This is a genomic window from Pirellulales bacterium, assembly GCA_035656635.1.
Lineage (GTDB): Bacteria > Planctomycetota > Planctomycetia > Pirellulales > JADZDJ01 > DATJYL01.
In genome coordinates, this window is the sequence record DASRSD010000146.1 from 1 (window position 1) to 57,671 (window position 57,671).

55 protein-coding genes (1 of these 55 running past the window's edge) are annotated in these 57,671 nt (G+C 56.8%); 30 read left to right on the forward strand and 25 right to left on the reverse strand.

Annotated features, from left to right (window positions below):
- A partial coding sequence (locus VFE46_14295) for a sulfatase-like hydrolase/transferase (protein HZZ29164.1) occupies positions 1–438 on the reverse strand: 438 nt, incomplete at its 3' end.
- Positions 439–752: 314 nt separating this feature from the next.
- On the opposite strand from VFE46_14295, the gene gcvT reads away from it, so the two are divergent.
- The 11 genes from gcvT (at position 753) to VFE46_14350 (ending at position 10,892) form a co-directional block, all read left to right on the forward strand.
- The gene (gene gcvT / locus VFE46_14300; protein ID HZZ29165.1) at positions 753–1,865 is read left to right on the forward strand and encodes a glycine cleavage system aminomethyltransferase GcvT; all 1,113 of its coding nucleotides are present in this window, start codon (positions 753–755) and stop codon (positions 1,863–1,865) included.
- Between the two features lie 62 nt (positions 1,866–1,927).
- Complete coding sequence (gcvH, locus tag VFE46_14305) at positions 1,928–2,329, forward strand: glycine cleavage system protein GcvH (GenBank protein ID HZZ29166.1); 402 nt, start codon at positions 1,928–1,930, stop codon at positions 2,327–2,329.
- A 41-nt stretch (positions 2,330–2,370) separates the two neighbouring features.
- A complete protein-coding gene (gene gcvPA / locus VFE46_14310) occupies positions 2,371–3,741 on the forward strand; it encodes an aminomethyl-transferring glycine dehydrogenase subunit GcvPA (GenBank protein ID HZZ29167.1) in 1,371 nt (456 codons plus the stop codon).
- The gene (gcvPB, locus tag VFE46_14315) at positions 3,734–5,236 is read left to right on the forward strand and encodes an aminomethyl-transferring glycine dehydrogenase subunit GcvPB (GenBank protein ID HZZ29168.1); all 1,503 of its coding nucleotides are present in this window, start codon (positions 3,734–3,736) and stop codon (positions 5,234–5,236) included. Before gcvPA ends, gcvPB begins: the two co-directional genes overlap by 8 nt.
- Before the next feature lie 132 nt (positions 5,237–5,368).
- Positions 5,369–6,142, forward strand: a complete 774-nt coding sequence (locus VFE46_14320) for a lipoate--protein ligase family protein (GenBank protein HZZ29169.1) — start codon at positions 5,369–5,371, stop codon at positions 6,140–6,142.
- A 502-nt stretch (positions 6,143–6,644) separates the two neighbouring features.
- Positions 6,645–7,367, forward strand: a complete 723-nt coding sequence (locus VFE46_14325) for an FHA domain-containing protein (GenBank protein HZZ29170.1) — start codon at positions 6,645–6,647, stop codon at positions 7,365–7,367.
- Positions 7,368–7,594: 227 nt separating this feature from the next.
- The gene (locus VFE46_14330) at positions 7,595–7,855 is read left to right on the forward strand and encodes a hypothetical protein (protein HZZ29171.1); all 261 of its coding nucleotides are present in this window, start codon (positions 7,595–7,597) and stop codon (positions 7,853–7,855) included.
- A gap of 314 nt (positions 7,856–8,169) precedes the next feature.
- Positions 8,170–8,736 carry an RNA polymerase sigma factor gene (locus VFE46_14335; GenBank protein HZZ29172.1) on the forward strand — a complete coding sequence of 189 codons (567 nt, stop codon included), beginning with the start codon at positions 8,170–8,172 and terminating at the stop codon, positions 8,734–8,736.
- Positions 8,717–9,220: a hypothetical protein gene (locus VFE46_14340; GenBank protein ID HZZ29173.1), complete on the forward strand. Its 504-nt coding sequence runs from the start codon at positions 8,717–8,719 to the stop codon at positions 9,218–9,220. Before VFE46_14335 ends, VFE46_14340 begins: the two co-directional genes overlap by 20 nt.
- Before the next feature lie 377 nt (positions 9,221–9,597).
- Positions 9,598–9,885 (forward strand): hypothetical protein, encoded by a 288-nt coding sequence (locus tag VFE46_14345; GenBank protein HZZ29174.1) that lies wholly within the window; start codon positions 9,598–9,600, stop codon positions 9,883–9,885.
- Positions 9,886–10,121: 236 nt separating this feature from the next.
- Positions 10,122–10,892, forward strand: coding sequence for a tetratricopeptide repeat protein (locus VFE46_14350; protein ID HZZ29175.1), 771 nt, complete (start codon positions 10,122–10,124; stop codon positions 10,890–10,892).
- A 12-nt stretch (positions 10,893–10,904) separates the two neighbouring features.
- Here the strand turns inward: VFE46_14350 and VFE46_14355 are convergent, their stop codons facing one another.
- Together VFE46_14355 and VFE46_14360 are read right to left on the reverse strand one after the other, a co-directional pair.
- The gene (locus VFE46_14355; GenBank protein ID HZZ29176.1) at positions 10,905–11,798 is read right to left on the reverse strand and encodes an SDR family oxidoreductase; all 894 of its coding nucleotides are present in this window, start codon (positions 11,796–11,798) and stop codon (positions 10,905–10,907) included.
- 41 nt (positions 11,799–11,839) lie between these two features.
- Entirely contained in the window at positions 11,840–12,670 is an 831-nt protein-coding gene (locus VFE46_14360) for an SDR family oxidoreductase (GenBank protein ID HZZ29177.1), read from the reverse strand.
- Positions 12,671–12,884: 214 nt separating this feature from the next.
- Between VFE46_14360 and serC the strand changes: the two genes are divergently transcribed.
- The 3 genes from serC to VFE46_14375 all read left to right on the forward strand — a co-directional run bounded on the left by serC (position 12,885) and on the right by VFE46_14375 (position 16,217).
- Positions 12,885–13,979: a 3-phosphoserine/phosphohydroxythreonine transaminase gene (serC, locus tag VFE46_14365; protein HZZ29178.1), complete on the forward strand. Its 1,095-nt coding sequence runs from the start codon at positions 12,885–12,887 to the stop codon at positions 13,977–13,979.
- A 127-nt stretch (positions 13,980–14,106) separates the two neighbouring features.
- Positions 14,107–15,735 (forward strand): phosphoglycerate dehydrogenase, encoded by a 1,629-nt coding sequence (gene serA, locus VFE46_14370; protein HZZ29179.1) that lies wholly within the window; start codon positions 14,107–14,109, stop codon positions 15,733–15,735.
- A 119-nt stretch (positions 15,736–15,854) separates the two neighbouring features.
- Positions 15,855–16,217: a BON domain-containing protein gene (locus VFE46_14375; GenBank protein HZZ29180.1), complete on the forward strand. Its 363-nt coding sequence runs from the start codon at positions 15,855–15,857 to the stop codon at positions 16,215–16,217.
- A 56-nt stretch (positions 16,218–16,273) separates the two neighbouring features.
- Here VFE46_14375 and VFE46_14380 read toward each other — a convergent pair whose 3' ends face one another.
- Positions 16,274–16,660, reverse strand: a complete 387-nt coding sequence (locus tag VFE46_14380) for an STAS domain-containing protein (protein HZZ29181.1) — start codon at positions 16,658–16,660, stop codon at positions 16,274–16,276.
- A 324-nt stretch (positions 16,661–16,984) separates the two neighbouring features.
- On the opposite strand from VFE46_14380, the gene tpx reads away from it, so the two are divergent.
- Positions 16,985–17,503 (forward strand): thiol peroxidase, encoded by a 519-nt coding sequence (gene tpx / locus VFE46_14385; protein ID HZZ29182.1) that lies wholly within the window; start codon positions 16,985–16,987, stop codon positions 17,501–17,503.
- Between the two features lie 37 nt (positions 17,504–17,540).
- Here the strand turns inward: tpx and VFE46_14390 are convergent, their stop codons facing one another.
- The 5 genes from VFE46_14390 to VFE46_14410 all read right to left on the reverse strand — a co-directional run bounded on the left by VFE46_14390 (position 17,541) and on the right by VFE46_14410 (position 25,298).
- The gene (locus tag VFE46_14390) at positions 17,541–18,716 is read right to left on the reverse strand and encodes a sialate O-acetylesterase (GenBank protein HZZ29183.1); all 1,176 of its coding nucleotides are present in this window, start codon (positions 18,714–18,716) and stop codon (positions 17,541–17,543) included.
- Positions 18,717–18,777: 61 nt separating this feature from the next.
- Positions 18,778–19,026, reverse strand: coding sequence for a GlsB/YeaQ/YmgE family stress response membrane protein (locus VFE46_14395; protein HZZ29184.1), 249 nt, complete (start codon positions 19,024–19,026; stop codon positions 18,778–18,780).
- A gap of 85 nt (positions 19,027–19,111) precedes the next feature.
- Positions 19,112–21,724 carry an alanine--tRNA ligase gene (alaS, locus tag VFE46_14400; GenBank protein HZZ29185.1) on the reverse strand — a complete coding sequence of 871 codons (2,613 nt, stop codon included), beginning with the start codon at positions 21,722–21,724 and terminating at the stop codon, positions 19,112–19,114.
- 222 nt (positions 21,725–21,946) lie between these two features.
- Positions 21,947–23,089: a recombinase RecA gene (recA, locus tag VFE46_14405; protein HZZ29186.1), complete on the reverse strand. Its 1,143-nt coding sequence runs from the start codon at positions 23,087–23,089 to the stop codon at positions 21,947–21,949.
- Between the two features lie 802 nt (positions 23,090–23,891).
- On the reverse strand, positions 23,892–25,298 hold the full coding sequence (locus VFE46_14410; protein ID HZZ29187.1) for a CHAT domain-containing protein: 1,407 nt from the start codon (positions 25,296–25,298) through the stop codon (positions 23,892–23,894).
- Positions 25,299–25,484: 186 nt separating this feature from the next.
- Between VFE46_14410 and VFE46_14415 the strand changes: the two genes are divergently transcribed.
- Both VFE46_14415 and VFE46_14420 read left to right on the forward strand, forming a co-directional pair.
- Positions 25,485–26,549 (forward strand): DUF1559 domain-containing protein, encoded by a 1,065-nt coding sequence (locus VFE46_14415; protein HZZ29188.1) that lies wholly within the window; start codon positions 25,485–25,487, stop codon positions 26,547–26,549.
- An 87-nt stretch (positions 26,550–26,636) separates the two neighbouring features.
- Positions 26,637–27,542 (forward strand): dockerin type I domain-containing protein, encoded by a 906-nt coding sequence (locus VFE46_14420; GenBank protein ID HZZ29189.1) that lies wholly within the window; start codon positions 26,637–26,639, stop codon positions 27,540–27,542.
- A gap of 7 nt (positions 27,543–27,549) precedes the next feature.
- Here the strand turns inward: VFE46_14420 and VFE46_14425 are convergent, their stop codons facing one another.
- Positions 27,550–27,780 carry a hypothetical protein gene (locus VFE46_14425; GenBank protein HZZ29190.1) on the reverse strand — a complete coding sequence of 77 codons (231 nt, stop codon included), beginning with the start codon at positions 27,778–27,780 and terminating at the stop codon, positions 27,550–27,552.
- A gap of 130 nt (positions 27,781–27,910) precedes the next feature.
- Here VFE46_14425 and VFE46_14430 point away from each other — a divergent pair, with 130 nt between their 5' ends.
- Positions 27,911–28,315: a cupin domain-containing protein gene (locus tag VFE46_14430; protein HZZ29191.1), complete on the forward strand. Its 405-nt coding sequence runs from the start codon at positions 27,911–27,913 to the stop codon at positions 28,313–28,315.
- Positions 28,316–28,544: 229 nt separating this feature from the next.
- Positions 28,545–29,240 (forward strand): PEP-CTERM sorting domain-containing protein, encoded by a 696-nt coding sequence (locus VFE46_14435; protein HZZ29192.1) that lies wholly within the window; start codon positions 28,545–28,547, stop codon positions 29,238–29,240.
- 24 nt (positions 29,241–29,264) lie between these two features.
- Here the strand turns inward: VFE46_14435 and VFE46_14440 are convergent, their stop codons facing one another.
- A complete protein-coding gene (locus VFE46_14440; protein HZZ29193.1) occupies positions 29,265–29,972 on the reverse strand; it encodes a helix-turn-helix domain-containing protein in 708 nt (235 codons plus the stop codon).
- Positions 29,973–30,292: 320 nt separating this feature from the next.
- Here VFE46_14440 and VFE46_14445 point away from each other — a divergent pair, with 320 nt between their 5' ends.
- A complete protein-coding gene (locus tag VFE46_14445) occupies positions 30,293–30,910 on the forward strand; it encodes a pyridoxamine 5'-phosphate oxidase family protein (GenBank protein HZZ29194.1) in 618 nt (205 codons plus the stop codon).
- Positions 30,911–31,112: 202 nt separating this feature from the next.
- Here the strand turns inward: VFE46_14445 and thpR are convergent, their stop codons facing one another.
- Positions 31,113–31,688: an RNA 2',3'-cyclic phosphodiesterase gene (thpR, locus tag VFE46_14450; protein HZZ29195.1), complete on the reverse strand. Its 576-nt coding sequence runs from the start codon at positions 31,686–31,688 to the stop codon at positions 31,113–31,115.
- 337 nt (positions 31,689–32,025) lie between these two features.
- Positions 32,026–32,928, reverse strand: a complete 903-nt coding sequence (locus tag VFE46_14455) for a PfkB family carbohydrate kinase (GenBank protein HZZ29196.1) — start codon at positions 32,926–32,928, stop codon at positions 32,026–32,028.
- Between the two features lie 135 nt (positions 32,929–33,063).
- On the opposite strand from VFE46_14455, the gene VFE46_14460 reads away from it, so the two are divergent.
- From VFE46_14460 to VFE46_14470, 3 genes are all read left to right on the forward strand, one after another.
- Positions 33,064–33,609 (forward strand): MOSC domain-containing protein, encoded by a 546-nt coding sequence (locus tag VFE46_14460; protein HZZ29197.1) that lies wholly within the window; start codon positions 33,064–33,066, stop codon positions 33,607–33,609.
- A gap of 84 nt (positions 33,610–33,693) precedes the next feature.
- Positions 33,694–33,966, forward strand: coding sequence for a hypothetical protein (locus tag VFE46_14465; GenBank protein ID HZZ29198.1), 273 nt, complete (start codon positions 33,694–33,696; stop codon positions 33,964–33,966).
- 92 nt (positions 33,967–34,058) lie between these two features.
- Entirely contained in the window at positions 34,059–35,291 is a 1,233-nt protein-coding gene (locus tag VFE46_14470; GenBank protein HZZ29199.1) for a PDZ domain-containing protein, read from the forward strand.
- Between the two features lie 58 nt (positions 35,292–35,349).
- On the opposite strand, the gene VFE46_14475 is transcribed toward VFE46_14470, so the two are convergent.
- Positions 35,350–36,051 (reverse strand): hypothetical protein, encoded by a 702-nt coding sequence (locus VFE46_14475; GenBank protein HZZ29200.1) that lies wholly within the window; start codon positions 36,049–36,051, stop codon positions 35,350–35,352.
- A 227-nt stretch (positions 36,052–36,278) separates the two neighbouring features.
- Positions 36,279–36,785, reverse strand: coding sequence for a DinB family protein (locus tag VFE46_14480; GenBank protein ID HZZ29201.1), 507 nt, complete (start codon positions 36,783–36,785; stop codon positions 36,279–36,281).
- 150 nt (positions 36,786–36,935) lie between these two features.
- Between VFE46_14480 and VFE46_14485 the strand changes: the two genes are divergently transcribed.
- Positions 36,936–37,985: a DUF1080 domain-containing protein gene (locus VFE46_14485; protein HZZ29202.1), complete on the forward strand. Its 1,050-nt coding sequence runs from the start codon at positions 36,936–36,938 to the stop codon at positions 37,983–37,985.
- A gap of 11 nt (positions 37,986–37,996) precedes the next feature.
- On the opposite strand, the gene VFE46_14490 is transcribed toward VFE46_14485, so the two are convergent.
- The gene (locus VFE46_14490; GenBank protein HZZ29203.1) at positions 37,997–39,244 is read right to left on the reverse strand and encodes a PEP-CTERM sorting domain-containing protein; all 1,248 of its coding nucleotides are present in this window, start codon (positions 39,242–39,244) and stop codon (positions 37,997–37,999) included.
- A gap of 436 nt (positions 39,245–39,680) precedes the next feature.
- Entirely contained in the window at positions 39,681–41,483 is a 1,803-nt protein-coding gene (locus tag VFE46_14495; protein ID HZZ29204.1) for a glutamine--tRNA ligase/YqeY domain fusion protein, read from the reverse strand.
- A 131-nt stretch (positions 41,484–41,614) separates the two neighbouring features.
- Here VFE46_14495 and VFE46_14500 point away from each other — a divergent pair, with 131 nt between their 5' ends.
- Positions 41,615–42,064: a VOC family protein gene (locus VFE46_14500; GenBank protein ID HZZ29205.1), complete on the forward strand. Its 450-nt coding sequence runs from the start codon at positions 41,615–41,617 to the stop codon at positions 42,062–42,064.
- Between the two features lie 55 nt (positions 42,065–42,119).
- Positions 42,120–42,323 carry a hypothetical protein gene (locus VFE46_14505; GenBank protein ID HZZ29206.1) on the forward strand — a complete coding sequence of 68 codons (204 nt, stop codon included), beginning with the start codon at positions 42,120–42,122 and terminating at the stop codon, positions 42,321–42,323.
- 150 nt (positions 42,324–42,473) lie between these two features.
- On the opposite strand, the gene VFE46_14510 is transcribed toward VFE46_14505, so the two are convergent.
- The 6 genes from VFE46_14510 to VFE46_14535 form a co-directional block, all read right to left on the reverse strand.
- Positions 42,474–42,929, reverse strand: a complete 456-nt coding sequence (locus tag VFE46_14510; GenBank protein HZZ29207.1) for a transposase — start codon at positions 42,927–42,929, stop codon at positions 42,474–42,476.
- 290 nt (positions 42,930–43,219) lie between these two features.
- Positions 43,220–44,830: a glutamate--tRNA ligase gene (gltX, locus tag VFE46_14515; protein ID HZZ29208.1), complete on the reverse strand. Its 1,611-nt coding sequence runs from the start codon at positions 44,828–44,830 to the stop codon at positions 43,220–43,222.
- Positions 44,831–45,142: 312 nt separating this feature from the next.
- Positions 45,143–46,423, reverse strand: coding sequence for a hypothetical protein (locus tag VFE46_14520; GenBank protein ID HZZ29209.1), 1,281 nt, complete (start codon positions 46,421–46,423; stop codon positions 45,143–45,145).
- 288 nt (positions 46,424–46,711) lie between these two features.
- Positions 46,712–47,239: a hypothetical protein gene (locus tag VFE46_14525; GenBank protein ID HZZ29210.1), complete on the reverse strand. Its 528-nt coding sequence runs from the start codon at positions 47,237–47,239 to the stop codon at positions 46,712–46,714.
- Positions 47,226–47,786 carry a sigma-70 family RNA polymerase sigma factor gene (locus VFE46_14530; GenBank protein HZZ29211.1) on the reverse strand — a complete coding sequence of 187 codons (561 nt, stop codon included), beginning with the start codon at positions 47,784–47,786 and terminating at the stop codon, positions 47,226–47,228. The genes VFE46_14525 and VFE46_14530 overlap by 14 nt, the downstream gene beginning before the upstream one ends.
- A 192-nt stretch (positions 47,787–47,978) precedes the next feature.
- Positions 47,979–48,554, reverse strand: coding sequence for a tRNA-(ms[2]io[6]A)-hydroxylase (locus tag VFE46_14535; GenBank protein ID HZZ29212.1), 576 nt, complete (start codon positions 48,552–48,554; stop codon positions 47,979–47,981).
- 201 nt (positions 48,555–48,755) lie between these two features.
- On the opposite strand from VFE46_14535, the gene VFE46_14540 reads away from it, so the two are divergent.
- Entirely contained in the window at positions 48,756–50,996 is a 2,241-nt protein-coding gene (locus VFE46_14540; protein HZZ29213.1) for a polysaccharide lyase family protein, read from the forward strand.
- 156 nt (positions 50,997–51,152) lie between these two features.
- Here VFE46_14540 and VFE46_14545 read toward each other — a convergent pair whose 3' ends face one another.
- On the reverse strand, positions 51,153–52,772 hold the full coding sequence (locus VFE46_14545; protein HZZ29214.1) for a S53 family peptidase: 1,620 nt from the start codon (positions 52,770–52,772) through the stop codon (positions 51,153–51,155).
- A gap of 107 nt (positions 52,773–52,879) precedes the next feature.
- On the reverse strand, positions 52,880–53,947 hold the full coding sequence (locus VFE46_14550; protein HZZ29215.1) for a hypothetical protein: 1,068 nt from the start codon (positions 53,945–53,947) through the stop codon (positions 52,880–52,882).
- Positions 53,948–54,417: 470 nt separating this feature from the next.
- Between VFE46_14550 and VFE46_14555 the strand changes: the two genes are divergently transcribed.
- The 3 genes from VFE46_14555 to VFE46_14565 all read left to right on the forward strand — a co-directional run.
- Positions 54,418–55,563, forward strand: a complete 1,146-nt coding sequence (locus VFE46_14555; protein HZZ29216.1) for a hypothetical protein — start codon at positions 54,418–54,420, stop codon at positions 55,561–55,563.
- Positions 55,564–55,566: 3 nt separating this feature from the next.
- Entirely contained in the window at positions 55,567–56,136 is a 570-nt protein-coding gene (locus tag VFE46_14560) for an RNA polymerase sigma factor (protein HZZ29217.1), read from the forward strand.
- A gap of 65 nt (positions 56,137–56,201) precedes the next feature.
- A protein-coding gene (locus VFE46_14565; GenBank protein ID HZZ29218.1) for a protein kinase crosses the window boundary here: on the forward strand, positions 56,202–57,671 show its 5' portion. Its footprint extends 864 nt past the window's final position; the window shows 1,470 of its 2,334 coding nt (coding positions 1–1,470); the start codon lies at positions 56,202–56,204; its stop codon lies beyond the right edge, outside the window.

Below are 57,671 nucleotides of genomic sequence, written 5' to 3' on the forward strand. Positions count from 1 at the left end.
TAGGCTCACGTAACCGTGTTGTTTGAAATATTTCGGCAAGCTGACAAAATCGGGATGCAAATCGCCAAACCAGGTGCGGTTGCCGAATACCCCAGTCGTGGTCGGATTGCGGCCGGTCAGCATCGAGCTGCGCGACGGATTGCACAACGGAAACTGGCAATACGCCCGATCGAACTTCACCCCGGCCGCAGCCAGCGCGTCGATGTTGGGCGTCTTGGCCAACCCGCCGAAGCTGCCGCACTCTGCCCGCATGTCGTCGGACATGATGAACAGCACGTTCAGCGGCTTGTGCGCCGGTGGTGAAGTTGTTTGTCCGCTAGCGGACTGGGGATTTCCCACGAAAGATTTGGGCTGCTCTTGAGCCGCCAGATTCAGGCCGAACATGGCGCCGACCAGCACGGCCGACAAAATCGCCCCGTGGAATCTCAAATTAGACATGGTCGACGCTCCCGATTTGCAAGCCGGCTGCCGGCAAGAGAATTCTTGTGCCGATCTTACCAGCCGCCTGAAGCAGTCGCAAGAATTTTCGACGGCGACATTCTGCTTGGTTAATTAGGCAAAAATTGCTGCGAAGCGGGGCCAGAAGTGCAGCCCCTGGAAGTCGGTGCCAACGCCGTTACAATACCGCAGACGGATCGTACATCCTTGGCATCTTGAACTGGCGGCGCTTCACGCCGGAACGCTGGCGCTTTGATCTCGGGCGGCTTTTGGCCGCAATGGCAAAGGGCCAGCCATGGCTCCGGCAACAGCTTATGGTCACTTCATCTCTTGCTCAAACGCCGCTGCACGATTGGCATGCCGCGCATGGCGGCCGGATGGTCGATTTCGCCGGCTGGTCGATGCCGGTGCAGTATTCATCAATCGTAGCTGAGCACACTGCCACGCGCACCGCCGCCGGTTTGTTCGATGTTTCGCACATGGGCCGGCTGCAGTTTACCGGCACCGGTGTCGCCCAATTTTTAGATTCGCTGGTTACCCGCCGCATCACCGAGATGGAAATAGGTCAAGTGCGATATGCCTTGGTCACGAATGAACAAGGCGGCATTCTTGATGACGTGCTGGTCTACCGTTTAAAGCACCCCAGCAAAGGCGAATACCATTTGATGGTGGTCAACGCCAGCAATCGAGAAAAAATTGTCGATTGGATTCAGCACTGGCTGGACGAACGAAAACCTGATGTTCGTTTCACAGACATCACGCACGACACCGCCATGATCGCCGTGCAGGGACCGCTGGCGGCAAAGTTGATTGAACCCCGCGTGCCATTTGATCCAACCGCGATGAAGTACTATCACGCAATTTCAGCGGAACAGGGATACGGATGCATCAGCCGCACCGGCTACACAGGCGAAGACGGGTTCGAAGTGATCGCGCCGGCAAATGAAGCGTTAAAAATTTGGGAAAGCTTGCTGGACAGCTCAAGCCAGTTGGGAGTAATGGCCGCCGGCCTGGGGGCGCGCGACACCCTGCGATTGGAAGCCGCCATGCCGTTGTACGGTCACGAGCTGAACGAGCAAACCAATCCACTGGAAGCCGGGCTGGGCTTTGCCGTGAATTTGGAAGGACGACGGTTTCCTGGAAGTGCTGCGCTAGCCACCGTACAACGCGAAAAGCCACGTCGCGCACGCATTGGCCTGGAACTAACTAGCAAGCGTGTGCCACGGGAGCATTATGGAATTTATGCCGGTGACCAGCCGATTGGCGAAATTACCAGCGGCACGTTTTCGCCCACGCTGCAAAAACCAATCGCCATGGGCTACGTGCCGCCGCAGTTTGCTCAGTCTGGTACAGAACTTACTGTCGACATCCGGGGCAGCCGCGAACCTGCCCACGTAGTGAAGTTGCCATTTTACAAACGACCATAAACTCTGCGTTCAGCCGCGTGAATGTGCGGTTCCATTTTCGGTAATAAAACGGGAGCAACGACGTGAAGCCTCAAGAACTGTTGTACGCCAAAACCCATGAGTGGGCCGCAGTGCAGGCCGGCCCGCAAGGCGCAAAAATTGCCACGGTCGGCGTGTCGGCGTTTGCCGTCGAGGCGCTCACCGATCTGGTTTACATGCAACTTCCTAGAGTCGGCCGCAAAGTGAAGGCGGGCGAATCGTTCGGCGAAATTGAATCGGTGAAAGCGGTCAGCGATTTATACAGCCCGGTGGACGGCGAAATCGTCGAAGTCAACACCGCCCTGCCCAACAAACTGGAAACGCTCAACAGCGATCCCTACGGCGCCGGCTGGCTGGTTAAAATTAAATTGAGCGACGAAACCGCCCTCAAGAACCTACTCGATTACGCCGCGTACCAAAAGTTGTGTACGGAAGAATCACACTGAACAACCTTGCGGCGCGTCTCAAGCGGCGCGTTTAATTACTGATGTCGTACATTCTGAACACGCCGGCTGATCAGCAAGCAATGCTGGAAGCGATTGGCGTCCCCTCCATCGACGAATTGTTCGCGCAAATTCCCGCCGAGTTACGGTTGAATCGCGAATTGAATATTCCGCCGGCGCTGTCGGAGTTGGAACTGACGGCACATCTGGGGCAATTGGCGGCGCGTAATGTGGCTTGCGGACAAAAGGTCTGCTTTCTGGGCGGCGGCAGTTACGATCACTTTATTCCCGCCGTGGTCGATTACGTGGCTTCACGCGGCGAGTTTTATACTTCCTACACGCCCTACCAGGCCGAAGCCAGCCAGGGCAATCTGCAAGCGTTCTTCGAATATCAAACGCTGATTACACAACTCATGGGCATGGATGTTGCCAATGCTAGTTTGTACGACGGCGGCAGCGCAGCGACCGAAGCGGTGTTGATGTGCATTCATGCCACAGGCCGCCAAGGGCGTGTGATTGTGCCGTCCAGCGTGCATCCGGAATACCGGCAAATCCTGCAAACATATTTGGCGAATTTGGGAACGGAGTTGGTCACGGTTGGCACGCCGGAGGGAACGATCAACCCGCACGAACTAGCCGCTGCACTTACGGATGACACAGCCTGCGTATTTGTGCAACATCCGAATTTTTTTGGTTGCCTGGAAGATGTCCAATCGCTAGTGAAAGCCGCCCACGAGCGCGGCGCACTGGCGGCGGTGTCGGTCGATCCCATTAGCTTGGGCTTGCTCAAGCGGCCGGGAGATTACGGAGCCGATATTGTTGTGGCCGAAGGGCAATCGCTCGGCACGCCTATGCAATACGGCGGGCCGTACCTGGGCATCATGGCTTGTCGCGAAAAGTTTGTGCGCCGCATGCCTGGCCGCATTGCCGGGCAAACCGTCGATCGCCGCGGCAAACGCTGCTGGGTGCTTACGCTGCAAACTCGCGAACAGCACATTCGCCGCGAAAAAGCCACCAGCAACATTTGCACCAACCAAGGCCTGTTCGCACTCCGGGCCAGCGTGTATTTGGCGGCCATGGGCCCGCAAGGCATGCGCGAAATAGCCACCGCTTGCGTTCGGAAAGCAAATTATGCGCTGAAAAAATTGACGAGTGGAAATCGGCTGACCGCCATGTTCGACCGGCCCGTGTTCAAAGAATTTGTGCTCCGCGATGCTGCCGGCCGAGTGGATGAATTGCTGGCCGAGGCGCTCGATTGTGGTTACTTCGCCGGTGTGCCGCTGGGACAATGGTACCCGGAATTGGGCGATGGACTTTTAGTTTGTGTCACCGAAAAACGGACCCGTGCAGAAATCGACGGGCTAGCTGCGCGAATTGCCCAACAACGCCAACCGAAAGCCGCCGTTCATGCGTAATACTCGCGCCACCCAGTTGCTGTTTGAACTTTCGCGGCCTGGCCGACGGGCAGCGCACATTCCGTGCACCGACGTGCCCGCCACCGCGGTCGAAGAATTGCTGCCGGCCGAAGCGCTAGCCGCCACGCCGCCGCCGCTGCCGGAACTGGCCGAGCCCGATATTGTGCGGCACTACGCCAATCTTTCGACGCAAAACATGTCGATCGACACGCACTTTTATCCGCTGGGTTCCTGCACGATGAAGTACAATCCTAAACGGAACGAACGGATTGCCGGCCTGCCAGGTTTGGCCGATTTGCATCCATATCAGCCCGAGGAAACGCTGCAAGGCATGTTGCAGTTGCTGTACGAAATGCAAGCCATCCTGGCCGAAATTTCCGGACTTGATGCCGTTTCGCTGCAACCGGCCGCCGGCGCCCACGGCGAATTAACCGCCCTAATGATGGCGGCCGCGTACTTTCGCGATCGGGGCGAAAAGCGGACCAAGGTGCTCGCTCCCGACAGCGCCCATGGCACGAACCCGGCCAGCGCCGCCATAGCAGGCTTCGAAGCTGTGACGATTCGCAGCGCTGCCAATGGTTCCGTGGACTTGGCCGATTTGAAATCGCATCTTGGCAACGACACCGCTGTATTCATGATCACCAATCCCAACACGCTGGGATTGTTCGAACGGCAGGTGCGCGAAATTGCCGACTTGGTGCACCAACAGGGTGGCCTGATCTATCTCGACGGCGCGAACATGAACGCGATTTTGGGCATCGTCCGGCCCGGCGATTTCGGCGCCGACATGATGCATTTCAATCCGCATAAAACGTTCAGCGGCCCGCACGGCGGCGGCGGTCCCGGTGCAGGGCCCATTGCGGTGCGTAAATTTTTAGAGCCGTTCCTGCCACTGCCGGTGGTGGAAAAAGTCCCTTCACCCTCATCCCGGCCCTCTCCCGTCAAGGAAGAGGGAGATTTTGTTTATCGCCTGGTGCGCCAGCGGCCCAAATCGATTGGCCGCGTTCGCAGCTTTTTCGGCCAGGTGGGCGTGTTTGTGAGGGCCTACAGCTACATTCGCACCTACGGCCCGCAAGGTTTGAAAGCGGTTTCGGAAAACGCGGTGCTGAATGCCAATTATTTGCTCAGCCGCGTGAAGCACATTTTTCCGGTGCCGCATGGTGATCGCTGCTTGCATGAATTTGTCGCCACGGCGGCCAAGCTGAAAGCCGATCGTGGAGTTTCGGCGATGGATGTGGCCAAGCGGCTCTTGGATTACGGTTTCCATGCCCCCACCGTTTACTTCCCACTCACCGTAAAAGAGGCCATGATGATTGAGCCCACGGAAACCGAGAGCAAGGAAACGCTGGATGCCTTTGCCGAAACTCTGTTCCGCATCACGGAAGAATCGCCGCAACTATTGCACGATGCGCCGCACACCACGATCGTTAGCCGGCCGGACGAAGTCCGAGCCGCTCGGCAACCCATCCTGCGCTGGACGCCGGCGGGAGAATGACGAATGTCTAAATCCGAATGCCTAATGAATGACCAATGACCAAATCCCAATGACCAATACTCAGACCTTGCTGTTTGGTCATTGGTGCTTGGTTATTGATTCGTCATTTGGATTTCGTCATTCGTCATTATTTTGATTCCCTGTCGTCTAATCATCGATCCTCCCTCTCCCGGCGCTTGGAACATGGCGCTGGATGAAGCGCTGCTGGAATCGGCGCAGAATGAGGGGATTGCCACGCTGCGGTTTTATTCCTGGCGGGAGCCGACCTTGTCGCTGGGTTATTTTCAGCCCCAGGCCGATCGGCAGTTGCATGCCGCTAGCGCCGAATGTGCGCTGGTGCGCCGGGCTACCGGCGGCGGCGCAATTCTGCACCATCATGAGCTGACGTACAGCATTGTGCTGCCCAGCTCTCATCCGTTGGCGAAGCCGGCCGAAAAGTTATATCAAGCTGTGCATCAAAGCTTGATTAAAACACTGACTGAGTTCGGCGCCGCGGCCACATTGTGTGAATTAGGGGTGTCGACAGAAAGCGATCGTGCCGGTAAACCGTTTTTGTGTTTCCAGCGTCGAGAGGCGGGCGATGTGCTCCTTGGAGAGCATAAAATCGCCGGCAGTGCCCAAAGGCGGCAGCGCGGCACGGTACTGCAACACGGCAGCGTGCTTTGGGCCCGATCGGCATTTGCCCCGGAACTTCCTGGCATTACCGATTTAATCGAAGGGGTTTCACAATCCGGGCACGGCCACGCTCAGGGAATCAGCCGGCTGCTGGAACTATGGCCCGCACATTTGTGCGCGAGCCTTAATTTGGATGCCCAGCCAGACAGGCTGGCAGAATCGCTGATTTCCGATGCTCGCGAAATCGAACAGCGAAAATATCTCGACTCCAGTTGGACTTGTCGACGCTAGCAAGCCCTTTGGCGGAAGTCTCAATTCGGCAAGGTGTTGCAACTTCTACACGATTCCTTAACCAAGTTAAATACAAGACGGGATGAAAATCAGAATCGAGTTCATTGGCTGGTCGGCCGATGTCAGTTCGAGAAGGTTTAACGGCTAGCAGGGGTTCGCCGGGACACCAATGGGGGAGTTCTTTGACTCTGCAAGCCCGATTCGTTATGATCGGCATGTGGGAAAGACATCGGCACTCAGCTGCGTGCCAGAGTGTGAATAGTAATCGTGATCTGGCCCATGCTGCGAGCCACTCAAAGGCCATCATTCTTTTTTCTCCAAAGAGTGGACTGCAGTAACGTCACGGTTGAGCTTGCAGTTTTAAGGGATTCAACTTTTCTTAATAGGGAGCAAGCCGAAGTGTCGCAAGCTGTTGATCCGGCAGCGCATGATTTCGTCGTGGTTCATTTCCGCTCTTATCAATTGACGTACTGCAAACCACGAAACGGAACCGAGGCGGTGTATGGAATTAACGCTTAAGCTGCTGACCGGTCGCAACGCCGGCCAGGAGATTCCAATTCCCATTAGCAAGTTTCTGATCGGCCGCGCCGACGATTGCCACCTGCGCCCGCATAGCGAAACCGTCAGTCGGCATCACTGCGTGCTCCTCGTCGAAGAAGGGTTTTGCGCGGTGCGCGATTTTGGCAGCCGCAACGGCACGCTGGTGAACGAGCAGAAAGTCGTCGGTCAGCACGAGCTACATAACGGCGACCGGTTGAAAGTGGGCAGCTTGGAATTCGAAGTGCAACTGAGTTCCCGCGTCGGCGGCAAAAAGCGCCCGAAGGTCAAAGACGTGAAAGATGCCGCCCAACGCACGGCCGCGCCGGTGGTTGCCAAGGGAGACCGAGACATTAGCGATTGGTTGGCCGAAGACGGAGGCGAAAATCATGCGGCGGTCGACAACCTGCGCGAAACACGCCAGCCTCCGCACGAAACGCCCGAAAATCTGTCCACTCGGGAAACTGCGTTTTTGAAAACACCCGCCGACGAAACCACTACTGTAAAACCGCTGGATGCCAAGAGGAATGAACCCGTCTCGCCGGCGCCTAAACCCGCGGATTCCGGCGGCATGGAAGCACTTAAGCGCACCGGTAAGTTCGCAGCTCCCACCCAGGCCGCTCCCAAAGACAGCCGCGAAGCCGCCAATATGGCTCTGCGCAAACTCTTCAATAATCGGAACGGCTAATCCCGGTTGGATGTTTTGGCAGATTGAGTTTGCAGGCGAAGGCTTTTGCGGCGCTACCCTCGCACTGTTTGCGTCGTAAGCTGCGCTTTTGATAACCTTGACTGGGAAATACCAGGCTGCCTATAGTTTTAACGGCGGTAGCAACGATAAGTAAGCTAGAGAATTTGATAGAAGCGGATTCGGAATTTGAACGTCGAAAACAAAAATCTGTTTCCCTAGAGGCATGCGTGAGACCTGTCCACCGCCAACGTAAAGCTGCTTTGCTGGGCTTGGCCTTCGATGCCGCCGACGGACACACGCGCATTACCAAAGGCGATAATTTTCTGCTAGCCGGCGGTTCTCAGGAAACGCACGAAGTGATGCAGGAAACTGCCACCAAAATCAACGAGAAGCTCTCGGAACGCAGCCAGCGGTTGGAAGACGTTTCGCTGCAGGAATTGCGCGGAATTGCCCACGATGTGTGGCAGCAAATCACGAGCCGGCAATAACCGCCTAGTGAATGGCCCTGGCGGATTTGGCTTGGTTTTGGGTTAATCTTCGCGGCTAGAACGCGCTCGATTTTCGCCGGCCGACATTCCCCGAGCAATCAGATCGAGCTTCGGGGCTGCTTCGGTTTCCATGCGGCGGGCCGCTTCAGGCGGAATTCGATAATTGCCCCATCTAACGCAAACCCATTAGCTATGCAAAACTTGCGCTGTTAGTAGGGGGAATGCCGTTGTTTTTCAGCCTGGCCGAAACCACAATGGCTGCAGGCAGGTATTTCACTTAGAGCCGTTTTCCGCCAGAAAATGGGGACCCAGCATTGGCCGACGATGTGCGAGAGTTAGTTCGAAGTTCGCTTGCCGGTGACCAAACCGCCATGTTGGCATTGGTAAACCGCTATCAAGGCCAAGTTTTTGGCTTGTGTTATCGCATGCTCGGACAGCGCCAAGATGCGGAAGATATGTCACAGGAAACGTTTGTTCGCGCTTTGCGAAGTCTGCGGAGTTGGGACAGCGATCGCGAATTTTTGCCGTGGCTACTGGCGATTGCTGGAAATCGGTGCCGGACATATTTGGCCCAGCGAATGCGGCGTCCCGGCACGACGCCGCTGGTCGAACACTTGCCCGATCGCCAACCAGATATGAAACCGGCCCGCCATTTGGCCGAGGAATTGCAACGGGCCCTTTCTCGGCTGCGGGAAGAATATCGTCTGGCATTTATGTTGTTTCATTATCAGGAGCTAAGCTACGCTGAAATTGGCGCTGCGCTAAATTGCCCGTTGGGAACCGTGAAAACGTGGGTACATCGGGCGCGGCGGGAGTTGGTCGAAATGCTTCACAAACGAGAAGCGGTGGGGGAGGTGTCACGTGTCGCAAGCCGAATTTAGCAATCACGAAATGAGTTGTGCATCGTTTAAATCGCGGTTGAATGCCGTGCTCGATGCCCGGCGATTACCACAATTGGATTTGCAATTGTGCGCCCATGTGCGGCGCTGCCCGTCATGCGAACACTTAATGACAACTCAAATGTTACTGCTGGAAGCGTTGCCCAGCACGCCCGCAAAACTTTCCGCAGATTTCGCCGTGAAAATTCTCCAGACGGCGGAAACCGAACGGCGACAGCAACATCGTTGGCGGGTGCGCGCCACGAGTATTCTAGCAATTGCAGCGGGTTTGATGATCGCCCTGGCCAGTTGGCGCGGCCCTGTCCTGACGCAAGGTTTGGCTAGCCATTCCAGTGCTTACCCGGCCACGCAGCTTACCGCTGAAGTGGTTCGCCGAGTTGACCAAGTGGCCGCCGATTTCAAACCGGTCAGTGGTTCGGTCTACACGGCATTTAACGCCATCTGGCTGGCGAATCGGTTATTGTAAAACCGTGCTCATAACTGCCACTCCGGGATCATTCTGTCGCTAATCGTCGAGACAATCCCCTGCATTTTCACTGCGTGGGACCTTCTTCGGCTGCTCAGCCCCCCGCGACCGTTAAAATCGCCCGATTGGGAAAACCCATACAAAGCGATGGGTTCCCTAAAACCCTATATTTTTCCCAGTCGTTGATTTTTCACAGCCGGACCCGCCGATTTTCATTCTCATCAGTAAAAGTCCTATAATTTCCGTGGCTTACGCCCCTTTCCCAGACCGCAAAGGCAATTCACGTGACCAAAACCAAATCCGCTGCCGTGATAGATTGCCGTGGAAGCGCCAAAGAACGTCGTCATGCCATCGAGCGCCGGGTTGAAAAAAAGCCTATCGCCATCGAACGTCGCAAGCTGGAACGCCGAGAGAAAGTGAATCGCCGTAGGCAAATCGATCCGACCACCTGTGAACGCGACTACTCGCAAGACGAAATTGAATTCATGCACGCTCTGGATCAGTACAAGCGGACCAGCGGCCGAATGTTTCCCACCTGCAGCGAAGTGCTGGAAGTGATCCGCGGCCTGGGCTACGCCAAACTGAGCCTACCTGTCTCGAACGAAACCCAATTGCCGCTGAACGAAACGAATTCGCCCAGCAGCTTAAATTCGCTACAGATTTAATTGCCGCTTGCATTGCTTGCGCTGCTAGTGCAACTTTGTGTTGCCGGAAGCATCGATTGCTGAGACGCGTGAATCGCCCGATTCTGCCCTTGCAGCATTGCCGACCGGAAACTATCGTTGGCCCACTTTTCTCGGCCTGAGCCGCCGCTGCCGAAATGAATCTCGCGCCGGCCCGTTCATGCCACCCAGGGGCTGTTCAGCCATTGTTTTAACTTCAGCGGAAGGAGCCGCAAACCGTGAACTCTGCGCGCTTCAATCATCGCGTCGTCGGTCGGCACATTGTTCGATGCCGATACTTACCAATTCCAGCAGCAGTACTTGCAGGGCTATTCGTCAGCGCCATGTCCGGTTGCGGCTGGATGTCGGCCGGCGAAAACTCTGAAGGCGTGCGGCTGTTTCAAACGGGAAACTATGATGGGGCGGCTAGCGATTTTCGCGAAGCGATGCAAAACGATCCCAATAATCCCAACAGTTACTACAACCTGGCGGCATATTATCATCGCCAAGGCAAGCTGCTACAGAAACCAACGGATACCGCCCAGGCCGAAAGCTATTACCGCCAATGTTTGGACCACAATCCGAACCACGTCGAGTGCCGCCGCGGACTGGCTGTACTGTTGGTCGAGCAAGGACGCTCCGAGGAAGCTTTTAAAATGCTCGAAGATTGGTCCACCGAAAACCCGACGTTGGCCGCTCCGAAAATCGAGTTGGCCCGCATGTTTGAAGAGTTTGGCGATAAGAAATCGGCCACGGAATATCTCACCGCCGCGCTGACTGTTTCGCCGAACGACCCCCGTGCTTTGGCCGCGCTGGGCCGGTTGCGGGAAGACTCTGGCGACGTAAACCAGGCGCTGGCCAACTATCAGCGGGCTTTAATGGTCGATCGAAACCAGCCGGAGCTAGCTCAACGAGTGAACGCCTTGCAAGCCGCCGGCGTCACTGGCGCGCCCTATCAAACTGCCGGCGGCACTCGCTTGGTTGCCGCCCCCGATGCAACATTCCGGTAATTGGCCGAAGTATTACGCTGCGGCCTTTTCCGATGTTATTGCGTTGTCCAACTGCGGCAAATCAAACTGCGGCGGGAGTTCCACAGCACTGCTATCGGCCGCCACGGGACGCTTTTTACGGCTGACATGATTCAGCCCATCAAGGAGCGCAGGTGAAATTCGCTTCAACGCGTACAGCAAGCGAGCCAGTGGCGTTACTAATACCATCCGCTTGTTTCGTTTGATTGCCCACACGCCCCGCCGCGCCACGTATTCCGGCGAAGCACACAGCCAGGCGGGCGGGTTCGGCACGGTTTGGCCGCCGTTGCGCCCGCTGATCGCGCGATTGTACAAATTGCTACTGACCGGGCCAGGACACAAATTGGTAACACCAATGCCACGTCGATTATATTCGGCTCGCAGCGCTTCGGTGAAACCGGTCAATCCGAATTTGCTGGTGTGATACGCGTTGAATCGGCCGCCGGCCACAATTCCAGAAATACTACACACATTCAAAATGTGCGCGCCGTTTCGCGCCAGCAGCGTAGGCAATAATTCCCGAGTGATATGCAGCGGCGCCAATAGGTTAATGGCCATGAGCCAATCCCATTGTGTGCCCGTCATTTTTTCCGTCGGCCCATAATAGGCTACGCCCGCGTTATTCACCAGCAAATCAATGTATTTCCAGCGGGCCAGCAAATCGGCAATGGCGGCTGAAATTTGTGTGGGCTGCGACAAATCGCACGGCCGACCGACCGCCACGACGCCAGCCAGCCGACATTCCCCGACAACGGTTTGCAATCCTGCCACGTCAACATCAAGCAGATACAAATGCACGCCTTCTTCTGCCAGTCGCAGCGCCAGTGCCCGGCCAATGCCGGAGGCTGCGCCAGTGAGCAAGCAACGCTTTCCTTTAAGATGCTTCATATGCTGCTCCCTAGTTTATCTGCTCCCATTTTGATTGGCGTTTATTTGCGTTCATCCGCATTTCGTTCGTCATGTGTTTGTGCTCGGTTTTTTTCGCCCACCGACATAGCCGAAATGGCCGATGCCAGACGCCGTGGTAAAAATCGCACCACTAGCCCGTTGATTTGATAAAACAGCCCCGGCGTAATCAGCAGCTTGCCGCGAAACATTCCGTTCACAGCTTTACGGGCTGCATAATGTAGCGGGAGCGTGGTGATTTTCATTAGCAAGGTGCGCTCGTGATGAGCCACGTCGTGAAATTCCGTCGACATGAATCCGGGGGCCACTACGCTAATACTAACTCCAGTTTTGCGCAGCTCATGCTGCAGACCTTGCGCCATCGCGACCAAAAAAGCTTTTGCTCCGGAGTAAATGCTGTAGCGCGGGATAGGCTGTAATGCCGCAAATGACGACACCTGCAAAATTCGCCCGCCGCCTTGCCGCACCATCACCTGGGCATACAGGCGAGTGAGCACGATCGCTGCGGTCACATCGACCGCAATCATTTCTTCAATTTGCTGAACACTTTGATCCAAAAACGGTCCGAAATGTCCTACGCCCGCATTGTTCACCAGAATGTCGATTTGCAAACCGGCGGCTTGCACTTCGTCGAACAATTGTTGTGGCCCATTGGCCATCGAGAGATCGGCGGCAAACACGGCAACCGGTACGTCGTGCTTTTGCTGCAATTCGTCGGCTAAAGCTCGTAAGCGGTCCCGCCGGCGAGCTGCCAACACCAGATGAACGCCACGCTCGGCCAAAACCCGGGCGATTTCTGCGCCAAATCCGCTGCTAGCGCCTGTTACCAAGGCGCGCTGTTTTGCGGCATCCATGCCTTCTTTTCTCCTCGTAGAGGAGTCAAACTATCACAATTCCACCGCTTAAGTCACTTCCAGCTTCTAGCCCAGACAGCGAACCGGGACGAGTGTGTGCTGTCATGGCGTTAGCGTCCTTGACCACTTTGCCCTAGCGTCGTATTCTGCGAGATTCACTAACGAACAAGCTACGAGGAGCGGCGCGACTTGACCGCTCGCAGATATATTAACCATGACCGACCGCGTTTTTAATTTTTCCCCGGGTCCGGCTGTTTTGCCGCGAAGCGTGTTGGAGCACGCTCAGCAGGAGCTGTTGGCATTGCCAGGCGTGGGAATGTCCATTCTCGAAATCAGCCATCGTAGCAAGGCCTTCGACGCCATTTTGGCCGAAGCAACACAGGGCCTGCGTGATTTGTTGGCCGTGCCCGAAGGCTACCACATTCTGTTTTTGCAAGGCGGAGCCAGTTTACAGTTCTACATGGTGGCGCTGAACTTCTTGCGAAGCAGCGGGAAACGGGCGGATTACGTCCTCACAGGCGCGTGGGGCAAAAAGGCCTTGGAGGAAGCGCGGCGTGAAGGGGAAACGCACGTCGCCTGGGACGGCAAGGCAACCAATTATGATCGCTTGCCAAAGACCGCCGATCTGAAATTCACTACAAATGCCGCGTATGTTCACTATACCGATAACGAAACGATTCAAGGCGTGGAATTTCCGACGGTGCCTGAAATAGGTAACGCACCCTTGGTATGCGATGCCTCCAGCAATTTTCTTAGTCGACCAGTGCCCATAAACCGTCTCGGTTTGTTGTACGCATGCGCCCAGAAGAATGCCGGGCCGTCGGGAGTGACCGTTGTCATTATTCGCGACGAAGTTATGCAACGCGCCGCCGCGAATTTGCCCCCAATGCTCGATTATCGTCAATATGCCGCCAACGAATCGCGATACAACACGCCGCCCACTTTCGGCATCTATGTGGTGATGCTCATCTGCCGCTGGCTAAAGAGTGAGATCGGTGGGCTGGCCAAAATGCAGGAGCTTAATAAATCAAAGGCTACGCTGTTGTACGACGTGCTCGACAAGCATCCGAAGTTTTTTCAAGGGCATGCCCAACCCGATTGCCGCTCGCTCATGAATGTCACGTTTCGCCTGCCAAACGAGGAACTCGAAAAGGCGTTTCTCGAGGGTGCGAAACAACACAAATTGATCGACTTGAAAGGTCACCGTTCGGTCGGCGGCATTCGGGCTTCCATATACAACGCCATGCCACGGGAAGGTGTGGAAACACTACGGCAATACATGCTCGATTTTGCAAAGCAGCGCGGCTGAATTTCCGATCGCAGTGTTCGCTGGCCGGCTCGCAGCTAACCGCAAGACAGAGCAACGTTTTGAGCAAGACCACTGCCCATACACAACTCACTAATCAATCACGTACTAGTTACCTGCCCTTACCCTCATGCCGCGCATTGTCGTTCTCGATACGCTCAGCCCAGATGGCCTCAAACTGCTGGAAGAGGCTCGGCCCCGGGGCATTGAATATCAAGTCCGCACGGGACTAAAAGGGGGTGGCTTACGCGAAACGCTGGCCGAATTTGAGGGGGCCATCTGCCGCAGTGGAGTGAAAATTACCGCCGATGCACTGGCGGGCAACCATCGGCTTAAGGCCATTGTTCGTGCCGGAGTCGGGACGGATAACATCAACAAGGAAGCGGCAACGCGCCTGGGCATCGTGGTGATGAACACTCCGGCCGGTAACACGCTGAGCACGGCCGAGCACACTTGGGCGCTGATGCTGGCTTTGTCTCGCAATGTGGCCCCCGCCTACCAAAGCCTGATCGAACATCGGTGGGATCGCAACAAATACATGGGGACGCAACTGGCTGAAAAAACACTCGGTGTTGTCGGCCTGGGCCGCATCGGGCAGGCCGTAGCCAAGCGCGCCCGGGCGTTTGAAATGCGCGTGCTGGGATACGATCCATTTCTGAACAAAGATCGCGCCGCAGAAATGGGGGTCGAGCCGGTCGAAAGCATTCGCAAAATGTTGCCGCAGGTCGATTACCTCACGGTGCACACGCCATTGACCGAGGAGACCACAGGCATCGTCAATGCCGAAACGTTGCCACTGCTGCGCACTGGAGTGCGGCTCATCAACTGTGCACGCGGTGGTATCTATGACGAAGCAGCTCTTCTCGAAGGTTTAAAAACCGGCCGCATTGCCGGCGTTGCGCTGGACGTATACGCCGAAGAGCCTTGCACGAATAGCCCGCTATTCGGAATGCCGGGGGTGCTGTGCACACCTCATTTGGGCGCCAGCACGGAAGAAGCGCAAACCCAAGTGGCCGTGGAAGGCGTGGGATTGCTCGTGGATTTCCTGACCACCGGAGCTATCCGTCATGCCGTAAACATGAGCCCGCTGGACCCAAAAACGCTCGAAGGCTTGCGGGGTCATCTCGACGTTGCATTTCGCTTGGGGAGACTGTTGGCGCAATTGGTACGCGGTAGTCCCAAGCGATGTGAAATTCATTATCGCGGCGAAATTGCCGAAAAGAACACAAAGTTGCTAAGCGCCGCCTTTGCATGTGGGCTACTCGAATCGGCGCTGGTCGAAGATGTGAACATTGTCAATTCCGAAGTGCTGCTGCGTGAGCGGGGGATCGAGCTAGTTGAGCAATTGCGCCAAGATCGCGGCGCGTTTAATTCGCTCATTAGCGCTCAAGTGACCACCGATAGCGAAACTCGTCGAGCCGCTGCCACCCTCTTCGGCAATAACATGCCGCGATTGGTCCAAATTGACGAGCATCGCCTGGAAGCATATCTGGATGGCGTATTATTGGTGTTTACCCATACAGATGTGCCCGGAATTATCGGCCGAGTAGGCACCATTTTTGGACAACACCACGTGAACATCGCCCAAATGGCAGTTGGCCGCGGCGCCCCTGGCGGGTCGGCGACAGGTATCTTGAACCTTGACGGTGAACCTCCGCCCGTGGCATTGGCCGCTGTTCGGTCCTCTCCGGACATCAAAACAGCCACGGTCGTACAGCTTCCCTCCGCGGGAAAACTGCCAGGTTGGCTACAAGGGTAAGGCGTTGCTATTCGCGGCTCTTGGCCGCCTGCAACCGCCGTCAAATCCCCTACGGTCGCACCTTTCTCGCTTATTTTTGCAGATTCTGCAAACGTCAAAACTTCACAATTCCGTGAATCGTGGCCGATATTTTCTTAGCCGGCTTGGTACAAACACCTGGGCCGGCTCACTCTTTGTTTCCCACCTTCCAGCTAAATCCTTCCAGCACCGCCGTGGACATTATGCCGTCAGCCGATCTTTCTTTCGAAGCGCGCCAGCGCGAAGAGCAACTTGCCGAGCAATTCGAAGAACGGGTGTCCAACGCGCTGCGACAAAACCCGCACTTACATACGCGCAACTTGCGGTTTGAGGCCAGCGAAGGCCGCGTAACGTTGAAAGGGCAAGTCAGTTCCTGGTATCAAAAGCAAATGGCCCAGGAAACGCTATTCCGGCTGGACGGCATTGACCGAGTCGAGAATCAACTTGAAGTCAATTGGGTTTAATTCTTGCCGAGCTGTCACTTTTGTCCGCAGCTCCTAGCATCTGGGTCGCTGAGCAATTACCTCGGCTGTATTGGCCGATGAGTCCCCATCACAGCATCGCTGCGACTGTCGTAATTGGGCAAACAGCCATCCAAACGGCAAGTGTGTAGCATTTGCTGATTTACCGGAGACAATTGGCACAACCGCAGCATGCCGCCGTGCGAATGCACGCGCTTGGAGAGGAGAACCATCTGTGCAATCAGGCAACTTTGCAAATGCTCGATACGATCTAGTTCCAGCACGAGCCGGTATGTAAAGCTTTGCTCTAGGATCGACCACACCCTCTCTGCCAATAAATGCTCCTCGGTCCCACCTTCGTAGGCGGGCTGAAGTCGAACAAACATCCAGTCCGGGCCGCGCTCCACCTCAAAATCCCACCCTGTAACAGCTTGCACGGTGAACATACAGAATACCTCCCTTCCGCCGAAAGAGGTTTGCCTAACCATTAGTCGCCGAAAATTCATCATAAGCATTTCTGATGGCGATGCAACATGTGGCGCTACGATGGTAGGAAAAACCGGCCGAACCTCCTCCGCACACTTAAAGGGCAGTTCTCTCCTGGGCAATTGTGGTTCACCCTGCCGCCCCTTTGCAGCCCTCACTTCATCGGCGATACTTACGCTTCTTTCCGTATTACGGCCATTCGACTTAGACGTCTCAGCTGGCCTGCTAGCAACCGCTGACAGCTTTTTCACCAACATTACTCCCATTCCTTAGTGAGGCCCATCATGGCACGTTCCGGAGCAGTCACATTCAAAGGCAATCCTCTGACCTTAGTCGGTGAGGCAGTGAAAGTTGGCTCGCCGGCACCCGATTTTACCATTCACTACTTTGACGGCAGCCTCAAGACCATCAAACTTGCCGATCTCAAAGGCAAGCCCACCTTACTAAGCGTCGTGCCATCGCTCGATACCGGCGTGTGTGCCACCCAAACCAAAAAGTTCAACGAACAGTTGGGATCTCTGGGTGACCGCATTAATGCCGTCACCGTCAGCCTTGATTTGCCCTTTGCCCAAAATCGTTTCTGCGGGGCCGAGAGCATTAAGAACATGCGCGTCGGCAGCGACTACCAAGACCGTTCCTTCGGCAAGAACTGGGGCATGCTGATCGACGAGTTGAAAATCCTCGCCCGCGGCGTCTTCGTGCTCGACAAAGATGGCAAGGTCGTCTACGAACAGTTAGTAAAAGAAGTCACCACCGAACCCGATTATTCCAGCGCCCTGGCGGCCCTCAAATCGCAGTTGTAATTTACGGGTTGGTCATCGCGAGCAGAACACTAGGTGTTTAATCCGTCTTCAATTGCGACTCCAGCCACGGTGCAACTTTCTCTGCCCACAGTGCGCCATGCCTTGGCAAGCCTTGGGCGTTAAAGTGCACTCCCTTGCGAAACTCTTCGCCTAGCGCGTCAGTGTCGGGCCCTTCCAACGTCAAATGTGAATCCCACAGCGATTTTTGCGCGGCCCGAAACTCCGTGTTCCCGGTGTCTTGCTCGCTGTGATAAGTAGCTTGCGCCGTGAACCAGGGCACGTCCCAGCCAGCCGCTTGCCGCGACGCTTTGACCAGCACCGCCATGTAGCGCACGTAATCGTCGCCGGAAATTTGCCGATCAGCATTCGCTCTGTCCGGGCGCCGCTGGCCTGCGTCCGATTCTCCTTGATGCCACAGCACTGCCCGGCATCCATGCGGCCCCAGCGCCGTTAGCCTCGCTGGCAGCTTGGCGAAAATGTTTCCCAGCGCTTCCCACTGGCCCGGCCCAATTTCCTTCAATCCTTTGCCGGTGGTGGTCTGATGATCCACCTTTTCCCCCTTGGGCAGCCATTCCCGCACGCTGGTCGAACCCACTCCCAAAGCGACAATGCCAATGGGCACATGAAATTTTTCTGCCATTGCGTCGCCAAACGACGGCATGAAGCTCCCACCTTGGCCGCCAGCGCCGGGCTGCGGATCATCCGCGATACGCCATGTTTTGCCATCGAATGCCGTAACCAATCCCGATTTCGACTGCTGCTTCTCCGCGCCATAATTCGCCGAGTTTGATTGCCCGGCAACCACAAACACTTCTCCAACTCCAAGATGTTCAATCGTTGCCTGTGAGGTAACTTCGTCGCCACGCACGGCTCGCAATTCCAACCGAAACCAACCGCCAGCCGGAGCCGAGATTTTACCGGAGAACCGCGTCCTGCCCGACGCATCCGTTTGTTGCCCAGCATTTGTTGAGTCAGCCGATGCTGAAGGTTCGCTGTTCGCAAGGGGCTGCCAATCTTTCGCTAACGCTCCCGTCAGCGGTTGGCCGGACAACTGCCACTGGATTCTTTCATCAGCGGCACATTGACCAGCCACATAAATTAGGCCTTGCGCGGCCGATTGCCGCTGTGAAACCTCCCAATTCACCGGCTTCCACACAGTTATTCCATTTGCAGTGTTCTCTGCACCAACCAACACCGCCGAATGGAAAATCAATCCAACTGTTAACAATCCTTGTGACAAACCGAGCCGGCAATGGCGCCATTTCTGCATGACCCTATACCCGCTTAATCAGTCGGAGTAGGGCAATCAGAATGATGGCACCCACAAGTGCAACAATTAACGCTCCAACAATTCCTCCACCGGCTGATATTCCTAGCGTTTCAAATATCCAACCGCCCAAAAACGCGCCAATGATGCCGACCACTAAATCGCCTAACAAACCATAGCCGCCACCTTTCATAATCAGCCCAGCGAACCAACCGGCAACAATACCGATGATGATGAACCAGACCCAATGTGGCATGACCCTGCTCCTTTTTCCACGAAGTAGCGAACGACCGTGGCCGCCGGAATAGCGAGCCAGAGTGCGGCGATCGCTTTTCTCTATTTTACTTCAAAAGAGCTTCAATTTGCCTTCGGGCTGCATCTAATGCAGCCGGCAGTTTATCGGGCGATTTGCCGCCGGCCTGGGCCATGTCGGGCTTGCCGCCGCCACGGCCGCCAACCGTTTCCGCCGCCGAATTGATCCACTGTCCGGCACTCAGTCCGCGCTCCACTAAATCGCGCGTCAAGCCCGCAATGATGGTCACTTTATCTTCGGTGCTGCTAGCAAGCAAAATCGCCGCTGGGCTAACTTTGCGGCGTACCAGATCGACCAGTTCTCGCATGCCCCCGGTTTCCACTCCCGGTGTTTCGGTAACAATAACGGTCACGCCACCGACTTTGGCTGCTTCTTCAATCAATTTTTCGGGAGTCACGCCGCCGGCTTTCGGACCAGCCGCCAATTGCTTTTTCAAATCGCGCACTTCTTTGGCCAAAGTTCCCACGCGCTGAGGTAATTCGTGTACGGGCACGCGCAATGCGGCGGCAATTTCAAGCAGAACATGCTGATCTTCCCGCGCTTGTCGTAAGGCCCTCTCTCCCGTCCAGGCGACGATTCGGCGTGTACCGGATGACACGCTCTCTTCATGTGCAACGCGGAACAGACCAATTTGCCCAGTGCTGTTGACGTGCGTGCCACCGCACAACTCCTTGCTAAAATTCCCCATACTCACCATTCGCACCACATCAGGATATTTCTCTCCGAAGAGCATCGTCGCGCCGGCTTGTCGTGCCTCGGTAATGGGCAGCAATTTCCAACTCACTGGTTGCGCGGCCAGAATTTGGCGGTTTACTTCGTCTTCAATTTTCGCCAGCGTGTCTTTTTCGACAGCCGCTGGATTGGCAAAATCAAACCGCAGCCAATCGGCATCGACCTTGGAACCCTGTTGCTGCGCATGCTTGCCGAGATATTTTTGTAAAGCGTAATGCAACACGTGTGTTGCGGAGTGAGCCCGGCGAATGCCATCACGCCGCTCGTCATTCACCTTGGCGGTTACCGTCTGGCCCAATTTCAACACGCCCTGGCGCAAGTGCCCGCGATGCAGCACAAAGCCTTTTTCCTTTTGCGTGTCGATTACTTCAAATCGCAAACCAGGCCCGGTGATTTCTCCTGTATCGCCCACTTGTCCGCCCGATTCCCCATAAAACGGCGTTTGCTCCAGCACCACGGTCACGGGTTCGCCACTGCCGATTTCCTGCATCGCCTCGCACAAATGATCCTGGGCGATAATGCCCACCACTTTGTCGGCGGCTTCGATAGTTTCATAACCCAAAAACTTGGTCGGCTCCATTGCCTTGGCCAAACTGTCGACCGGGCTATGAGTGAACACATCGGCTACTTTGCCGCCGCCGCTTTCCAGGCCGTGTTCCTCCATCGCGGATTTGAAGCCGGCCCAATCCAATTGCAAATTATGCTCCGCGCCAATCTGCTCTAGCAATTCCGGCGGAAAGCCATGTGTGGTGTACATGTCGGCAGCTTCGGCGCCGGTAATTAGCGAGCGCCCTTCCCGCTTCATTGATGCAAACAACCGATCGATCAAATTCAATCCGCTGTCGATGGTGCGCAAGAAGCTTTCTTCTTCGCTGCGAATGATTTTCGACACCCGATCAATCGTGGTTTTCAATTCCGGATAAGGCTGCTTCATGACGTCGGCCACGGTGCCAACTAGTTGGTACAAAAACGGCTGCTTCACTCCCATTTGATGTCCGTCCAACACCGCCCTCCGCAACAGCCGCTTGATCACGTAACCTTGTTTCTTCGGCCCGGGCGCCACTTCCTCATGAATGGCAAAGGCACAGGCGCGAATGTGGTCGGCAATGCGCCGCAGCCGGCGGCCGTTGTCGCTGGCCGAGTCATACTTCTGTTTGCACACTTGCCCAGCAGCTTCAACCAAGGGACGCAAAATATCGATGTGAAAATTTGTTTCCACGCCTTGCATGACGGCGGCCATCCGTTCTAGCCCCATGCCGGTGTCAATGTTTTTGCTCGGTAGCGGCCTCAAGTTATTGGGAGGATTGCCGATACGGTTGAATTGCGTGAACACCAAATTCCAGATTTCGACTTCGCCGCCGCGGGGCGTGTGAAAAAAGATTTCGCTGCACGGACCGCATACGCCGTCAGGGCCTTTGCTGGGCGCACCGGCAGGCCAGAAATTATCATCTTCCCCCATCCGCTGAATATGTTCGGCAGGCACTTTAATTTCGTCGTGCCAGATGTTGTAGGCCTCGTCGTCGTCCAAATAGACCGAAACCGAAAGCTGGCCGGCCGGAATACCCATCCACTTCTTCGCCGTCAGGAATTCCCACGCCCAGCTAATGGCTTCGCGCTTGAAGTAATCGCCAAAGCTGAAATTCCCCAGCATCTCGAAAAACGTGTGGTGATACGCCGTGCGCCCCACGTTGTCGATGTCGCCAGTCCGCAGGCACTTCTGGCAAGTGGTGGCCCGCGTAAACTCGAGCTTGCACTTGCCCAAAAAATGATCTTTGAACTGGTTCATGCCCGCCGGCGTGAACAACACCGACGGATCCCACCGCGGCACCAGCACGTCGCTGGGTCGGCGGACGCACTTCTTGGATTCAAAGAACGCCAAATACTTTTCGCGAATTTCGTCGGTTTTCATGGGCGCAGGACGGTCAAAAGCGGATTTTTCACCGCGAAGACATTCAAACACGGAAACGCGAGAGCCCGTAAAATTTCAAACGGGACCGAATGGAACATCATATCCGCCTCGTGAAATAGCGACTAGGCGGAGATGCGGCCCGCAACTTCAGACCCCATCGAGAAAAGCCCCGCGACTCCCGTCCCAGGGCTTCCAAACCACGATGAAATTTACCCTCTGGCTTTATTCTTCTCCAGCTCCGCCGGTGCTGGGGATGACATTGCTAATGCCGGCGGCCAAAATCTTTTCCCGCAACTCTTCCGTGAGCTTGGAATTCTCGGCCAAATATTGCCGGACCTTTTCGCGACCTTGGCCTAAATGCGTTTCGCCGTATTTGAACCACGCGCCGGAGCGGAGGACCAATTTGTGCACCATCGCTAAATCCAGCACGTCTCCTTCATAGCTGATGCCGTTGGCATGCAGCATGTCGAACTCTGCCACGCGGAACGGCGGGGCAACTTTGTTTTTCACCACTTTGGCCCGCACGCGCTGGCCAATCACTTCCTCGCCGTCCTTAAGCTGGCCGATGCGCCGCACGTCGATGCGGCAAGACGAATAAAACTTCAGCGCCCGGCCGCCCGGCGTGGTTTCCGGACTGCCGAACATCACGCCAATTTTTTCGCGGATTTGATTGATGAAAATCACGCACGTTTTGCTCTTGGAAATCGCGCCGGTCAATTTGCGCATGGCCTGGCTCATCAGCCGGGCTTGCAACCCGACGTGCGTATCGCCCATTTCGCCGTCCAATTCCTTCTGCGGCACCAGGGCGGCGACCGAGTCAATAACAATCACGTCGACGGCATTGCTCTTGATCAGCATTTCGGTAATGTTCATGGCCTCTTCGCCGCTGCCCGGCTGGCTGACCAGGAGCGTTTCCAAATTCACGCCCAACTTTTTGGCCCAGGTAGGATCGAGCGCATGCTCGGCATCAATAAACGCGGCAATGCCTCCTTCGCGCTGAGCCTGGGCCACGGCATGCAGGGCCAACGTGGTTTTTCCGCTCGATTCCGGCCCGAAAATTTCGATAATGCGTCCCTTGGGTAGCCCCACGCCTCCCAGGGCCACATCGAGAGACAGGCTGCCGGTGGGAATGCCTTGCACGCGGCTGGTGGCGGCCTCGGTGGAGCCCAGCGGCATAATCGAACCTTCGCCAAAGGTCTTTTCAATTTGGGCGATGGTGTTTTTTAACTGGGGATGATCGGCCAGCGGGTCTTTCTCGGTTTGCGGCTGCGACTGCGGCCGCTTGGCGGCTTTCACATCCGCCGGTTTTTCCGTAAGCGTTTCTTTTTTGGCCATGTGATTGTTGGTTTTAACCGCGGTAACCATGAAATGTGCATCCTTTATCTCGCAGAAGCCCCGAAAGTGCAAGCTGGCAGCCTCCTGCGAAGTGCCCGGCCAGCCGCATTTGGTTCATCGACCCGGCGAACCGCATTACTGAACACGTGGACAGTATATCGGCCTATTTCCGGAAGATCAAGTAGGATTTTTTGCCGCCCCGCAGTCCTGGGAAAAATGTACCGCTTATGTCCCTGTGGCAGGCTGTTTTTGCCTGCCGGCGAGGAGCTGCCCCGTTGGTTTTTGTCGATTTGCCCTGGATTTTTTATTTCGCTGCCAAAATCACCTCGTTTTGTCAGTCCCACCCTGGCGAAGCCTCGAAATTTCTCGCGTACGGCCGCGCCGGCCAGGCGACAAAAGGCGGAAAGTTTACGTTCGAAGGCGTCAATTGTTTGTGAATTGCTGGGCATGATGGCGGGAAGGAGATTAGAGATTAGGAAATAAAGGTTAGTGTTTGGAACCTGGGGCGAGTGGCTCGTGCGAAGTGTCGATTGGTTCGACGATTAGCCTTTACCAAGCCGCAACCGTTAGTCGCGCTCCGCTGTGCCCAGACACCAGGCCCACCAGGCCCACCAGACACCAAACACAAAACCACCAGCCACTCGCAACCGTATAATATACTGTTGTACACTTACCGATTCTAGCCGATCGCCTGGCCTAATTTCAAGAGCCATTTTCACCAAGCCGGACAATGACCTGCCCGGGTAACATCCCCCAAGCCGGGCACGGTATGCCAGGGCGGCATCCATAAAGCCGGCATGGTATGCCCGGAAGGCGGTCGAAACCGCTCCGCTTACCGCCAGTCGCCGGAGAGTTCGAAGGCGGCCCAATATTTGGGCGAGAGCCGGCCGTGCGTCTTCGTTTGGTCAGCGTCAGCGGCGGGAGAGTCTACTTCTACTGCACCGCGGCCGAGGTCTGGCGCCCGATGAACCAGTTGTTTCGTGCGCGGATCGTAATGCTGGAGCATTGCCAGTTGTGCCTCGCGCAGCGCGGCCAGCTTACCGAGTGGATGCTGCCTGTCCCACAGCCGAGAATAGAACTCGCTCATCAAAGTTTGCGTGGCGGCATCGTCTACGCTCCATAGCGACGTGACCGTTGTCCGCGCTCCGGCCAACTGGAAGGCCCTTTGCAGACCGAGCATCCCTTCCCCGGCGGATGCTTGTCCCAAGCCAGTTTCGCACGCCGACAGCACGGCTAAATCGACGTTGCGTAAATCGAGTGCAGCAACTTCCAGAGCGGTCAAAATGCCATCGTCTGTCGTTGAGCGATTAAGATTATCGTCCCATAAATTCCGTTGATTTCCTCGATTGGCGCCGCTCAATGCAATGCCCGAGAGCAGGCCTGGGTTAAAGCCAATCGGATCTCGCTGGCGGGCATTTTGAATAGCCGGTGATGATTGCAGATTGCCTGCCAGCGCCGAGCGAACTGTGACCGGAGCAAAAAAGCCGTGCGTGGCCAGATGCAAATAGCGAAACTGGGGCGCTTCCTGCCGCAACCGCTGGGTAGTGGCAGCCGATTGCGTTAGCGTCAGCGGCGGAGTGGCGCCGAATCGTTCTTGATACATTTTTCCAATCGCTTGAATTTCCTGGGCGGTGCCGGGGAGGGGCGAAAATTGCATCCCATCTTTGCCGCGGATCGCTGAACGGTGCGGTTCGGCCATGGCCAGTGGAGTTTTTTCAAGCAGCGGTTGCGGCAAAGGATCGGGCTTCGCTGAAGGCCGATCATCCGGAGCGGCGTCGTAATTTACATCGCCCAAGATTAGCAGCGCGGGAGCTTTTCCCTCTCCCTTGGCGGCAGACGGTTGGGGTGAAGGGGACTCTCCCAACAAATCCGGCAGCATCTGCGGCACGGGAATTAATGCGACGGCAATCCCATCTTCAATCAAATACGTGTTCGGCTTACTTCCCGGCAGCGCACTCCAAGGAAATTTCGCCACCTCGCCATCGGGCGAAATGAGGACGGTTTTCACGCTCCCTCTCTCTTTGGGAGAGGGCTGGGGTGAGGGTGCCGCAGGATCGATTCCCAAGTACGGCTCCAGCGGTTCCCAAACCAACCGCCGCAATTTCATGCCCGGTTGATCTTCGGCCGCCAGGCCAGCCACATTGCCGCCGTACGTTTCGCGCCATTTTTCGACCGCCTGGTTAATCGGCTCGACGGGTCCCAAATCGATCAATTTGATGGGCCGATCCGTGCGAAGCACAAATGCTAGACACGATGGAAGAGGGCCCCTAAAATCACGCCTAGCCCATTAGTGGTATCTCGGTTTTCGCCTGAATCGAACCGTTAACGGCTGGAATGCTTACTGGCACGCTGCCATTCTAATTTTGTTTGGCGCTTGGTGAAAGAGTTGCCGAGCGACAATTGGTGTCTAAGCAGTGCGGCATCCATGTTTATCAGCAAACAAGTTTCTGGCGGTAGTCAGGCGCAGCGGTACGGTGCGAATTGTCGTCGGCGAGACAGCGGCGCTGAAGAGTCGCAATGGGTTATATTCTGCCACTCCAAGGATTCGCAGCTAAATTCGCCAGCGTTTACGTTGGTAGAGCTGTTGGTGGTGATGGCAATTGTCGGCGTGCTAATCTCTCTTTTGATCCCCGCTGTCCAAACTGCTCGCGAATCGGCACGCAAAACACAATGCCGAAACAATCTGAAACAAATTGGCGTCGCGATTTTAAATCACGTCAATGCACAACGGTTTTTTCCGACAGGCGGTTGGGGAGGAGGGTGGACCGGCGATCCCAATCTCGGCTTCGACCACCATCAGCCCGGCGGGTGGATTTACAACGTGCTGCCTTACTTGGAAGAAAATGTGCTCCGGGTTCGGGGATTAGATTTGTCGCCCACTGATAAAGCGACCGCATTAGGTTCCGTGTGCGCCACGGCGCTGACCGTTTTTAACTGCCCTTCCCGGCGGGCCACCAAGCTGTACCCGAATGTTTGGCCTTATCCTTCTTACAATGTCACCCTCGGACCGCTGGTAGCCCGAAGTGATTACGCCATTTGCGCCGGCGACCGTGGGACTAACGGACTTGGTGATCAAGGGGGACCAAAATCGTTCGACGCCGCGGCTGATTATCCGTGGCCCGATCCCAGCCGATTCACCGGCATTTCTTTTGTCCGCAGTCAAATCAAGCCTGCGCAAGTGATCGATGGTTTATCGAAAACATATTCAGCCGGCGAAAAGTACCTCGATTCTGAATACTACGAAAGCGGTTGGGACCCTTCCGATCGTGGCCACATGTACTCCGGTTTTGCGGTAGACAACGTCCGGCTTGCGCTGGCCAACGATCCGCCCAAACGAGATCAAGTGAGCGTCACCAGTGAAACCTGTTTCGGCAGCGCTCACTGGAACAGCTTTAACGTGGTGCTGTGCGACGGATCGGTGCAAGATATTAATTACTTGATCAATTTGTCGATTCACCGTCAATTTGCCAACCGCTGTGACAACCCATAAGCATTTTTTTAACTATTCCAGCCAAACAGGCTAATTCCAAACACACAGTTTGTTCTGAACCTTTCACTGATTACCGAGGGAATTATCATGCATCCTAAATTGGGAATCTTGAGCTGCTTATTCCTAGGATACGCACTGGCAGGCACGGTTTATGCCGATGTGGATGCGCCAACCACCATTTTCCCAGCGGGCTGGACGACGGTCGGAGATTTGGATCCGCCGACTTTTACGACCGGGTTTGGTGATCATTTGGTCGACAATCCGTGGATTTCCAGCGGCGGATCGATCGGTTTACAGAAGCACTGTGTTTATTTTGACTCCGCGCTGTATTCTCCGCTATTGACTTTCTCCGACAGCACAACTTTAGTCTCCTTCAGCTATAGCATTGCTGATGATCATCCTGGCGGTGAGGAATTTGATGCGGACATCTTTCAAGTATCTGGTAGCGACAAAGTTCAAGGTGACCATCGAGTTATTACCTACGGAACCACGGCATCGAGTGATGGTGAAATAGAATTTGATGTGACCCCAGGCGACACTTACCAAATTCGATTCCGTGCGTACGACTATGATACTGTTGCATCAATCTCAAGTTTAGGCATGACCGGTCCCATTCAAATCACCAATGCCAGCGTGGTGTATTTACCAGGCGATTTTAACCACGACGGCCACATCGATTCTTCAGACATTCTGCCGATGATGAAGGCACTGGTTGATCCGGCCGGATACCAGTCGCAATACCATGTTTCTGCTGACGTGCTGGCTGAAATCGGTGACATCAATCAGGACGGCTCTTTTAATAATGCTGATCTGCAAAGCTTTTTAGATTTCTTGAATTATGGAGATGGTTCAGCAACGGCCGTTCCGGAACCGAATTCGTCAGTCCTTTCGATCTTGATTGCGATTGGGGTGTTCGCTGGCAAGCGAAAACGTCAAACGGCTACTGCGAAAAAAATGGCGACTACTAAATATCAAATCGTGGCATTTGTCTAGCCATTGACTACCGCCAGTCGCCGGAGAGTTCGAAGGCGGCCCAGTAGAACGGCGGCATGCGGCCGGCGTGGGTTGGCTTGCTTCGCGATGCGTTAGCGGGCGATTTGTTATCAGCCGACGTGTTATCGTCAGGCAATTCAATTCCGCGGTTGGCGCCTTGCGTTTGTGCCGGTATTTTTGTTGCCTGCTGGGCGGCTTGTTGAGCAGCGGCCGATGACGGCAGGAACAGCAACGTCAAGCAGAACGTGGGAATTGTCAGCCCGAATAAGTGGTTGGCTATGGGCTGTTCCCATTCGGCAACACCGGCGCGGCCCGTGCAACCGCGGGAGAAAAACGGCTATCATAGTTTGTGAAAGGAATTCCAACTCATGAACATCAATCGCAGTGGCACGCAGCCTTCCAGCAAACCGCCGGCGGAGTATTTCACCGGCACAGTGCGGCTGGATCCCCTGTTTCAATCTCCGGCGCCGGCCCGGGCCAATGGCAACAGCGTTACGTTTGAGCCGGGCGCTCGGACCGCCTGGCACACGCATCCACTGGGTCAAACACTGATTATCACGGCCGGCTGCGGCCTGACACAGCGCTGGGGTGGGCCCATCGAGGAAATTCGTCCGGGGGATGTCGTCTGGATTCCGCCGGGGGAAAAGCACTGGCACGGGGCAGCTCCTGCAACAGCCATGACGCACATTGCCATTCAAGAACACGTCGACGGCAAACAAGTGGATTGGCTGGAAAAAGTGAGCGACGAGCAATACGCCGGCCGGGAAAAATAGCCGCTTTTTCGAGCAATTTTGGCGGGAAAATCGGCCGGCGGCTGGCCCATTCCGTCGCCCAGTTTGGGAACCGCAAAGCCGGAAGCCCTGTGGGGGGGAATGGGGGTAAAATTATTTTATAAAGTAATTGCAACATTCCGAGTGCGGGACTATACTCTGCCTTGGAACAACTCGAGCAGAGGCAACGGGCCGTAGTAGATTAATTCTCAACAGGGGAGCCTCTGCATCTATGATTACGCACAAACGAATTGTCGGCGTAGCGTTCTTTTCGAGCCTTGTTTGCGTAGTGATTGGTTTTTGTTTCTCTGCCAATGCCACGCCGCTGGCGGTGAATTCGGCCATTCTTGCCACCACTTTGCCTGGAACAGCCGGCGGTATCTTACAAGCAGATAGCGGCGCGCTTGCCTTTACTGCGACTTCGTTTTCCGGCACGCTGGATAGCAAAGTATTTGTTAACGATCCGGCCAACCCATTTGGACCGGGCTTTCTCACATTCCAATACGAGGTAAAGAACCTTGCTGGTCCGGATTCGATCGAGCGCTTTAACGTCAATGGATACGGAATTCCCGGCTTGCAGACCGATGCAAGCTTTTTCCCTACAGCGGGCGCTCTGCCACCGACTTCGTTCGATCGCAGTTCGGCGGCGACCGCGGGAGACGTGGTAGGAGCTAATTATTCCGCTCCGCCGCTGGGCTTGGGTTTACTTCCGCCGGGCGACAATGGTGAGATTCTGGTAATTCATACGAACTATACCCAATTCAATCTCTCGACTGCCTCGCTCATTGATGGCAGCACGGCTCAGGTGCAAAGCTATTCTCCTTTGTTCACGTTTGGCGCGCCCGAGCCAGCAACCGTTTGCCTTCTGGCTGGTGGTGCGATTGGGCTGGTGCTGACTCGGCGGCGGTTCGTACGCAGCGGCCGTTAGTTAAAAATCAATCCGCCACTTAATTTAGGGCGCCGGGTTCTCTGTCGGCGGCGTGGAAAGCGGCGCTGCAGACGGACTGGCCGCAGAAGGCGCCGCATCGGCATTCTCCACGGGCAGGCCCGAATTGGCATAACGGAAGTCCGGACGCGGAAACGCGGGCGGCGGCGGAGCGTATTTCGGCTTGCGCGTGGATGGCCAGCCGGCGGCCGGCGCGGCGCTGGCTGGCCCCCCTGGGGGAAGATCGCTCAGCGGCGAGTGGCGGCGGCGGTGCTTGGGATTTTTGCGATTAGTAGTGGCTTCGTGCACCGCCACCAGCGCGCCCTGCTCGATCCGCTTCACGATGCGGTCGCGGGCTTTTTTATCGGGAATGTTGCGGCAAATTTCTTCCATGAACCGATCGAGAATTTGGCCCAGGTCTTCCGGGTCGATCATGTCGCGATGGGTGGGAGCGAAATGTTGCGGCAGCTTTCGCTCCAACAGCCACGTGGCCGCTCGCCAGTTTTCGTGCGCGGCCCTTTGAATGGTTTGCAGCGGACTCAGTGCGGAGGCCAGTTCCGCCTTGCGAAAGCGCTCCCAAAATTCTTTATTGCGGCGCGTTTCCCGGTAAATGGTGCGGGCGGAACAGCCCACGTAGCGGGCGGCGGTTTCGACGCCGCAACCGGAGGAAACCAGAGCAATGATTTCGCGCTGTTTAATATCGTCAAGAGCACGCGGACGACCGGGTTTGGACATGGCGGTGTTGGAGGGGTTTGAGGTTAGGGGTTAGACGTGAGAAAGTGATGGGGTATGGGTGAGAATTACTGTTTGATAGTGTTCTTTTGTACATATATGCTTATAGCCGCTGGGGTGGCCCAAAATCAAGCCTCATTTTTGGCCAGGGTGCGACAATTTGCAGACGATTTTCTCATTCGGTCGCCGAATGCACTGGAGCGGCGCTTGGTTCAGGCACATGTGCGCGGCAGTTGCCCGGGACGGTACAATGATTGGCAAGCGTGATGGGACGAGCGTGAAGCACAGAATTCGGCTGCGTTAACTCAACCGGCGTGAAATTGATGAGCAACATTCCCAGCGACATTGCCTTCACGCCCGCCGTAAAAGGCATTCAGGCCGAAAAAGGCTCGCGGGGCCAATACACCGACATCGAAGAATTTTCCGGCTGGGAAACCACCGTCACGCCGCAATTAGCGAAGTTCATCGCCGGGCTCGACATGTTCTATCTGGGCACGGCCAACGCCGCCGGGCAGCCGTACATTCAATATCGCGGCGGTTTGCCAGGTTTTTTGAAAGTGCTGGACGAGCACACGCTGGCCTTTGCGGATTTCGGCGGCAACCGGCAATACATTACGCTGGGAAATTTATCGGAGAACCCGCAGGCGTTTATTTTTTTGATGGATTACGCCCACAGCCGCCGCGTGAAATTGTGGGGCACCGCCAAAGTGGTCGAGAACGACGAGGCGCTGTTGTCGCAACTGGCCGACCCGGCCTACCGCGCAGGAAAACCGGAGCGGGCGATTGCATTCACGCTGGCGGCCTGGGACATGAACTGCCCGCAGCACATTCACAAGCGCGTGCCGCTGAAGGAAGTGGCGCCGATCATCGAACAACTGCAAGCGCGTGTGAAACAACTGGAAGCAGAGTTGGCGCAGCGCGACGCTCAGCTGCCAACATAGTGGACGCGCTTGCAGATTTTTACCACGAAGGCACGGAGACGCAGAGAGGACAGAATTCAATAAGGAAACCAGGAATACAGGAAAGAAAGAAGAGAAGAAGATTTTAGTGCAATTGCCTTTTAATTGACCGTTCCTGCTTTTCTGGCTTCCTTATAAACTGCCTTCTTGCCTCACTGTGTCTCTCTGTGCCTCCGTGGTGAATTCAACCTTCAAATTCGGCGCGGGAGAGGACTTCGTAACTTGGCCCTGCGCGGCCCAGGGTGCTGGAAAAGACGGTCACGCTGCCGACCGGCATGGCCCCGGCGTCGAACTCCGCATGCTTGCGCAATAATTCGGTTAGTTGCTGCAATGCGGCCGGGCTGGAATCGCGAACACGGCCCAAGGTAATGTGCGCGGTGAAGCGGCGATGCTCGCGCGGAAAGCCGAGCGGCTCCAGCAGGCGCTCCACGACCTGAAACAGCAGTTCTATTTGCTCCGCCCCGTCGCTGACCCCCAGCCACAGCGTGCGCGGATGGCCTGCCGACGGAAACGCCCCGGCCCGGGCCGCCACCAGCTCGAAGGGGCTGAACGGCCCGGCGGCTTGCTGCACGGCCTGGCAAATGGCGGCCGTTTTTTCCATGGGGACGTCCCCCAGGAATTTGAGGGTGTAGTGCAGGTTGTCGGCCTTGGTCCAGGTAACTTTCGCCGGCGCGATGTGCAGCCGTTCGATGAGCCGCAGCGCCTGCGCGCGAACTTCCGGCGTGATTTCGACGGCGGTAAAAACTCGCAACACGCTCATGATTCGTCAGGCAGCAGATTTACCACAGAGACACGGAGAGGACGAATTTCTAATAAGGAAGCCAGGAATACAGGAACGAAAGGAAAGATAAAGATTGTTTGTTTCAATTTCTGTGGTTGCTGCTTGTTCCTGCCTTCCTGGCTTCCTTAGAGGCTGTTTCAAAACTGGACTTCCTTCAAGGGTGGCTGGGGTCGAGTGCCGCCGAGCCCCCAGTGAATAGGCTGCTGGGGCTCCCTTCGGTCGACCCCAGCCACCCGATTCCTAGTTTTGAAACAGCCTGTTATAAATCCGATTGTTGCTTCTCTGTGCCTCCGTGCCTCTGTGGTGAAAATTGCCCTCAAAAACTCAGCATCCTTTTATATTCTTGCATGCGCCGTTCCAGGTCGGGGCGTTCGATTTTTTTCAGCCGGTCCAGCGAAAAATCTTCCACCGTGAAGCTGGCTGTCAGAATGCCATAGGCGAGGGCCTCTTTCAGCGTGCGCGGGTCGAAGTTGCCGCGCTCGGCGAGGTAGCCCATCATGCCGCCGGCAAAACTGTCGCCGGCGCCGGTCGGATCAATGACGTCGGGCGTCGGGTAAGCGGGCATCACGTACGTTTCGTGCTCGCTGAAAAACATCGCCCCGTGCTCCCCCTTTTTCACAATGACGAACTTGGGGCCCAGTTTCAAAATCGCTTTGCCGGCGCGGACTAAATTTTCGTCGCCGGTAAGCAGTTTGGCTTCGGCATCGTTGATCACCAGGCCGTCGATGCGCTTCAGCAGCCGCATTAAATCATCGTGCTGGATGTTGATCCACAAATCCATGGTGTCGGCCACCGTGAGCATGGCCCCATCCACTTGATCCAGCACTCTCATTTGCAGCACCGGGGAGCCGTTGGCCAGGAACAAAAATTTGCAACGCTTGTACGCTTCGGGCAGCACGGGGTTGAATTCGCCAAACACATTCAAATGCACTTCCAGCGTTTCGCGGTCGTTCATGTTGGGCTGATATTTTCCGGTCCAGCGGAACGTTTTGCCTCCTTGCACCACGTGCAGGCCCGTGGTGTCGATGCGCCGGCTTTGCAGCAGCTTGGTGTGCTCGGCCGGCCAATCTTCCCCGACCACGCCCACCAACTGCACGGGCGAAAAATAACTGGCCGAGTAAGAAAAGAACACGGCCGCTCCGCCTAGCACGTTATCGCGCCTTTGGGTGGGGGTTTCGACACTATCTAATGCAACCGAGCCGACAACCAACAATGGCATGAGGTTTCCTTAGGTGCGAATTCCGAGCGAACAGCAAAAATGCCGGTTCCGCTTGTCAAACGGCCAAAACTTGCCACATTATGAAGCGCGAACCCGAACACCGCTAGATCGGTCGAACATGGGGACGATGATGAAATGAGCATTTCTTTCAGCAATTCAAAACGCGAATTGGCCGGTCAGCCGCGGACCACATTTCTTGGCACGCTGGAAGCAATTTTCATTGGGCCAACCAAGGCGGCGCCCATGCAGCAGGTGGAAAGTGCGCAGGCCGTGGCCGGAAAAGGATTGCTGGGCGATCGGTACAGTGCGGCGGCCGGCACGTTTTCCGACCGGCCGGGCACGGCGGAGGATGCGGCGGCCATTGATCCCGAAACGCAAATCACGCTGATCGAGGCTGAGGCCATGGAAGCTGCTGCCCGCGATTGCGAGATAAGCATTTCGCCCGCTGAATCGCGCCGCAATTTGTTGCTGCGCGGCGTGCCGCTGAATCATTTGGTGGGACAAGAATTTTTTGTCGGCCCCGTGCGGCTGCGCGGACTGAAACTGTGCGAACCGTGCGGCCACTTGGAAAAGCTGACCGTGAAGGGAATCAAACAAGCGTTACTTCATCGCGGCGGCCTGCGAGCGGAAATTCTCACCAGCGGCCCACTACGGCCGGGAGATGCCGTGCGGCCGATCTGATTTTGGGCGTCCAAGCGCGTTTCAGCACGGCCCGTTGGTTCAAATGATCGCGGAGATTGGCCCTAGTAAAGCTTGACGTGTGCCATGCCCACAGCTTTGTGTGGGCATGAAAATCACAGAGAATCCATGGCCACTCAAAGCAGTGGCCATGGCACCCCATCTAACGATTATTGGATGGAGGCAACGCTTGGATCGCAGCGGGCCCCTACGGTCAGGCTGACTTCTCTCCAGCCATGCTGGCAATATGTTATCCGCTGCGGCGGCTGGAATTTTACGGCGTTTTCGTTGATCGTTACGGCGTTGCAGGTTGGGCAATCAAAAAAGGATCTGCCGAAGCTCGGTCAGGCATTGGCATAACAGTTGCGACCATTCCCTCATTTAACGGCGATATCGCCGCGCACGTGTCTCCAGGGGCTGCAGTATTTTGAACAGGAACAGGAGTTTTTACCATGAAATTAACTTTCACCACACTGGCCGCCGCGCTATTTGCTTTGGCCAGCAGTGTAGCGCTGGCCGACGATCAGGCAAAAGCGCCTGCCAACGCAAAACCAATGGCCACGCCCACCGTAGCGCCGGCTACGCCGGCAACGAAGGCGCCCACCAACCAGCCGAAAGATGCTGGCTCGCCTGCGGCAAACGACATTCAAGGCCGCATGAACGCGCCGGGTCCGGCCCAGCCTGCCCAGCCGAATGTTCTGCCGTCGCCGAACAATCCGCTGCAGCAGCAGAATGCGACGAATCAATTTCGAGCCGCGCCGCAAACTACAACTGCGCCGCGGCCCAACCAAGCGGCGCCGCTCCCGACCGCGCAACCCTCGACCGCCGGACAACCGTTGAACAGCGGCGCCATCAATCGTGATAACCGCGCTGCGTTGCCTGAAAATCGCAATGTTCAAAACGACAATCGTGCCACGCAGATCCAAAACGGACGAACCGGCCGAACGGCCATGCGTCCCACCGATTTGCGAGCGCCCGACATCGGCTTATGGTTCGATCGCCACGCGCGCAACGGTTTGGTCATTTCCGATATCGCCACTACCGGCGCCATCACCCGTTTGGGCTTCCGGGAAGGGGATCGCATTGTTTCCATCAATGGCCGCCGCGTAACCACGGAGCCGGAATTTTTAGACTTCTTGCTGGGCAACGTGTTTGTGCCCGGCGAAGGACTGATCATGAACAATCCGTCCGTCGTGGTCACGCCCGTCGACGTGGTGATCATGCGCGATGGCCAGGAGCAAACCATTCTGGTCGATCCGTCAGCGGTGCTGGCCGATTATGGCGTTGCCGCGCCACTGGATCCGCTGGAACAGTTCGGCGTGGTGCTGGACGACCGCATCAACGACCAGGCCGTCGTGTGGAAAGTGCTGCCGCGCACTGCGGCCTATTACGCCGGCCTGCGGGCCGGAGACGTGCTGACTACGTTCCACGATCGGCCGATTCGAAATCGAGAAGATTTTGCCAAGAGCATTGCCTCCGCTGATCCGGGCGAAGCGAGCATTCAAGTTCGCCGCGGGGAGCGCAATCGCGATTTGCAAGTGGATATGCCGCGGTTCGACCAGGCGGCCGAGCAGCACACCGCCATGCGTCCGAACTTGGACACGGGCGCGTCCGATCAATCGACGAAGCCCAGCGATCAGACTCGCTCTGACCGCAGCAATCGTGGAGTGCGCACCAATCGGTAGTCCGTTTTTCAACCATCCTGTCGCCAAGGGACAGCTTGGAAGTTCACCGAGTCGTTCATTATTTAGCCAGCCCAAGCGGTTGCCGGCGCAGCCGCTGGGCTGGTTTTTTTGTAGCGCCGGCAAGAGCAAACGATCCGGCCAGGAGGGCAAGTTGTAGTGCGCTGGGTTCGGGAACGACGGTCACTGTTGCACTGAAGTGCCCGGTGTTGTTGGAAACAAACGACTCATCGATGCCCAAGTACAGCGTGCCCGGTCCCGGCGCAGTAACGGTTAACGGGCCAACGCCAACAAAGAAAATCGCGGTGGAATTAATGCCTTTTCCGCCGGTCGCCAAATGGGAGTCGATGGCGCTAAAGCCGGACGCGGAAACAGATGCCGCGGGAACAAAAGCACCCATCAGTGAGCCTAGCTCCGTCACCGTGCTGGACCCGTCCGTGGTGGGCACGCTTCCACCGCCGTCCATAATTCCTTCTTCCAAGGGCGTGTATCCCTGGCCCTGGCTGAGCCCGCCAATGATGATGCTCCGCGGCACAGAGATGCCGTTCGGACCCGTCGTCAGCTCGGGATCAAGGTTAATTGTGCCGTTGGCAGAGAGTTGAACTTGCTGGCCCGCGGCCGTAAACGTGAATGCCGAGACCATGGGCACGGCGCCGCTTTCGGGAATGCCGAATTCGCCGCTGGCCGTGGCGGCCACTTGAATGCTCGTCGCGCCTGCCCTGGAAGCAAACAGAATTGCCCCGAGGAAGATTGGAAATAACATTGCCCCGCGACAAGCATCCTGGCCTAACCTGCATCGCAAAATGAATCCATTCATAAGAGCTCTCAAGATGTCGAATTGCAAAAACGTCCTAGTGGACAAAAGATAAGATGTGCACCTGGTCTGGTCAAGCGAAGTTGCTAGCAGTGCTGGCGCCGGCGGACTGCCGCACAGGCTCGTGGTTTGTGGCGGCGATTGTGGCAGCTTCCGACGGCGATCACAACATCAAATCATCGCCAGCCGGTGCTGATCCAGGGGAGCGATTGATTGTCAGCCAAGGCGGGATCGACACGCCGCAAATAGGCGTACATTGCGCCGGTGTGATGTTGTATGTGTCGCAAGTTGTAAAGGTGCAGCTCGGCGCGGCAACATTTGCGCCGGGCAATGCCGGAGGGGCCGGCCAGCGATTGCTCCGTTTCAGCGGCCAGCACATCGCGCAGTTTTTGGTGGACAAGCCGCACGTATTCCAACGTTTCTGGTTGAGACAGACCGATGCTGGCAGCTTCGCCGCGTTCGTCCCCGCCGCGCTGGTGCAATTCGCGAAGCTGAAACGCCTGCTCGCCGGGAGATAAATAGTAATCGGCGAAAAACAATGTGTGATATGCCACGTAGCGAAACGTGTTGTTGGCAATTTTGCTTTCCCAATGCTCGCTCGGACAGGCCGCGATGCACTGCTTCAACATCGCCAGCGCCGCTTCGAACTGGCCGAGGACGGTTTGCTTGTAAAGTTCCAGCATAAACATTCTCCAGAGCTGACGATGGACACAGTATTGGCATCGGGTTAAGGTCGTCAAGTGATCGCCATGGCTTGGAAACCGAGCCGCGGCAGTGTAATGTAGCAGGCCTGGCCGGAGGGTAACTCATCGCCCATTGCTAAGGAGCGTTCCATGCAGCGCCGTGTAACAACCGTTTGCCTGGGAACGTTGGGATTGCTGTTGATTGCGTGTGGCCAGGCAGCAGCCCAATCGGGACAAAAACGCGCGCTGTTCGATGGGGTTACGCTAGATGGCTGGATTCAGGAACCGCTGCATGCCACGACGCTGGCGGCCAGCGATTTCAAAGATTTCCCCGGCCTGGTGAAAGCGCTGACCGATCCATCGAACAAGCTGTCCACATTTGTCTGCGAGCAATTGGATGACAGCGTGAAATCGGCGATTGTCTCGTATTCTGGCAGCGAAGATGCCGCAGCCACGAAAACGCTGAAATCGAACCTGGCCAAAGCGCTGAACAAAATAATGGCCGGGCCGTCACTGTACGACGCAGCGCACGCCCAGGCCGTAACGCTGCGGTCGGAGACGGAGGCTTTGCACGAAAAACATCCCCAGGGAAAAGAAGCGGCGCGGCTGAATCGGGTGATTCTGGAAGACGCCTATCCAAATTTAATTGCCATCAGCCCGGCGGCCGCCTGGATTGTGAAAGACGGCGCCATGGCCAGCACCGGGGCCGGCCGGGGCGTCATTTACACTAAGGACGATTTCACCAAGTACCGGCTGATGTTTACCATGCGGCATGTATCCGGCCAGCCCGATCATCAGCCTTGCTTTTTGATTTTCTGTACTCGCCCCGCTGAAGGAGAAAAGCCGCTCGATGCACTGGGGGGCATTCAATTTCAAACTCCCAAAGGCAGCCACTGGGATTATCGGCCGGGCAAAAACAAAAGCGGCGAAGGCTTCACGCAGGTAACCAAGCCCGACTTCAATGCCAAAGAGTGGCACCGTGTGGAGATTTTGGTCGACGCCACCAAGGGGACGGCCCGCATGGCTGTGGCCCAACCGCCGACAGCCAAAGCCGTGGAAGTGCTCGATTACGACGTGCCCGATGCCGGCCGCACCGGGCCCATCGCTTTTCAAATGCACAACGGCGGTATTTTCGACGAGTACAAAGACGTGGAAATTGAAATCGACCCGGCCGTGGATGAGTTGATTTCGACGAAGTAAGCGAGCAGCGGCTAGCAATTAGCAATTAGCCGGATGCAGAAAATTAGCCGCGAATTAACGCAAATATCTCCGGCGCGGCGGCGTAACCCAACGGTTACGATTCCCAGTCCGCCCAGGGCCGCCATCAACAGCGAAGCGGGCTCGGGCACCGGCGCGACCAGCACAATATCGCCCGGATTCGCCGTGGTTCCGTCGTAATCGATGCTCCAACCGCTCGGCAAATTGACGCTGGCAAAGGCGGTGCCCGTCACGTTGGGCGAGCCCACATCGGCATTCGCCAGGACGTATTCCGCCTGGGTCTGCGTGCCGGTTGCGTTGAGATTGAAATGCAGATTGGTCAGCGCGAGCGTGCCACTGCCGCTGAGGGAAATGAGCTCGGCCAAGTCGCTTGCGATGTTGTCGGTGAGCGAACCGCCGCTGCCGGTGGTTCCGCCGGCCAGCGTTCCGCCGCTGATGGTAATGTTCGAGTGTCCCAGTCCGCCGCCATTGTCCAGGGTTGTTGCGCCGGTGATCGCGAGCCCGCCTGAAAACGGACTGACGATGCTAGTGAAGTTGGTGGTTTGGCTGGTCGAGATTGCCAGGTTTCCCCCGCCGGAGCCGTCACCGACCGCGACCGCAAAGTTGTAAGCGCCAGCAGCCGTTCCGGCCAACGTTACCGTCGTGGTGTTGCCGGTGGTTGCATTGCCATTCACTGTCATCACGGCGTGGCCGCTATTGGCATTAAAACTCACGGCTGTTGTGGCGGAAGAATTGTTCGTCCAGATCTGGCTGGCCGAGAGAATGATGCTCTGGCTACCGGCACCCGAGGGTGAATTGAAATTCAGCGGGCCAGCGGGATTGGTTGCACTGGCTTCGGTCTGAATAGTGATTCCGCCGGCTCCGATGGTGCGCGTGACGGCACTGCCGCCCAGCACCGTCAGCGTGATTGCGCCCTGGTCCACCGTGAGGCTATTGAGAATTTTGCTGCCGGCCGTGTTGATGCTGTAAGTAGCCGGCGCATTTGTGCCAGCAGAGAAAACCACGTCGCTGCCGTCGAGGTTACCCGCGCCCGAGGCCGGCCACGCCACGGTGGCGATGGACCCGGTGGGATCGGTGGTCCACTGCGAGTTGCTGCTGTTCCAGTCGGTCGCGCCGCTTCCGGTGCCGGCGGTGGCGCCGTTCGTGTCGTAATAGACGGTGCTGGCCGAAACGTTACCGGCCGAGATCAGGGCGAACCCCAGCAGCGCGCTGAGGGCGAACAAAGTTGTCGAGATCTTCATCAGTAGCTCTCCGCAGGCATGGGGGAAAGCCCTGAACAATCCCGTCGCCTAAAAATGTGACACAAGATGTAATCATAAAATTGTGCCTTCCTTTTGCTCCGAGTCACAGAATAACTGACAACCTCGGGGAAATCAACAATTTGGCAAATATTTTATCTCGTTATTTTGATCAATCTACCTACGTTTATTTCTAAGCCACCTCGACGTTTCCCCCACGGGGGCACGGAGCCCGGAATGCGGGAGATATTGGCCGCAAATGCACGCAAATGAACGCAAATAAGAAGAAGGAATGATGGAGTGGTTCAAAATTGCCTTCCCTATTCATTCGCGTTTATTTGCGTTTATTCGCGGCCTGTTTTCTGTGTCTGTTACAAAGACTGGCTTCTTCAAAGACGGCCGGCTCTCCGGCTCCGCGATGAATAGCCGCGCGAACCGGCTACCGGCCGCCCTTTTGCTCGATCTTCGCCCAGGTGTCTTTCAAAGTCACCGTGCGATTGAACACAGGCTGGCCGGGCTGGGAATCGATGCGGTCGGCAATGAAGTAGCCGGTGCGTTCGAATTGGAAGCTGTTGCCGGGTTGGGCATCGACCAAGCTCGGTTCCAGCTTGGCCTCGGTCAGCGTTTCCAATGAATTCGGATTGAGATTCACCAGGTAATTTTGCCCGGCGGGCACATCGTCTGGATCGGCCTGGGAAAACAGATGATCGTACAACCGCACGGGCGCGGTCACGGCCTGCGCGGCGGAAACCCAGTGAATGGTGCCCTTCACTTTGCGGTCCGATTGCGGCAAGCCGCTTTTGGTTTCCGGATCGTACGTGCAGTGCACTTCGGTGACGGCGCCGCTGGAATCTTTCGTGACGCTGACGCACTTGATAATGTACGCATAGCGCAGCCGCACTTCCGCCCCGGGCGCCAGGCGGAAGAATTTTTTCGGCGGCTCCTCGCGGAAATCGTCCTGCTCAATGTACAGCGTTCGAGAGAACGGGACTTGCCGTTTGCCGGCCGCCGGGTCTTCCGGGTTGTTTACCGCTTCCAGCATTTCGATTTTGTCGGCCGGGTAATTGTCGATAACGACTTTTAGTGGCCGCAGCACTCCCATGCGGCGCGGGGCACGGCGATTCAAATCTTCCCGCACCGCCCCTTCCAACACCGCCATGTCGATAGTGCTGTTGAATTTGGCCACGCCAATGCGGTCGCAAAACAGGCGGATCGACTCGGGCGTGTAACCGCGGCGGCGCAGACCGCAAATGGTGGGCATGCGCGGATCGTCCCAGCCGGCAACGTGCTTATCTTTCACCAGCTCCAGCAGGCGGCGCTTGCTCATCATGGTGTACGTGAGGTTGAGCCGGGCAAATTCGATTTGTTGCGGATGGATGATTGCTTCCACACCCTGGCGTGTCTCTCCGAGACTCGCACTCGCGTCTCGGAGAGACGCGGCTACGTGAGTGGCTACGTGAGTGGCTACGTGAGCGGCTGCGTGATTGGAGTTGCATTCGATGATGCGATCCAAATACCAATCGTACAGCGGGCGGTGATTTTCGAACTCCAGCGTGCAAATGCTGTGCGTCACGTTTTCGATGGAATCGCTTTGACCATGGGCCCAATCGTACATGGGATAAATGCACCAGCGGTCGCCGGTGCGGTGGTGCTTAGCGTACAAAATGCGGTACATCACCGGATCGCGCATGTTCAAGTTGGGATGGGCCATGTCAACCTTGGCTCGCAAGGTGCGCGAGCCTTCGGGAAATTCCCCTTTGCCCATCCGCGCGAACAGATCGAGATTTTCCTCGACGGGCCGAGTGCGGAACGGACTGTTTTTGCCCGGCGTGGTAAGCGTGCCGCGATACTCGCGGATTTGGTCGGCGTTCAAATCGCACACGTAGGCGTAGCCGGCCTGGATGAGCTGCACGGCCCAGGCGTGAATTTGCTCGAAGTAATCGCTGGCATACAGCGGCGGCGGAACGTGGAAGCCGAGCCAGCGAACGTCTTCCTCAATCGATTCGACGTACTCTTCCTCTTCCTTGGTCGGGTTGGTGTCGTCGAACCGCAGGTTGCACGTGCCGTGGTATTTAATCGCCAGGCCGAAATTCAGGCAGATGCTTTTGGCGTGGCCAATGTGCAAGTAACCGTTAGGCTCCGGCGGGAACCGCGTTTGCACCCGATTGCCAAAGCGGCCGGTGCGGGCGTGCTCCTCAATAATTTCTTCGATGAAATTCAGCGAACGGGGTTCGTCAGGCATGGGAAGTTGGTGGTCTAGTGTCTGGTGATGGTAGTCTGATGTCTGAGAGAGCGCGACGTCGATAGTTTCCCGCAATGATTGCTTTCAAGCAAGAGCGGCGCTTACACTAACCAGCTTGGAGGACCATGAACATGAAAGCCGCGAGTTACATTCCCAAAGATTGCCATGCCGTGACGCCGTATTTGGTGGTGCCCAATGCGAGCCGTTTCATCGAGTTTGCCCAGCAGGCGTTTGGCGGCACGGTAAGTGAAAAAATTACTCGGCCCGATGGGGGCGTGTTGCACGCCCAGGTGCGAATTGCCGATTCGCTGTTGATGATTGGCGAGCCGCCGCCGGGCCAGAAAACATGGCAAGTGGTGCTGTATTTATATGTGCCCGACTGTGATGCCACGTACCGGCAGGCGGTGGCGGCCGGCGGGGAATCGCAAACCGAGCCGACCGACATGTTCTACGGCGACCGCAGCGCCTGCGTGAAAGACCCGGCCGGCAACATGTGGTGGATTGCCACGCACAAGGAAGAGTTAACCACTGAAGAAATCCAACAGCGAGCGGCAAAGATGTTTAGTGAGAAGCCGAAGTGAAAACAAATCAAATGCAAATCGATTTTAAAATAATTGCGTGATACGAGGCCACAGTATGAGCTTAGAGCCTGAAATAGAAAGCAAGGGGCTTGCAGTGTTAATCGTCGATGCTCTCATGACGGCGGGATTACTGCCACGTCAACATTTGGACCACGCGATTAGTATTGCCACCGAAGAAATCTCGGTTCGTAAAGCAGCTGATGATTATTGGTGCGCGGATTGCCGATTCCGTCATGACGGGATTTACCCAGCAAATTAGATATCACCGTTCGAGTGCCCGCTCGATGCGGGTCGTGCAGTAGTCGCGGTCCGAAGGGCCGACCTAGGTCAGCCCAGGCCAAGCGCAGCGTCGGCCTGGGTTCACGTTCACACGACGCCTAAGCAAGCCCCAATCGGGCGCACTACGCAATCAATCCCACGCGTATCGCTCGTCGATCTGTACGCCATGCCGCTGGCAAAGCGCGCGAAATTCGTCTTGAAAGGTCAAAGTGCGGTGATGCTCTTCTTGATTTTCGATATATCGTCGCACGTCTGGCAGCTTCGATTCGCTGACGGAAAATATCCCATAACCATTTTGCCAATGAAAATCGCGCAGTGATGGAGCCTTGGTTTTGAGCCACTTTGAGGTGGAGGTTTTGGCCTCCTCGATCATTTCCGCAATCGTTTTGGTTCTTGCCAGCGCATTGAGAACATGAATGTGGTCCGCAACTCCGCCGATCGTCAGAGCGGGACTATCGAGATTCTTCAGCACCGTAGCAAGATAGGCATAAAGTTCGCGCCGCAGTGTGGCATCTTGCAAAATAGGAACGCGGCCTTTTGTGCTAAAGGTGCTGTGAACGATGACCTTGGCTAAGGACTGCGGCATAGTTGGCTCTAGTTCGCCCCGTTGGGGCTAAGGTGCTGTTGGGCACCGACCCAGGCCGTTGGCCTGGGCTGACATTGGTCGGCCCTTTGGGCCGCAGTTTAGAATATCAATTTCCGCTTTGTGTTCAAAACGTCGAACTGGGTCGGCCCGTTGGGCCGCAATCTACGATAACAAATTCCACGCCATGTTGTGAAAAGTGTCGAGAGAAGCAACCCGGTTCGTCCCGTTGGGCCGCAATTTAGAATCTGCGTTGTGTTTCCAATAAATTTCGAACGATCAACATTCTCTTGTCACTTCCGCGTCACTGCCCGAGCGATGCGGGCGGTACAGCGCTCTCTGCCAAGGATGGCTAGCGTGTCGAACAGGCCGAAGCCGACGGATTTGCCGGTGAGTGCAATACGCAGCGGATGGACGAGATCGGCCATTTTAATTTGCCGCTGTTCGATAAACACCTTCAGCGCTTGCTCCAGTTGCGGCGGCTCGAATGGTTCGACCGTGGCCAGCAATTCTTTCACCGCGGTCAAAATTTCGGCCGCGCCGGGGGTATTGCGGATGCGTTTGTCGAATGCGGCTTCGTCGCACGGCAATTGATCGTCGGGCAGAAAAAAATCGGCATAGTCGAGAATATCGCCGAACACTTTAATCCGGTCGCCGGCTGCGGACACGATTTTCGTGAGCTGTGGGCCGACATCACATGGCGTGGGCTCAGCCACTAACCCGGCGCGTTGCAAATACGGCAACATCTTGGCCACTTTTTGCTTGAGGGGCAGTTCTTGCATGTAGTGATCTTCAAACGCCCACAGCTTTTTGGGGTCGAAGCTGGCCGGCGCTTTGTTCACGCGCTCCAGGGAAAAGCTGTCGATCATTTGCTGCCGCGTGAAGAATTCGGTTTTGTCGTCGAACGACCAGCCGAGCAGTATCAGGTAATTGATAATCGCGTCGGGCAGATAACCGACCTGCTCGTAAAAATCGACGATGACGGGATTGAACGTTTCGGCGGTAAGGGCGGCACCCTCACCCTGCCCTCCCCCGGAGAGAGAGGGTGCGGCAAGCGCTAATCTAGCGGCGATATCGACGCCGTGCTTGTACAGCCGGGCGAAATCTTGGTTCTTCAGGTATTGACCCAGCTTGCGCTTGCTCAGTTTGTTTTTGCTGCCCGGCTCAGCCACAAACGGCACGTGGGCATACTCGGGCAAGGGGTAACCCAGCGATTGGGCAATGAACACTTGCCGCGGCGTGTTGGAAAGATGTTCCTCGGCCCGAATGACGTGCGAGATTTGGAAATCGTGATCGTCAACAACCGTGGCCAGGTTGTACAGAAATGTGCCGTCGGCGCGCTGAATGACGTGATCTTGCTCGCGGACCCAATCGAATTGCACGTCGCCCCGAATTAAATCGTGGATCACCAATTGTCCCTGGTGCGGCATGTTCAGCCGGACGACGCCTTTGCGGCCTTCGGCCTCGAAGCGGCGCTGGGTGTCGACGGTGTCGGCCATCCAGCGGCGGCTGTAAATGAACGGCTGCTTAGCGGCTTCGGCGGCGGCGCGCTCGATCTGAATTTCCTCGGTCGTGGCGTAATCGCAGTAGGCGAAATTGCCGTCCAGCAGTTTGTTGATCGCTTCCTGATAGCGCTCCCGCCGCTGCGATTGATAGTACGGCGCAAACGGCCCGCCCACTTCCGGCCCTTCATCCCAATCGATTCCCAACCAACGAAAGCCGTGCAAAATGGGAGCCAGGGCTTCGGCAACATTGCGCTCCTGATCGGTATCGTCAATCCGCAGCAAAAACTGCCCGCCGTGCCGCCGCGCAAACAGCCAGTTGAACAACGCCGTGCGCACTCCGCCAATGTGCAAATACCCGGTGGGACTGGGGGCAAACCGTGTGCGAACCGTGCGAGCCATGCGGGTCTCTGGTGCTGAAAACGGGATGAATGTCAGCTATCAGAGTAGCGGGCTATTGGGGAATGGGGAATGGGGAGTGCGGGTGATGGGGTGAGTGGGTGATGTTTAGCCGCGACGCGCTAGCGGAGCGAGTCAGCGGTTGAGGAGATGATGGGGTGAGAGGGTGATAAAAAACGATGGAGTGTTCATCCGCGCGCAATTCATCCCATCACCTGCTCATCCCATCACCTGCTCATCCCATCACCTGCTCACCTCATCACCTGCTCACCTCATCACCTGCTCACCTCAACACCTGCTCACCTCATCAACTTCTCATTCTTCCTCGTCGTGCTGCTGGCGGCGCATTTGCTTGCGGAGGCGCTTACGCTCCGCCTTAGAAAGCTTGCCATTCCCGCCGCCGTGAGAGCCACCGTCGTCATCGTCGCCTTCTTCATCGTCGAAGCGATTTTGTCCGGAGCGGCGGTTGGAAGAGCGATGACTGTCGCGCTCCTCATCGTCATCCTCCGACGTGCTGTAACTTTTTGACGGGGCATAATTCGAGGTCGAAGCGGAATTCGAACCGGTGGACGAAGAAGCGCTCGAGCGCTGCACCATGGCGGCCAGCGGCGGTGAAGGAGATTTGTGGGCGGCATCAATGCGGCTAGCTTTTAATCGCTCGGCTGCAGTTGCGGATTTTTCTTCGGCGGCCGGCGACGCTTTCGGTTTCTTCGGCGCCTTTTCACGCTTCGGCTTGCGCTGGCGCACGCTCAGCAAGCCTTCCGCATCCAAAAGTACATGTCGGGCGTACAGCGCAATGGTGAAAAACAGAGTGACTTGCCCCACCAACCGGCCGCCAATGGCCATGAGGGGGGCGCTTAATTGCTGCGACTGGCCCAAGTGAAGCCAGCCGTAATCGGTGGCCAGCGCCGCGGCCCAGAGGGAAAACACCAAGGTGAAGCCCAACGTCGCCAGCCGGCTTTCGCGCACTTCCAAGAGCAGCCGCAAGGCGAGAATGCCCACGATGCCGCCCCAAATGCCGATCCACCAAATGGCGCTGCCGGCCAGCATCGACCAGCCGGTCGCCCGTGCCATCGCCAGGGCAAATGGCGTATGCAAGTTGGCCGTGGCGTCGATGCTCATCACCAACCAGGCGATCGCACACCACAGCCATAAGCGGTAGCGGCCGCGATAATCGTCCAGCTTGTGGCGACGGATGGAATAAATTAGCACGCTGCCGGCGGCGGAAAATCCAAACAACAGCGACGAGAGCCAACCGGCCAAGCTGCTGCCGCTGGCCGCATCGAATAATTGCGCGAGCCCCAGCGCGGTGGCGCCTTCCGCATTTTGCTCGCCGCCGAATTTGATATAGCCAAACAGCAATCCGCCGACCGCAGCCAACGCGGCCACAAAACTTAGCGCCAATTTTGCCCAGTGGCGCGGAATAAAATCGGTCGTGTGCCGGTGGTTCTCTCGACGAGCGGCCGCCGTGTAGCGCTCTCCCCTGGCGGCCGGCTTCGACGAAGCGGCAGCCGGCGGGGCGATCGATTCGCCCGCTGATTCCTCCGCCAAGTTACGGCGGCGGCGGTCATCTCGGCTACTTCCGAAAAGCGACATCCTTGTCGACGTTTTGGGGGCAGGATTCTGGGGCGGGAACTGGGCAGGAATCAGGAATTTTGCAGCGCAACCATGCGGATCCTGATCGGTGATGGGAAGTCTATCGATTATTCCGCTGGGCGCGCGGTGCTAGCAATTGCACAAGACGCCTGGGCCTACTCCCAACGTCGGCATTTGCGGCCGCACGACTGCACTAGCAGAAAACGGCCCGCAAGGTTTGACTTTGCGGCGGTGAAGATTGCCTGTTGTCAGCGTACATCGGGCTGGGGACAGCCCGGCTCGGATCAATCATCTTGCGTCGGAAGGCTTGGCCATCTGCCGCAGTTGCTCGGAAATTTGGGCCAGGCTGATATTAATGCGGTTCAGCGTGGTGCGGCGGGAAGCAAAAACCAGCCACACGGTACACAAGGCGGCTAACAGCAAGCAGATTAGCGCACCATCGATGTACGGTAGCGCGTGATGAAAGAAACTCGTTCCGTCGTCCCCCAAATTGTTAAATAGCTTGTCTACCGATTGTTTCGACGAATCGGCGCCGCTTGAATGCGAGTCGATTGCCGCATCCTGGATCGCTTTGGCCGTCAGATATTTGTGCGCGTCGGAAAGCCGGATCCCCATCACAAATTCGTTCAGGCCGTAGACTAATAATCCCATCCCCGCAGCGCCCGCGATCCAAAGCAGCAGACAGAAACCGGCTAGCCAGTGTGTTCGCTGCTGATCGCGCCGCACAATTTCGGCAGCGATGTCGTGAGCACTGGGCGCCGAAAGCGGCGAGGCAAATTGATTCTGAAAAGCCGTATTGAAATCACCGAACGTCATGGGTTTTCTCCAAAATAGCGCGTAAGCCACGCTTGGCGTGATGCAACCGCGATTTCACGGTTCCCACTTGGCAACCGACCACGGCGGCAATATCGTCGTAACTCATATCTTCAATGAACCGCAGCAGCAGCACTTCACGATGTTCCGGGCCAAGTTGGTCGAGGGCTGCATGCACGGCCTGCGCGTCTTCGGCGGTGAATTCCTCGACGGAATTTTGTTCTTCGGCAACGTTTAAATCCTGTGCGTCGAGCGATTGGACCGCCGGAGCGCGACGGCGGAAACGCCGATAGGCGCGGTTGCGGGCAATCCGATAAAACCACGGCAAAAACGCGTCGGGGTTGACCAGCTTGGGCAGATCGCGAAACACATCCAGCCACACCTCCTGCGCCACATCGTCCACGGCTTCCTGGCCGGCCACCAGCTTGAACAGAAAGCCGCGCAGTCGCGATTGGCAGGCGGCCACCAATTCCTCGAAGGCGGTGGCGTCGCCAATTTGGCAGCGCACGACCAAGACTTTCCAATAGAAGGAATCTAGTCGGTCAGCCATTGGCGTGGGCCACGGGACGTGTAAATCGCGTCATGCAAGATAAGGTGCGCGCCGAGCGAAAAAGTTCAATGTTGGGGATAAAAATGGGGAATGGCGAGTGGGAAATGGGGAATGGGGAATAGCGCTAGCGAAGAACGATGAGCTGCTTCAGGCACAAGACACCAGACCACCAGGCTACCAGACACAAGACTCCTAACTGTGCATTCGCGGCAGCGGATCGCCGGCGGCGATAATTTCCGCTTCGGCGGCAGCCAGTTCGTCTAATCGCCGATCAACGACTTCGTACTTGGCGAACCGCTTGGCCAGGCGAACATACGTGCTGTGATGCCGGGCTTCGCTCTCGAACAGGCTGCCATAAAATGCCGCCAGCTCCGGGTCGGAAACGTGCTGCCGCAACAGATCGAATCGTTCGCAACTGCGGGCTTCAATCAAGCCCGCTACCAGCAGCCGATCGACCGCCTTGCCTGGCTCCAACTTACGCACTAAATCGTTCAATTTTCGGCCATAAGCCGGTGGCGATAAGCGGCGAAAACGAATGCCACGGCGCTGGAGTAGATCGAGCACCTCGCGGAAGTGATCCAGCTCTTCGTTCACAATGTCGGCCAGTTCGCGGCATAGATCCACCCGATCGACATAGGCGAAAATCAAGTTCATCGCCGTGCCGGCCGCTTTTTTCTCGCAATGGGCATGGTCGACAAGGATTTCGTCCAGGTGGGCATCGACCTGCGAAAGCCAGCGCTGCGAGGTTTCGGAAGAAAGACTGAGCATAAGTGGCGGCACAAATAGCCGTTTGTGGGGTTCAATAGCTGCCCGGCTAGCCGGGCCACGTGGGAGATTTTGGGCCTAACTGAGTGTATATTGTTTTCTATTCGCGGGCATCGTTCAATATATAGTCTGAGCTGCATATATGGTCTGGCTGCCAAGTTGGCCACTTGCTTATGGCCGGGCTGCTGAATGGGGGATGATTTCATGCTGTTGAAAACGACAGTCCCGTTGTTGGCATTTTTGTCGCTGGTCGGTGTGGCATGCGCGGCAACTTCTTCCGATTCAGTCACACCCCCGTCAAATTCCGCTACTGCAAAGCCGGTTACGCTGACCGATCAAGGCCAATCGTACGTGCTGAGCAATGGCTATTGCTCGGCCGTGATATCCAAGCACTCCGGCGATCTGACCTCGCTCAAATATAAAGATTACGAGTTGATGGGTTACGACTCGGGCCACCATGCCGGCTATTGGGAACAGGCGCCGGCCAGTCCCGTGGCCACGGTCACAATTGATCCGGCCACCAACCACGGCGAGCGGGCCGAAATTTCCATCAAGGGAACTGCCACCGGCGGCGTCGGCGGCGGCACGGCCAATGTGCAAATGGAAGTGCGCTACACGATGGGGCAAAACGACAGCGGCTTGTATACCTACGCCATTTTCAGCCATGACGCCAAGGCGCCGGCCGGCTCGATTGGCGAATCGCGCTACGGCGTGAAGCTGCCCAACATGTTCGATTGGCTTTCGATCGACGACAAGCGCAACCGGCTTATGCCCACCGCCGCCGATTGGTCGGCCGGCACGCAACTGAACATGAAGGAAGTTCGCCGCCTGACCACGGGCACGTACAAAGGAGAAGCGGAGCACAAATACGATTACTCCGCCTATCAATTCAAAATTCCCGCGTTCGGTTGGTCGAGCACGAAAAACCACATTGGGTTGTACTTCATTAACCCCTCGGTCGAGTTTCTTTCCGGCGGCGCCACCAAGTACGAGCTGACTGGCCATCTAGATGCTAATCCAGGCGGCGCTCCCACGCTGTTGGATTATTGGCGCGGCACGCATTACGGCGGCAGCAATTGCCGCATTCCGGCCGGCGAAGAATGGAGCAAAGTGGTGGGCCCGATCATGATTTATTTGAACTCCCAAGACACGCCGCAAGAAATGTTTGATGACGCGCGGTCGCAGGCCAAGCTGGAAGCCCAAGCATGGCCCTACGATTGGGTGCAAGGAGTCGATTATCCGCACCGCGACCAGCGTGGATCCGTCAGTGGGCAAATCGTGCTGAACGATCCGCAAGCTGCTTCCAAAAAATTGCCGAATTTGCTGGTCGGCCTGGCGTTTCCCGACCAAAAGCCCATAGCCTCCGCGTCGACAAGTAGCGCAGCCCCGCCCAGCGCGCCGGCGAGCGCCACACCCAGTGGAAATACTCCCGAGGGTTCGCCCAGCAGTGGCGGCAGTCAAAGCGATGGCGGAAGCGGCGGAAATGGCGGAAGCGGCAATGTTGGCGGCGGAAATGGCCGTGGAGGCAATGGCGGCGGTGGTGGCTTTGGCGGCAGTGCAAATGGTAACAGCGGCAATGTTGGCGGCGGAAATGGCGGCGGTGGCGGCAATGGCGGCGGGGGCGGGGGCGGTGGTTTTGGTCGCGGCTTTGGTCGTGGGCCGATTGTCAACGATTGGCAAAACGACGCCAAGCATTACGAATTTTGGGTCCAGGGAGATGAAAATGGACACTTCACCATTCCCAATGTTCGCCCCGGCACGTATCAGTTGCACGCCATCGCCGACGGAGTGCTGGGCGAGTTTTCGCAGCAGCCCATCGAAGTGAAGGCCGGCGACAAACTCGATTTGGGCAAGCTCCAGTGGCAGCCGGTGCGCTACGGCAAGCAGTTGTGGGAAATTGGCATTCCCAATCGGCAAGGCTCGGAGTTCTTCAAAGGGGACGATTATTTCCACTGGGGTTGGTACGTGGAGTACGCCAAGCTGTTCCCCAACGATGTGCACTACGATGTGGGTACGTCTGACTACCACAAAGATTGGTTCTTCGAACAGGTGCCGCACGACACCAGCGACAATGACGCCACTGCCAGTGGCCGCGGCCGGGCTACGCCCTGGACGATTACCTTCAAATTGCCTCACGAGCTGCGCGGCAAGGCTACGCTGCGCTTGGCCATTTGCGGAGCCGGCGCCCGAACCATTGACGTGACGATGAACGATAAAGCGGCCGGCACCGTCAATGCGCCGTTTTATAACGCCACGATCAACCGCGACGGCATTGGCGGCTACTGGTCGGAGCGCGATTTAACGTTTGATGCCGGGCTGATGCGCGCCGGCAAAAACACGCTGGTGCTGACCATTCCCCCCGGCGGGCTCACCAGCGGAATTATTTACGATTACCTGCGGCTGGAATTGGCCGAAGATTCCACCGTCGCAGAAAAGCCGCAGTAGCGGACGAATTGAACCGTTGCTTCAATAGGCGGCGAATCCCTTCGCCGCAAAGATGGACCCAAGGGGTGCGCGTCGAGAGAAGGGTCCATCCTCTAAGTCGGCATGAGGGACACCGACGCTGCCGCTTCAATTTCGGCTCAATTTTTCCCGTGCCAATCAACTATCGAGCGTCGCAAAATGGGCATCGACTAAATCGCTGGAGAGCGAAACGCCCAGGCCGGCATCGACCGACGCCGCCACGGAGCAAGCGGTGCCATCTCCACCGGTTTGATCGAGGCTGATCGGCTGCAGTCCGGAATCGCTGTCGCTGGCCAAATTGTTGGTGTTTGACGATTGACTCAACGTCTGCGGCGCGCTGGCGGCGCCGTTATCGTCAGCTATGAAGAACGAATCGATGGCAGCAATTGCGGCATTGCCTTGCCCGGAGCCGATTGCATCGCCAGAACCCTCAGTCGTGGCTGCAGACCCGCTCGCAGCCGCCACTTGCCCGCCAGCTGGCACATCGAACCCGAAGAAGAAGCCGCCGAAACCAAAGCCGCTGAAGCCGCCAAAACCGCCGAAGCCAAATCCACGATGGCCGGTGGTTGTCACCGGGGAAGCCACGGTGAACTTCGTGGAGCCGCCGTAAGCAACCAAATCGCGAATCACGCTGCTGGCAATGGGCGAGCCCAATCCAGACGCCAAATCGTACCCAGTGCCGGCCGAGAAGCCATTGGAGCCGGAAGTGATGTCGTGGAAATCGCTCTTGGAAAGGGTGTACAGCACATCTTGCACATTGGCCAGCGAGCCTTTGCCGGCTGCCGCACGGCCTTGATCGGCAATGGCTACCAGCGCGGCCCATTGCGGCGCGCCGGCGCTGGTGCCGCCGAATTCTGCCCAGCCACCACTGCCGTAGCTGTCGTACACCGCCACACCGCTGTTGGGATTGGCATCGTACGAAACATCTGGCGTTCCGCGATCGGTAATTCCCAGCCCGGTTTGATAACTGGGCAATCCTTCGTAACGACTGGCGCCGCCGCCGCCGTCGGACCAGACGCTTTCGCTGGAATACGTGTTCGTCGAGGTCAGCCGCAACGTCGATCCGCCCACGCTAATGACATCGGGCGAAGATGACGGATATTCCGCCCCGCCTCCTTCATCGCCGGCGGCCACGGTAAACGATACGCCTTTTCCTGTGGGGGCAGTAAAGTGAACATCTTCCGAGGCTTCGCCGTTGTACTCGCTGCCGCCCCAACTGTTCGACACCACCACCACGCCGGAAGCGTTGCGGGCGTAATCTTCCGCTTTGTCCAAATCGGTTGTATTGGCCGAGCTGGCTTCCACCAGCAAAATGTTCGCGCCCGGCGCAATGGCGTGGGCCCACTCCACGTCGAGTGCTATTTCGCTGGCCCAGCCGCGATTGTTCGAGGGCAGGCTGGCGCCGCCGCTTTCGTTGACGACTTTAAAGCTCGCGGGCGCCGACAAGCCAAATTGACTGTCAAACGTGGCCAAGTCGGCGGCAATGTTCGGATCGTTGTAGGCATCGACAATGGCAATGGTCTCTCCTGCTCCGGTGCCGGCCACCGTGGTGCTGCCGCTGGTGAAGGTGATGCCGTTGAAGGAATAGGCCGCTTTGATTTGCGCCGGCGTGAAGCCGCGGATGCTCGACGTAGTGGCATCGGGCACCACAATTAAATTGGGCGTGACCAGGTCGCTGGAGGTCGATGCACTTAGCACTTGGCGCACTTCCAGCATTTCGATTTTCAACTTGCGTCCAAACCGGAGCGACGATTTCATAGGGGTCCTATGGTTGTGCTTCAAAAGGTGAAGGCGGACGGTTTACGGGAACCATCCGCCATGGGAATTTCAAAATTGGGATCCAACTCTCTTAACGAAAATTCAATTTACCTTCTTCGCGCCAAAATTCTACTGACAAACGCCAGCGAGCTGCTGGTTGTGCTGGAAGGCGCGCTAAATGTGCCGTTGATTGTTGTACTGGTGGTTGTGCTGGTAATTGTAATGTTGGTCGGTGAAGTAATACCGGAGGGCAACTGGCCCACGTTCGACGTTTTGGGATTGGACGACAAAATCAATTTCCCATTCCCATTGGCGTCGGTGGTGATTGAGCCGACCGAGGTTCCGTCGATGGAGACAGCGAACGTCGTGCTGACATCGACGCCGGTTAAATGCACGCGCAAAATTTCATCCGACGTGCCATCGGAATGGGTAATGGTTGTAAATATCGCTTTGCCGTCGGTGGCACTAGTGCTGGAATCGGTAAGCGTGGTTGTTAGCCGGCTAACGGTTGCGTCGTGGCCTGAGCAGCCGCCATGGTCGCCATCGCCGCCGAAGCCGCTGCCTTCACCAATTAAACCGGTGGAGGTGGCGAACGTTCCGTTCAATGGATCAACGGTGGTATCGGTCGAAGCGAGGTTAATTGCCGCTCCTGCCGCCAGGGTGAAACCGGCGGGAAGTGTGCCGGTGGTGGTATCGCCGCCACACTTGGAGCTCGAATTTGCTGCGACCGCAGAGCTTGTCGTCGTACCGGTCGATGACGAAGTGTTTAAGACCAAGCGGCCATCCCCGTCGGCATCGGTGTTAAGCGTTCCCACATCGTCGCCGCCGATTGTCACGGCATAGCTGGCGCTGGCTGCCGCGCCGACGACAGAAATGATCAGCGTTTCCTTGGTGGTATCGCCGTTGGTGTCGGTTTCAAACGAGGCCGTGCCCACTATTTCGCCGGAGCTATTGGTAAGCGTGGCGGCCAGGAAGCTGGCAGTGGTGGCAGCAGCCGAGCCCCCCGTGACTTTCGTCGAAGTCGCCGCCACCGACGAGGTATGTGTATTCGCCACTAGCATATTATGAGCCAGTGATGAAAGCACGGAACTGGCCGAACTGGAGCCACATAGCAACGCCCGTGGTTCCAGGTTTTCGACGAGTAACGGGCGGCGAATATTTGATTTTCGCGTCATTATCTTTTTGCTCCCAATCACCGCCCCTGGTTTTGAATTTGTGTTTGAGAATTTACGGCGGCTGCGCAAATCAACTTGAATCGTGCCGAATCCCAAACGGCTGGCGGGTTTAAGACCATTCAATGCGTTACGTTCGGTGCGGCAAAAAAGATCGGATAAATTGCACGGGTGTACAATAATTCCGCGTCGGGCAATGCATTGCGGCAGTCAATCTAGCCGTAAGGCGTGCTTGCATCTATCATTAGAAACGCACCGAGCTCAAATTAGCGCGCGCTAAAAATTCGAAAAAATTATCCGCAACCGCCTGAGCCAGAATTGGCCCGATTTTGCCCACGAAATGATTGACTTTCAGGCAAGAAAACAAATACACTGGAAACAGTTAGGATGTGGAACTGCTGTGCGGAAGCCAATCCTGCCCTCTAGGCTTTATTCCGTTCATCCCGCCGCTTTTTCTTGTAAGGAATATTCTTATGCGGAGTTCTCGTGGCCGTGGTGCTTCTCGCCATGCGCGGTTTCGGACATTCGGCGTGCGGCCTTTTGAACGGCTTGAATCTCGCTCCGTTTTGAGTGCCATGCCGCTGGCCGCCATGCATATGCCTCCCATGGCTTCGGGCAGCGAAGGAGGTCACGGCCCAATGGTCGGCGCACTGCAGAGGTTTGGCGGTAATTCGTATTCTGAGCAAACGCTGATTTCGGAACTCGGCCCCATGGCGGCCAGCTATTCCCGCGAAATGGGCCAAAACGGCTATGCCTTTTTTGAAGTGCCGGGAATGAACGCCGCCGGGCAACATGTAACGTATGGAGTGGTGTATGCCGAAACAACTCAAATAATTGTGGTGTACACGTTCACCCTCGACACTCCGCCGGCGCCGCAAGACCTGGTGACGCCCGCTTCCCGTGTCGAGCCGCCTCCGATCACAGCCAATATCAGACCAAGCGCGCCCTCCCCGTTCGACGCGGTCACCCATGCAGCCTCCACGACACCTGCTGATCAATTGCCGACCGCTGCAGCCGCCCATGTTGTGCCTCTGGACTTGACCACCTCCGTGATGAATGTTCATTCGTCGCTGCAAGGGCCAGGAGGCGCCGCGGCGGGCTCAACGAAGTCGCTCGTGTTCTCCAGCGTCGTTTCTGCCGCGCATTCCATTCCCGTGCTCGATGGCGCCGGCGCATTGGTGCAAGCTTTCGGCGGCGATCAATTGTCGGAAGTGGCCGCGGCAACGAACGCCGCTTCCACCGTCGTCCAGGCCGTGGCTCAAGCCGGCGGCGGACAGCGAGCCGATCAATCCAATGACTCGTTGAATTTCCAAGCCAAAGATTCCCCCGCCGATATGCCGCACAGCAAAGCCGCGCTGGTCGGCATTCCGTTGAACATGGGAAATATTGAACTGGCGCTGCACACGGTGATGGCCGAAATGGAATCGCTGGGAAAAGGCGTTACGCATTGGCTGGACGAAATGCACCTGACGCCCGTCATCGCGGCGGTGGCCGCGGCGACCCTTGGCGCGGGCGGCGCTTACTATTTGCGACGGCGAGGCGCGAAAGAAACCAAGCAGCCGGATGAAGAAGCCTCCTCCAGTTGGCTGTTCTCCCGGCTGCATGGCCATTCCGGTTGAACGATGAACGACTCTTTGGCTGGGCTGTTGACACGGTTGAACGCGGCCGATGAATTTGCCATGCGGCAAATGTTTATCGCCTTCGAGCCTTACATGCGGATGGTGGTGCATCGCCATATCGCCGGTTCGCTGCGCGCTAAATTCGATTCGGCCGACATCGTGCAATCGGTATGGGCCGATTTTGTCGATGGGCTGCAACATGCCAAATGGACCTTCCAAACGTTGGATCAATTGCGGGCGTTTTTGTTCAAGATGACTCGCAATCGATTCATCGATCGTCTGCGCAAGCACCGCGAGTCACTGCGGCGCGAAGTGGCGTTGCCGCAAGACAATATCGACGGCCTGGCGGCCGATCGCTGCCCGCGCGTCAGCGAAAACTTTTACGCCGACGAGCTGTGGCAGCAAATGGTGCAGGCCTGCCCGCCGGCGCATTACGAATTGCTTCAGCTCAAGCGACAAGGGGCCACGATCGCGGAAATTGCCCAGCGCACCCAACTGCACGAAGGGAGCGTGCGCCGGATTCTGTACGATATTGCCCGGCGTGTGGCCCGGTTGCGCCGTCAGCCTGCGTAGTAAACTTATCGTTGTACTGAAATCGTTCTCTGTGTGCCGCTGCCCAGTGGCAAGCGGCGTCCGTCATGAGCGTTTCTTCGCAATTTACTCCAGAAACGAAAGAATCGCACCCGTCCGTTCCCTATGTGGTGGAGCGTGTGGGGCAGGCGCCCTCGCGCGCCAGCGTTCTGGAAACCTTGCTGGCCAACACGCTGGATCAAATGGCGGCCCAGTGGCACGCCGGACAAGCTCGCACGGCGGAAGAATGGCTGGTCGATCGGCCGGAGCTGGCTGCCGATTCCGAAGCCGCGGTCCGCATCGTTTATGAGGAATTCTGCCTGCGGGAAGAACGCGGGGAAAGCGTGCAATCGGCGGAATATTATGGGCGGTTTCCCCAATGGCAAGATGCATTGGCCGTGGTGCTCGATTGCCATCATCTGCTGCGCGCGCCCACCGAATCCGTGCAATTTCCCAGCTCTGGCCAGCAGCTGGGGGACTTGCGCTTGATTGACGAATTGGGTCGTGGCGCGCTGGGGCGTGTGTTTTTGGCCGAGCAGCCCTCCCTTTCCGATCGCTTGCTGGTCGTCAAGCTGACCGCTCGCAACGGCCAAGAGCACTTGTCGCTGGCACGCCTGCAGCACACGAATATTGTGCCGCTGTATTTGGTGCACGATTTTCCCACCGAGAATTTGCGCGCCTTGTGCATGCCTTACTTGGGCGGCGCCACCTGGGCCAGCCTGTTGCAAAGCCTGCAAAAGCAACCGCTCGGCCGGCGCAGCGGCGAGCAAATTGTCCAGCAGTTGATCCAGCGGCAACGAAAAATTCCGGGCACGGCGGCCGGCGGCCCAGCGATTGGGTTTTTATCGCGCTCCACGTATGTCGATGCCGTCTGCTGGATCGGCGCGTGCCTGGCCGATGCGCTGTCTTATGCACATCAGCGGGGACTGGTGCATTTAGACATCAAGCCCTCGAATGTGCTACTGGCCGGAGATGGTCAGCCCATGTTGCTCGATTTTCATTTGGCCTGCGAAATCGAACGCTTGCAAAACAAAAATATGGATCGGCTGGGAGGCACGCCGGGCTACATGTCGCCGGAGCAGCGTGCCGCCGCCGAATGCGTGAAGCAACGCGTGCCAATTGGCCAGCCGCTCGATACGCGCTCCGATATTTATTCGCTCGGCGTGTTGTTGTACGAATCGCTGGCGGCCCAGCTCCTCCCGGAAAATCCCAACTTGGTGCGCCAGCAGTTGCGGCATGCTAATCCGCACGTCAGCCGAGGATTGGAAGATATCGTGTGCAAATGTCTGGCGACAACTCCGGCAGTCCGTTACTCCGATGCCAGCCAATTGGCCGCCGATTTGCGGTGCCATTTGGCTAGCCTGCCGCTGCGTGGCGTGGGGAACCACAGCTTGGTAGAACGCTGGCAAAAATGGCGACGCCGCAGGCCGCACTCCTTGTTGGTGCTAGCGATTAGCGCGGCAGTGGTCGCGGTGGTGAGTGGCGCACTTGCGCTGTATTACCGCGATCACATTCGGACCGCCGAGGCAGCCCTGCAA

Bases quoted from the DNA above. Each gene is read 5' to 3' on its own strand.
- gcvT (HZZ29165.1), top strand. From the start codon at position 753: ATGGTCACTTCATCTCTTGCTCAAACGCCGCTGCACGATTGGCATGCC.
- gcvPA (HZZ29167.1), top strand. From the start codon at position 2,371: ATGTCGTACATTCTGAACACGCCGGCTGATCAGCAAGCAATGCTGGAA.
- gcvPB (HZZ29168.1), top strand. From the start codon at position 3,734: ATGCGTAATACTCGCGCCACCCAGTTGCTGTTTGAACTTTCGCGGCCT.
- VFE46_14325 (HZZ29170.1), top strand. From the start codon at position 6,645: ATGGAATTAACGCTTAAGCTGCTGACCGGTCGCAACGCCGGCCAGGAG.
- VFE46_14355 (HZZ29176.1), bottom strand. From the start codon at position 11,798: ATGAAGCATCTTAAAGGAAAGCGTTGCTTGCTCACTGGCGCAGCCTCC.
- VFE46_14360 (HZZ29177.1), bottom strand. From the start codon at position 12,670: ATGGATGCCGCAAAACAGCGCGCCTTGGTAACAGGCGCTAGCAGCGGA.
- serC (HZZ29178.1), top strand. From the start codon at position 12,885: ATGACCGACCGCGTTTTTAATTTTTCCCCGGGTCCGGCTGTTTTGCCG.
- serA (HZZ29179.1), top strand. From the start codon at position 14,107: ATGCCGCGCATTGTCGTTCTCGATACGCTCAGCCCAGATGGCCTCAAA.
- VFE46_14380 (HZZ29181.1), bottom strand. From the start codon at position 16,660: ATGTTCACCGTGCAAGCTGTTACAGGGTGGGATTTTGAGGTGGAGCGC.
- tpx (HZZ29182.1), top strand. From the start codon at position 16,985: ATGGCACGTTCCGGAGCAGTCACATTCAAAGGCAATCCTCTGACCTTA.
- VFE46_14395 (HZZ29184.1), bottom strand. From the start codon at position 19,026: ATGCCACATTGGGTCTGGTTCATCATCATCGGTATTGTTGCCGGTTGG.
- alaS (HZZ29185.1), bottom strand. From the start codon at position 21,724: ATGAAAACCGACGAAATTCGCGAAAAGTATTTGGCGTTCTTTGAATCC.
- recA (HZZ29186.1), bottom strand. From the start codon at position 23,089: ATGGTTACCGCGGTTAAAACCAACAATCACATGGCCAAAAAAGAAACG.
- VFE46_14415 (HZZ29188.1), top strand. From the start codon at position 25,485: ATGTTTATCAGCAAACAAGTTTCTGGCGGTAGTCAGGCGCAGCGGTAC.
- VFE46_14420 (HZZ29189.1), top strand. From the start codon at position 26,637: ATGCATCCTAAATTGGGAATCTTGAGCTGCTTATTCCTAGGATACGCA.
- VFE46_14430 (HZZ29191.1), top strand. From the start codon at position 27,911: ATGAACATCAATCGCAGTGGCACGCAGCCTTCCAGCAAACCGCCGGCG.
- VFE46_14435 (HZZ29192.1), top strand. From the start codon at position 28,545: ATGATTACGCACAAACGAATTGTCGGCGTAGCGTTCTTTTCGAGCCTT.
- VFE46_14440 (HZZ29193.1), bottom strand. From the start codon at position 29,972: ATGTCCAAACCCGGTCGTCCGCGTGCTCTTGACGATATTAAACAGCGC.
- VFE46_14445 (HZZ29194.1), top strand. From the start codon at position 30,293: ATGAGCAACATTCCCAGCGACATTGCCTTCACGCCCGCCGTAAAAGGC.
- thpR (HZZ29195.1), bottom strand. From the start codon at position 31,688: ATGAGCGTGTTGCGAGTTTTTACCGCCGTCGAAATCACGCCGGAAGTT.
- VFE46_14455 (HZZ29196.1), bottom strand. From the start codon at position 32,928: ATGCCATTGTTGGTTGTCGGCTCGGTTGCATTAGATAGTGTCGAAACC.
- VFE46_14460 (HZZ29197.1), top strand. From the start codon at position 33,064: ATGAGCATTTCTTTCAGCAATTCAAAACGCGAATTGGCCGGTCAGCCG.
- VFE46_14465 (HZZ29198.1), top strand. From the start codon at position 33,694: ATGCCCACAGCTTTGTGTGGGCATGAAAATCACAGAGAATCCATGGCC.
- VFE46_14470 (HZZ29199.1), top strand. From the start codon at position 34,059: ATGAAATTAACTTTCACCACACTGGCCGCCGCGCTATTTGCTTTGGCC.
- VFE46_14475 (HZZ29200.1), bottom strand. From the start codon at position 36,051: ATGTTATTTCCAATCTTCCTCGGGGCAATTCTGTTTGCTTCCAGGGCA.
- VFE46_14480 (HZZ29201.1), bottom strand. From the start codon at position 36,785: ATGCTGGAACTTTACAAGCAAACCGTCCTCGGCCAGTTCGAAGCGGCG.
- VFE46_14485 (HZZ29202.1), top strand. From the start codon at position 36,936: ATGCAGCGCCGTGTAACAACCGTTTGCCTGGGAACGTTGGGATTGCTG.
- VFE46_14490 (HZZ29203.1), bottom strand. From the start codon at position 39,244: ATGAAGATCTCGACAACTTTGTTCGCCCTCAGCGCGCTGCTGGGGTTC.
- VFE46_14495 (HZZ29204.1), bottom strand. From the start codon at position 41,483: ATGCCTGACGAACCCCGTTCGCTGAATTTCATCGAAGAAATTATTGAG.
- VFE46_14500 (HZZ29205.1), top strand. From the start codon at position 41,615: ATGAAAGCCGCGAGTTACATTCCCAAAGATTGCCATGCCGTGACGCCG.
- VFE46_14505 (HZZ29206.1), top strand. From the start codon at position 42,120: ATGAGCTTAGAGCCTGAAATAGAAAGCAAGGGGCTTGCAGTGTTAATC.
- VFE46_14510 (HZZ29207.1), bottom strand. From the start codon at position 42,929: ATGCCGCAGTCCTTAGCCAAGGTCATCGTTCACAGCACCTTTAGCACA.
- gltX (HZZ29208.1), bottom strand. From the start codon at position 44,830: ATGGCTCGCACGGTTCGCACACGGTTTGCCCCCAGTCCCACCGGGTAT.
- VFE46_14520 (HZZ29209.1), bottom strand. From the start codon at position 46,423: ATGTCGCTTTTCGGAAGTAGCCGAGATGACCGCCGCCGCCGTAACTTG.
- VFE46_14525 (HZZ29210.1), bottom strand. From the start codon at position 47,239: ATGACGTTCGGTGATTTCAATACGGCTTTTCAGAATCAATTTGCCTCG.
- VFE46_14530 (HZZ29211.1), bottom strand. From the start codon at position 47,786: ATGGCTGACCGACTAGATTCCTTCTATTGGAAAGTCTTGGTCGTGCGC.
- VFE46_14535 (HZZ29212.1), bottom strand. From the start codon at position 48,554: ATGCTCAGTCTTTCTTCCGAAACCTCGCAGCGCTGGCTTTCGCAGGTC.
- VFE46_14540 (HZZ29213.1), top strand. From the start codon at position 48,756: ATGCTGTTGAAAACGACAGTCCCGTTGTTGGCATTTTTGTCGCTGGTC.
- VFE46_14545 (HZZ29214.1), bottom strand. From the start codon at position 52,772: ATGAAATCGTCGCTCCGGTTTGGACGCAAGTTGAAAATCGAAATGCTG.
- VFE46_14550 (HZZ29215.1), bottom strand. From the start codon at position 53,947: ATGACGCGAAAATCAAATATTCGCCGCCCGTTACTCGTCGAAAACCTG.
- VFE46_14555 (HZZ29216.1), top strand. From the start codon at position 54,418: ATGCGGAGTTCTCGTGGCCGTGGTGCTTCTCGCCATGCGCGGTTTCGG.
- VFE46_14560 (HZZ29217.1), top strand. From the start codon at position 55,567: ATGAACGACTCTTTGGCTGGGCTGTTGACACGGTTGAACGCGGCCGAT.